Origin of the sequence: Nonomuraea sp. NPDC049504 (assembly GCF_040676845.1) — a bacterium.
GTDB classification, from domain to species: Bacteria; Actinomycetota; Actinomycetes; order Streptosporangiales; family Streptosporangiaceae; genus Nonomuraea; species Nonomuraea salmonea.
In genome coordinates this window covers 55,762-107,945 of record NZ_JBFAPT010000033.1, presented here as the reverse complement: position 1 = coordinate 107,945, position 52,184 = coordinate 55,762, and the positions used below count along the sequence as shown (strand labels likewise).

General features: G+C 72.8%; 34 protein-coding genes (1 of these 34 running past the window's edge). 22 read left to right on the top strand and 12 right to left on the bottom strand.

Annotated features, from left to right (window positions below):
- The 3 genes from AB0K28_RS43430 to AB0K28_RS43420 all read right to left on the bottom strand — a co-directional run.
- On the bottom strand, nucleotides 1–16,586 hold a 16,586-nt coding region (locus AB0K28_RS43430; protein WP_364382183.1), incomplete at its 3' end, for an amino acid adenylation domain-containing protein.
- A 134-nt stretch (nucleotides 16,587–16,720) separates the two neighbouring features.
- A complete protein-coding gene (locus AB0K28_RS43425) occupies nucleotides 16,721–16,933 on the bottom strand; it encodes an MbtH family protein (RefSeq protein WP_345385085.1) in 213 nt (70 codons plus the stop codon).
- A 96-nt stretch (nucleotides 16,934–17,029) separates the two neighbouring features.
- Nucleotides 17,030–18,244, bottom strand: coding sequence for a cytochrome P450 (locus AB0K28_RS43420; RefSeq protein ID WP_364382180.1), 1,215 nt, complete (start codon nucleotides 18,242–18,244; stop codon nucleotides 17,030–17,032).
- A gap of 234 nt (nucleotides 18,245–18,478) precedes the next feature.
- Between AB0K28_RS43420 and AB0K28_RS43415 the strand changes: the two genes are divergently transcribed.
- From AB0K28_RS43415 to AB0K28_RS43400, 4 genes are read left to right on the top strand one after another with little or no spacing between them, the layout of a single operon-like run.
- The gene (locus AB0K28_RS43415) at nucleotides 18,479–19,276 is read left to right on the top strand and encodes an alpha/beta hydrolase (RefSeq protein WP_345385087.1); all 798 of its coding nucleotides are present in this window, start codon (nucleotides 18,479–18,481) and stop codon (nucleotides 19,274–19,276) included.
- A 57-nt stretch (nucleotides 19,277–19,333) separates the two neighbouring features.
- A complete protein-coding gene (locus tag AB0K28_RS43410; protein WP_364382189.1) occupies nucleotides 19,334–21,223 on the top strand; it encodes an ABC transporter ATP-binding protein in 1,890 nt (629 codons plus the stop codon).
- Between the two features lie 40 nt (nucleotides 21,224–21,263).
- Nucleotides 21,264–21,503 (top strand): acyl carrier protein, encoded by a 240-nt coding sequence (locus tag AB0K28_RS43405; protein ID WP_345385088.1) that lies wholly within the window; start codon nucleotides 21,264–21,266, stop codon nucleotides 21,501–21,503.
- 6 nt (nucleotides 21,504–21,509) lie between these two features.
- Nucleotides 21,510–22,913, top strand: a complete 1,404-nt coding sequence (locus tag AB0K28_RS43400) for a carboxyl transferase domain-containing protein (protein ID WP_364382175.1) — start codon at nucleotides 21,510–21,512, stop codon at nucleotides 22,911–22,913.
- On the opposite strand, the gene AB0K28_RS43395 is transcribed toward AB0K28_RS43400, so the two are convergent.
- Nucleotides 22,910–24,841: a carbamoyltransferase C-terminal domain-containing protein gene (locus tag AB0K28_RS43395; RefSeq protein WP_364382172.1), complete on the bottom strand. Its 1,932-nt coding sequence runs from the start codon at nucleotides 24,839–24,841 to the stop codon at nucleotides 22,910–22,912. The genes AB0K28_RS43400 and AB0K28_RS43395 overlap by 4 nt on opposite strands.
- 282 nt (nucleotides 24,842–25,123) lie before the next feature.
- On the opposite strand from AB0K28_RS43395, the gene AB0K28_RS43390 reads away from it, so the two are divergent.
- Nucleotides 25,124–26,386, top strand: a complete 1,263-nt coding sequence (locus AB0K28_RS43390; protein WP_364382169.1) for a cation:proton antiporter — start codon at nucleotides 25,124–25,126, stop codon at nucleotides 26,384–26,386.
- On the opposite strand, the gene AB0K28_RS43385 is transcribed toward AB0K28_RS43390, so the two are convergent.
- Nucleotides 26,383–27,069, bottom strand: a complete 687-nt coding sequence (locus AB0K28_RS43385; protein WP_345385091.1) for a response regulator transcription factor — start codon at nucleotides 27,067–27,069, stop codon at nucleotides 26,383–26,385. The genes AB0K28_RS43390 and AB0K28_RS43385 overlap by 4 nt on opposite strands.
- Complete coding sequence (locus AB0K28_RS43380) at nucleotides 27,066–27,986, bottom strand: histidine kinase (RefSeq protein ID WP_345385092.1); 921 nt, start codon at nucleotides 27,984–27,986, stop codon at nucleotides 27,066–27,068. The genes AB0K28_RS43385 and AB0K28_RS43380 overlap by 4 nt, the downstream gene beginning before the upstream one ends.
- Before the next feature lie 117 nt (nucleotides 27,987–28,103).
- On the opposite strand from AB0K28_RS43380, the gene AB0K28_RS43375 reads away from it, so the two are divergent.
- The 4 genes from AB0K28_RS43375 to AB0K28_RS43360 all read left to right on the top strand — a co-directional run bounded on the left by AB0K28_RS43375 (nucleotide 28,104) and on the right by AB0K28_RS43360 (nucleotide 32,417).
- Entirely contained in the window at nucleotides 28,104–28,802 is a 699-nt protein-coding gene (locus tag AB0K28_RS43375) for an ABC transporter ATP-binding protein (protein ID WP_345385093.1), read from the top strand.
- Nucleotides 28,799–31,102: an FtsX-like permease family protein gene (locus AB0K28_RS43370; RefSeq protein ID WP_364382164.1), complete on the top strand. Its 2,304-nt coding sequence runs from the start codon at nucleotides 28,799–28,801 to the stop codon at nucleotides 31,100–31,102. Before AB0K28_RS43375 ends, AB0K28_RS43370 begins: the two co-directional genes overlap by 4 nt.
- 26 nt (nucleotides 31,103–31,128) lie before the next feature.
- Nucleotides 31,129–31,335: a hypothetical protein gene (locus AB0K28_RS43365; RefSeq protein WP_345385097.1), complete on the top strand. Its 207-nt coding sequence runs from the start codon at nucleotides 31,129–31,131 to the stop codon at nucleotides 31,333–31,335.
- Between the two features lie 146 nt (nucleotides 31,336–31,481).
- Complete coding sequence (locus AB0K28_RS43360) at nucleotides 31,482–32,417, top strand: hypothetical protein (protein WP_364382161.1); 936 nt, start codon at nucleotides 31,482–31,484, stop codon at nucleotides 32,415–32,417.
- A gap of 2 nt (nucleotides 32,418–32,419) precedes the next feature.
- Here the strand turns inward: AB0K28_RS43360 and AB0K28_RS43355 are convergent, their stop codons facing one another.
- Entirely contained in the window at nucleotides 32,420–33,037 is a 618-nt protein-coding gene (locus tag AB0K28_RS43355; RefSeq protein WP_364382158.1) for a TetR/AcrR family transcriptional regulator, read from the bottom strand.
- 152 nt (nucleotides 33,038–33,189) lie between these two features.
- Here AB0K28_RS43355 and AB0K28_RS43350 point away from each other — a divergent pair, with 152 nt between their 5' ends.
- Nucleotides 33,190–34,224: an amidohydrolase family protein gene (locus AB0K28_RS43350; RefSeq protein WP_364382155.1), complete on the top strand. Its 1,035-nt coding sequence runs from the start codon at nucleotides 33,190–33,192 to the stop codon at nucleotides 34,222–34,224.
- Nucleotides 34,225–34,231: 7 nt separating this feature from the next.
- Here AB0K28_RS43350 and AB0K28_RS43345 read toward each other — a convergent pair whose 3' ends face one another.
- Nucleotides 34,232–34,867 carry a TetR/AcrR family transcriptional regulator C-terminal domain-containing protein gene (locus AB0K28_RS43345; RefSeq protein WP_364382152.1) on the bottom strand — a complete coding sequence of 212 codons (636 nt, stop codon included), beginning with the start codon at nucleotides 34,865–34,867 and terminating at the stop codon, nucleotides 34,232–34,234.
- A 72-nt stretch (nucleotides 34,868–34,939) separates the two neighbouring features.
- Between AB0K28_RS43345 and AB0K28_RS43340 the strand changes: the two genes are divergently transcribed.
- The 8 genes from AB0K28_RS43340 to AB0K28_RS43305 all read left to right on the top strand — a co-directional run bounded on the left by AB0K28_RS43340 (nucleotide 34,940) and on the right by AB0K28_RS43305 (nucleotide 42,752).
- Complete coding sequence (locus AB0K28_RS43340; RefSeq protein WP_364382149.1) at nucleotides 34,940–35,890, top strand: zinc-binding alcohol dehydrogenase family protein; 951 nt, start codon at nucleotides 34,940–34,942, stop codon at nucleotides 35,888–35,890.
- Nucleotides 35,891–35,915: 25 nt separating this feature from the next.
- Nucleotides 35,916–37,106 carry an FAD-dependent monooxygenase gene (locus tag AB0K28_RS43335; protein WP_364382146.1) on the top strand — a complete coding sequence of 397 codons (1,191 nt, stop codon included), beginning with the start codon at nucleotides 35,916–35,918 and terminating at the stop codon, nucleotides 37,104–37,106.
- Between the two features lie 129 nt (nucleotides 37,107–37,235).
- Nucleotides 37,236–38,225 (top strand): alpha/beta hydrolase fold domain-containing protein, encoded by a 990-nt coding sequence (locus tag AB0K28_RS43330; protein ID WP_364382143.1) that lies wholly within the window; start codon nucleotides 37,236–37,238, stop codon nucleotides 38,223–38,225.
- A 68-nt stretch (nucleotides 38,226–38,293) separates the two neighbouring features.
- Nucleotides 38,294–38,866, top strand: coding sequence for a TetR/AcrR family transcriptional regulator (locus tag AB0K28_RS43325; RefSeq protein WP_345385108.1), 573 nt, complete (start codon nucleotides 38,294–38,296; stop codon nucleotides 38,864–38,866).
- Nucleotides 38,863–40,089, top strand: a complete 1,227-nt coding sequence (locus tag AB0K28_RS43320) for an FAD-dependent monooxygenase (protein WP_364382140.1) — start codon at nucleotides 38,863–38,865, stop codon at nucleotides 40,087–40,089. Before AB0K28_RS43325 ends, AB0K28_RS43320 begins: the two co-directional genes overlap by 4 nt.
- An 18-nt stretch (nucleotides 40,090–40,107) precedes the next feature.
- Nucleotides 40,108–41,058, top strand: a complete 951-nt coding sequence (locus tag AB0K28_RS43315; protein WP_364382137.1) for a cyclase family protein — start codon at nucleotides 40,108–40,110, stop codon at nucleotides 41,056–41,058.
- Nucleotides 41,059–41,103: 45 nt separating this feature from the next.
- Complete coding sequence (locus AB0K28_RS43310; RefSeq protein ID WP_364382134.1) at nucleotides 41,104–41,556, top strand: MarR family transcriptional regulator; 453 nt, start codon at nucleotides 41,104–41,106, stop codon at nucleotides 41,554–41,556.
- On the top strand, nucleotides 41,553–42,752 hold the full coding sequence (locus tag AB0K28_RS43305) for a glycosyltransferase (RefSeq protein WP_364382131.1): 1,200 nt from the start codon (nucleotides 41,553–41,555) through the stop codon (nucleotides 42,750–42,752). Before AB0K28_RS43310 ends, AB0K28_RS43305 begins: the two co-directional genes overlap by 4 nt.
- On the opposite strand, the gene AB0K28_RS43300 is transcribed toward AB0K28_RS43305, so the two are convergent.
- The 4 genes from AB0K28_RS43300 to AB0K28_RS43285 all read right to left on the bottom strand — a co-directional run bounded on the left by AB0K28_RS43300 (nucleotide 42,747) and on the right by AB0K28_RS43285 (nucleotide 47,174).
- Entirely contained in the window at nucleotides 42,747–43,973 is a 1,227-nt protein-coding gene (locus AB0K28_RS43300; RefSeq protein WP_345385115.1) for a cation:proton antiporter, read from the bottom strand. The genes AB0K28_RS43305 and AB0K28_RS43300 overlap by 6 nt on opposite strands.
- Before the next feature lie 103 nt (nucleotides 43,974–44,076).
- Complete coding sequence (locus tag AB0K28_RS43295; RefSeq protein ID WP_364382128.1) at nucleotides 44,077–45,639, bottom strand: antibiotic ABC transporter; 1,563 nt, start codon at nucleotides 45,637–45,639, stop codon at nucleotides 44,077–44,079.
- Nucleotide 45,640: 1 nt separating this feature from the next.
- Nucleotides 45,641–46,546 (bottom strand): ABC transporter ATP-binding protein, encoded by a 906-nt coding sequence (locus tag AB0K28_RS43290; RefSeq protein WP_364382125.1) that lies wholly within the window; start codon nucleotides 46,544–46,546, stop codon nucleotides 45,641–45,643.
- Nucleotides 46,539–47,174, bottom strand: a complete 636-nt coding sequence (locus tag AB0K28_RS43285) for a TetR/AcrR family transcriptional regulator (RefSeq protein WP_364382122.1) — start codon at nucleotides 47,172–47,174, stop codon at nucleotides 46,539–46,541. Before AB0K28_RS43285 ends, AB0K28_RS43290 begins: the two co-directional genes overlap by 8 nt.
- A gap of 169 nt (nucleotides 47,175–47,343) precedes the next feature.
- On the opposite strand from AB0K28_RS43285, the gene AB0K28_RS43280 reads away from it, so the two are divergent.
- The 4 genes from AB0K28_RS43280 to AB0K28_RS43265 all read left to right on the top strand — a co-directional run.
- Nucleotides 47,344–47,787, top strand: a complete 444-nt coding sequence (locus AB0K28_RS43280; RefSeq protein ID WP_345385121.1) for a CBS domain-containing protein — start codon at nucleotides 47,344–47,346, stop codon at nucleotides 47,785–47,787.
- 83 nt (nucleotides 47,788–47,870) lie between these two features.
- Nucleotides 47,871–49,328 carry an FAD-dependent oxidoreductase gene (locus tag AB0K28_RS43275; protein ID WP_364382118.1) on the top strand — a complete coding sequence of 486 codons (1,458 nt, stop codon included), beginning with the start codon at nucleotides 47,871–47,873 and terminating at the stop codon, nucleotides 49,326–49,328.
- Entirely contained in the window at nucleotides 49,325–49,927 is a 603-nt protein-coding gene (locus AB0K28_RS43270; RefSeq protein ID WP_364382115.1) for a TetR/AcrR family transcriptional regulator, read from the top strand. The genes AB0K28_RS43275 and AB0K28_RS43270 overlap by 4 nt, the downstream gene beginning before the upstream one ends.
- Before the next feature lie 95 nt (nucleotides 49,928–50,022).
- Nucleotides 50,023–52,184, top strand: the 5' portion of a protein-coding gene (locus AB0K28_RS43265) for a tetratricopeptide repeat protein (protein WP_364382112.1). Its footprint extends 511 nt past the window's final position; 2,162 of the gene's 2,673 nt are visible here — the first part of the coding sequence; the start codon lies at nucleotides 50,023–50,025; its stop codon lies off the right edge, out of view.

The window sequence follows — 52,184 nt, the reverse complement described above, 5'->3', positions numbered from 1 at the left end:
GGCACCTCCACACCCCGATGCGACGCCACCGCCGGACGCGGCCGATCCACCGGCAACACCAGCTCCTCCGGGACCCCGTCCAGCACCTCCCGCCAGAAGCCGATCTGCTTCGCCAGCACACTGCCCGGATCGTCCCGCTCCCCCAGCAACTCCCGCTGCCACAAGGCGTAATCGGCGTACTGCACCGGCAACGGCTGCCAGACCGGGGTCCGTCCCGCTCGGCGTGCCTCGTACGCCACCGACACATCCCGCGCCAGCGGCCCCATCGACCACCCGTCCGCCGCGATGTGATGCGTCACCACCACCAACGCCTGCTCCGAACCGGCCACGAACAACCACGCCCGGATCGGCACCTCGGACGCCAGATCGAAGGCGTACTCCTTGGCCTCGGCCACAGCCCCGGCCAGCTCGGCGGGATCCACCTCGACCACCGAGAGCTCCCAGTCGAGCTCCTCCACGCACAGCACCTGCTGGTACGGCTCGCCGTCGGCGGTCGGGAAGACGGTCCGCAGCACCTCGTGGCGGCCGATGACGTCCCGCAAAGCCGCGCCCAGAGCGTCCCGGTCGACGTCGCCGGTCAGCATCTGCGTGATCGGCAGGTTGTAGGTGGCGGTCGGCCCCTCCAACTGCTGGATGAACCACAGGCGGCGCTGCGCGAACGACAACGGCACCCGCTCAGGACGCACCCGCGCCGTCAACGCAGGCCGAGCCTCGTCCGCCTCCGCCAACCGCTCCGCCAGCCCTCTGACCGTCGGCGCCTCGAACAGGACCCGGATCTCCACCTCCATGTCCAGGACCGCCCTGATCCGGCTCACCAGCCGCACCGCCAGCAGCGAGTGCCCGCCCAGCACGAAGAAGTCGTCATCCACCCCGACCTCGGGCAGCCCCAGCACCTCGGCGAAGGCCGCGCACAGCAGTTCCTCCCGCGCATCGGCCGGACCCCTGCTCGCCCGCGTCACCTCCGGCGCCGGCAGCGCGCCGCGGTCGAGCTTGCCGTTCACCGTCAGCGGCAGCTCATCCAGCACCACCAGCGCCGACGGCACCATGAACTCCGGCAACCGCTCGCCCGCGAACCGCCGCACCGCCTCCGTCAGCTCGTCCGCCCCCACGTCAGCGGCCGGGACCAGGTAGCCGACCAGCCGCTTGTCCCCCGAGCCGTCCTCGCGCACCACCACCGCCGCGTCCGACACCCACCGATGCCGGGACAGCACCGCACGTACCTCGCCCGGCTCGATCCGCATCCCGCGGATCTTCACCTGCTCATCCGCCCGCCCGACATAGACCAGCTCGCCGTCGTCCCAGCGGGCCACGTCGCCCGTGCGGTACATCCGCCCGCCCCCGAAGGGGCAGGCCACGAACCGCTCGGCCGTCAGCCCCGGCCGGCCCACATACCCGCGCGCGACACCCGGACCTGCCACATAGACCTCGCCCGCGACACCGACCGGCACCGGCGCCAGGCGCTCGTCCAGGACCCAGACCCGTGTGTCGATGACCGGCCGCCCGATGGCCACGCGATCGGAGGCGCACTGCCACAAGGTGGCATCGACCGTCGTCTCGGACGGCCCATAGGAGTTGAACATCCGCCGACCGGCACCCCAGCCCTCCAGGACCCCCATCGGCAGCGCCTCACCCGCCGCCGCGACCACCACGCTCGGATCCAGTCCGGCCGGGTCCAGGCCCGCCAGCACCGCCGGCGGCAAGGTCACGTGCGTCACCTGGGAAGCGTTCAGGGTCCGCAGGAGCGCCTCCCCCAGCCGAGCCTCCTCCGGCACGATGGCCAGCGAAGCCCCCGAAAGCAGCCCGAGCCACTCCCAGCCGAAGGTGTCGAAGCCCGGCGACGCGAACTGCGCCACCCGCGAACCCTGGCCGACGCCCAGCCACCGCTGCTGACCCTCGATCAACGCACCGACACCGGCGTTAGAGACCACCACACCCTTCGGCGCCCCGGTCGAACCGGACGTGAACATCACATACGCCGCCTGATCGACGCGCAGCACACCCCGCTCGTCCGCTGACAACCGGCCGCCCGCCAACCCCGCGAGCCCGGGGTCGTTGGAAAGCACCACGTCGATGTCGTCGGGCAGGCAGTCCATCGTTCCCGGCGACGCGACCGCGACCCGCACCCCGGCCTGGATGATCATGGACTCGATCCGCGCTTCCGGGTAGGTGACGTCCACCGGCAGGTAGGCCGCGCCCGCCTTCAGCACGCCCAGCAACGCCACGATCAGATCGACCCCGCGTTCCAGCGCCACCGCCACGACCGACTCCGCGCCCACCCCCCGGCTCAGCAGCGCCCGGGCCAGCCGGTTCGCGCGAACCTCCACCTCGGCGAACGACACCTCCACGCCGTCGCCCGCCACCGCCACCGCAGCCGGATCCCGGTCCACCTGCGCCTCGAACAGCTCCGCCACCGTCCCCGCAAGCGAACCCGCGGGACCGGTGCCCCAGGAGGCCAGCCGCTCCAGGCCGCCCACGTCCAGCACCCCCACGCCGGCCAGCGGCGTTTCAGGAGCCGACTCCAAGGCAGTGACCACGTTCTCCACGACCGTGCGGACCAGCCCGGTCACGGCCCCGGCATCCACCCCGGCGACCGCGTCCACGACCACCGACATCCCGTCGCCGTTGTCCTCGACGATGACCGAGAGGGGGTAGTTGGTCGGTTCCTCGGTGAAGACGACCCTGACTCCGGGCAGCCGGGTGTGGAGTTCGGCGCCGCTGTCCGTGTTGTGCCGGTAGTTGAAGATCGAGGTGAACAGCGGCAGGTCGGCGGGGACGCCGCTCGCGCGCTGGGCGACGGCCAGCGGCGCGTGCTCGTGCGCGAGCAGGTCCGCCAGTTGGCCGCGCATCCCGGCGACGGCCGCCGCCACGTCGGCGTGGCCGAGCCGTACGCGCACCGGCAGCAGGTTCATGAAGGGGCCGGGGGCGCGGTCGGCGCCGGGGCCGGCGTTCATGCGGCCGAACAGCACGGTCCCGAACACCACGTCGTCCCGCCCCGACACCGCGCCGAGCACCCGGGCCCACACCACGTGCATCACGGTCGCCGGGCTCATCCCGAGCCGCCGGGACACCTCGCGCAGGCGGCTCTCCAGCGCCGGGTCGAGGTCGGACGTGGCCCGCTCGGCCCGGCCGCCGGTCTGGGCGTCGCGCAGTCCGAAGGGCGCGGTCGGTTCCTCGACGTCGCCCAGCAAGCCCGCGAAGTACCGCTCGTGCTCTTCGTCGCTCCCCCCGCGCCTGGCCTGCGCGACGAAGGTGCGGAACGGCACCGGCTCGCCCAGCTCACCGCCACGCCCCGCCAGGAACGCCCCCACCTCGTCCAGCAGGATCTCCAGGCCCAGGTGGTCCTGGACGAGGTGGTGCATGCGCACCATGGCCAGCCACCGCTCGGAACCGGGGACGCGGGCGGTGCGGACGTCCAGCAGGGGTGCCCGGCCGAGATCCATGGACGGGTCGGCGGCGGCGATCAGCTGCTCGACCAGGTCACCGCCGGCAGCGTCCAGCTCCACGGTCTCCACGGTCTCCACGGGCAGCGCGGCCCTCCGCCACACCACCTGGACCGGCTCCCGCACTCCCTCCCACACCAGCGACGTACGGAAGACGTCATGGCGGTCGACGACCCGCTGCAACGCCCCGACGACCTCGTCCAGCCGCGCCCGCGACGCGAACTCCAGCACCACCGGACGGGTGTAGACGTCCTGACCGTCGCCCGCCAGCAGGTGGTGGAAGAGCAGCCCCTCCTGCAGCGGCGCGAGGGGATAGACGTCCGCGACGTTCGCCGCCCCGCCCTCGACCCCCGCCACGATCCGGTCGATCTCCGCCTGCGACAGGCTCACCAGCGGCAGCATCTCCGGCGTGATTTCGCTCGCGCCTGAGGGGACGGCGCGGCCGGGTACGGCCATCGGCTCGGCGCCCGTCACCGCCGCCAGCCCGGCCACCGTCGGCGCCTGGAAGAACGCCCGCACCGACACCGTCACGCCGCGCGCCCGCAGCCACTCGACCAGCGACACCACCAGCAGCGAGTGACCGCCCAGCGCGAAGAAGTCGTCCTCCACGCCCACCCGCTCCAGCCCGAGCACGTGCGCGAAGCCCTCGCACAGCAGCTCTTCGCGGGCGTCGGCGGGACCGCGCCCGGCGCCGCCGGACCGCTCGGGGGCAGGCAGGGCGTCGCGGTCGAGCTTGCCGTTGACGGTCACCGGCAACGCGTCCAGCACGACCACCGCCGACGGCACCATGTACTCGGGCAGCCGCCGCGCCGCCTCCCGCCGCACCCGCTCCGGCAGCTCGCCGTCCGTACCGCCGTCCGTACCGCCGGCCGGGACGACGTAGGCGACCAGCCGCTTGTCGCCTGGGGTGTCCTCGCGGGCGACCACCGTGGCGTGGGCGACCTCGGGGTGGGCGGCGATGACGGTCTCGATCTCGCCGGGCTCGATGCGGACGCCGCGGATCTTCACCTGGTCGTCCGTGCGGCCGAGGAACATGATCTGCCCGTCGGCGGTCCACCGGGCCAGGTCGCCCGTGCGGTACATGCGCCCGCCGAAGGGGCAGGCCACGAACCGCTCGGCGGTCAGACCGGGACGGCCGGCGTAGCCGCGGGCGAGCTGCACGCCCGCCAGGTACAGCTCGCCGGTGACGCCCACCGGCGCGGGCCGCAGGAACTCGTCCAGCACGTACACCTGCGTGTTGGCCACGGGCGAGCCGATGCGCACGGGACTGCCGGGGGCGCAGCGCCAGGCGGTGACGTCCACGGTCGCCTCGGTCGGGCCGTACATGTTGTGCAGCTCGACGCCGTCGAGCGCCTGGAAGAAGCGGTCCTGCAGGGCCGCGGGCAGCGTCTCGCCGCCGCACATGACCGTGCGCAGCCGGGTGCCGCGCGTGAGCTCCGGTTCCCGCAGGAACACCTTCAGCAGGGACGGGACGAAGTGCGCGACGCTCACCCCGGCTCGCCGCATCAGCCCGGCGAGGTAGGCGGGGTCGCGGTGCCCGCCGGGACGGGCGACGACGAGGGCGGCGCCCACCATCAGCGGCCAGAACACCTCCCACAGCGACACGTCGAACCCGGTCGGCGTCTTCTGCAGCACCCGATCGTCCCCGGTGAGCCGCAGCCGCTCCTGCATCCAGGCCAGCCGGTTCACCGCCGCCTCGTGCGGGATCACCACGCCCTTGGGGACGCCGGTCGAGCCGGAGGTGTACATGACGTAGGCCGCGTGCGCGGGCAGCGGCTCGCGCCGTTCGCCGGGCCGGAGCGGCTCGCCGGGCAGCTCCGCGAGCCGCGCCCGCAGGACGGGGTCGTCCAGGGCCAGGCAGGGCGCGCCGGCGGGCGCCGGGCCGCCTGAGGTGAGGACGACGTGCGCGCCGGCGTCCCCGGCCATGAACGCCAGCCGCTCGGCGGGATGCCCGGGATCCAGCGGCAGGTACGCCCCGCCCGCCTTCAGCACGCCCAGCAGCGCCACGATCAGGTCGATCCCGCGGTCCATGGCGACCCCGACGACCGTGTCGGGCCCGGCCCCGGTGTCGATGAGCAGCCGGGCGAGCCGGTTCGCCCGCGCGTCCAGCTCGGCGTAGGTGACCTCGCCGTCCTCGCACACCACGGCGACCGCGCCGGGCGTGCGGGCGGCCTGCGCCTCGACGAGCGCGGGCAGCGTCGCGTCCCCGCGCGGCACGGCCGTGTCGTTCCACCCGGTCAGCACCTGGCGGCGCTCCTCGGGGGCGAGGACGTCCACGGCGGACGTGGGCAGCTCGGGGTCGCCGGCCAGGTGCGTGAGTGCGCGCGTCCACCGGTCGGCGAGCCGCTCGGCCGTGCCGGCGTCGAACAGGTCGGCCGCCGCGATCACCACGCCCCGCAGGCCAGCGGGCGCGCCGCGCTCGTCCCGTTCTTCTCGTACGTAGACCTGGAGGTCGAACTTGGCCACCGGCGGGACCGACGTCTCCAGCACCGTGTCCGCGAGCAGCGCGCCGGCCCGCACGCCGGGCAGGTCGAGCCGGGCGTCCTCGGCGCTCTGCAGGGTGAGCATCACTTGGAAGAGCGGGTGCCGCGACAGGGAGCGGGCCGGCGCCAGCTCCTCCACCAGCCGCTCGAACGGCACGTCCTGGTGGGCGTAGGCGCCCAGGCTCGTCTCGCGCACCCGGTCGAGCACCTCGCGGAACGCGGGGTCGCCCGACAGGTCCGTGCGCAGCACGAGCGTGTTGACGAAGAAGCCGACGAGGTCGTCCAGCGCCTCGTCCATGCGGCCGGCGACCGCGACGCCGATGGGGATGTCGCGCCCGGCGCCCAGCCGGTTCAGCAGCACGGCGAGCGCGGCCTGCAACACCATGAACGTGGTCACGCCCGCGTCCCGCGCGAACTCCGCCAGCCGCGCGTGCACCTCGGCCGGCACCCGGTACGCGGTGACGTGCCCCCGGTGGCCGGCGACGGCGGGACGCGGCCGGTCGAACGGCAGCGGCAGCTCCTCGGGCAGGCCGGCGAGCGTCTCCCGCCAGTAGGCGACCTGCCGGGCGAGCAGGCTGCCGGGGTCGTGCTCGTCGCCGAGCAGCCGCCGTTGCCACTGGGCGTAGTCGGCGTACTGGACGGGCAGCGGCTCCCAGCCCGGCGCCCGGCCCTGACGGCGGGCGCCGTAGGCGGTCGACAGGTCGCGGGCCAGCGGCGTCTCGGACCAGGCGTCGCCGGCGATGTGGTGCAGCACCATGACCAGCACCCGCTCGCCCTGGTCCGTCGCGAGCAGCCACGCCTTGATCGGCGGCTCCACGGCCAGGTCGAACGTGTGCCGGTACGCCTTCCGGACCGCTTGGTCCAGCTCAGCGGCCGGCACCTGGACGAGCGGCAGGTCCCAGTCCAGCTCGGCCGGGCTCAGCACCCGCTGGCACGGCTCGCCGTCCTCGACCGCGAACACCGTGCGCAGCACCTCGTGCCGGGCGATGACGTCGAGGAGCGCCGACTCAAGCGCGGGGTGGTCGACGTCGCCGGTCAGCTTGAGCGCGACGGGGATGTTGTAGGTGTCGCTCAGGCCCTCCAGCTGCTGGATGAACCACAGGCGGCGCTGCGCGAACGACAGCGGCAGCCGTTCGGGGCGCTCCTGGGCGGTCAGCGGCGGCCGGGCGGTGTCCGCCTCGTCGAGCCGGGTGGCCAGGGCGGCCACGGTCGGGTGCTCGAAGAGCGTCCTGATGCCGAGGTCCACGTCCAGCAGGCGGCGTACGCGGCTGACGAGGCGCACCGCGAGCAGCGAGTGGCCGCCCAGCGCGAAGAAGTCGTCGTGCACGCCGACCTCGGCCAGGCCCAGCACCTCGGCGAACACCCCGCACAGGAGCTCCTCGCGCAGCGACGCGGGACGGCGGCCGGCGCCCGCGGCGTAGACGGGGGCGGGCAGCGCCTTGCGGTCGAGCTTGCCGTTGATCGTCAGGGGCAGGGCGTCGAGCGTGACGACGGCCGCGGGAACCATGTAGTGCGGCAGCCATTCCGCGGCGTGCCGCCGCAGCCGCTCGCCCAGCTCGGCGGCGTCCTCTCCGGCGGCGTCCTCTCTGGCGGCGTCCGTTATGGCGGCGGGGACCACGTACGCCACCAGCCGCCGGTCACCGGCCACGTCCTCGCGGGCGATCACCGCCGCCTGCGCCACCCCGGGATGGGCGGCGAGCACGCTGCGCACCTCGCCCGGCTCGATGCGGAAGCCGCGGATCTTGATCTGGTCGTCGGCGCGGCCGAGGAACTCCAGCTCCCCTTCGCCGTTCCAGCGCACCAGGTCGCCGGTGCGGTACATGCGCTCCCCCGCGCTGCCGTGCGGGCAGGCGACGAAGCGTTCCGCGGTCAGCCCGGCCAGGCCGGCGTAGCCCCTGGCGACGCCGGTGCCCGCCACGTACAGCTCGCCCGCCACGCCGACCGGCACCGGCTCCAGACCGCCGTCCAGCACGAACACGCGGGTGTTGGCGATGGGCGACCCGATGGGCACCTCGCCGGTCACGGGACGGCACCGCCACACCGCCGCGTCCACCGCGGTCTCCGTCGGACCGTAGGAGTTGAACATCACCCGGTCCGCCGACCAGGTCCGTACCAGCTCGGGCGAGCAGGCCTCGCCGCCGACGTCCACGACCACGCCGGGCGCGATCGACCCCTCGTCCAGGCCGGCCAGCACCACCGGCGGCAGCCACACGTGCGTCACCCGCTCCCCGGCGAGGAACGCCGCCAGGTCGGCGCCGGCCCGGCGGTCCTGCGGCACCACGACCAGGGTCGCGCCCGACACCAGCGGAACCGACCATTCCAGGCAGAACTGGTCGAAGCTCACCGACGCGAACTGCGCCACCCGCGACCCCCGCCGCGCCCCGAACCGTTCCGCCGTCGCGGCGACCGTGTTGGCGAAGCCGCCGTGGGTCACGATCACACCCTTCGGCCGTCCAGTGGAGCCGGAGGTGTGGATGACGTACGCCGGGTGCGCGGGCAGGGGCGGCGCCGCGGGCGGCGGTCCGCCGGGCAGCGCGGCCAGCTCGGCCAGGACGGCGGGATCGTCCAGGACCAGGGTCCGTCCCGGCACGCCCGCCACGCCGGAGGTGGTGATCACAACCGTCGCGGCGGCGTCGTCCAGCATGTACGCGATGCGCTCCGCCGGGTGCCGCGGATCGATCGGCAGGTAGGCGCCGCCCGCCTTCAGCACCGCCAGCAGCGACGTGACCAGCTCGACCCCGCGCTCCAGCACCAGGCCGACCACCGACTCCGGCCCCACCTGCCGGGCGAGCAGCAGCCGGGCCAGCCGGTCCGCCCGCGCGTCCAGCTCCGCGTACGTGACCTCGACGCCGCCCGCCACCACCGCCACCGCGTCCGGGGTCCGCGCCGCCTGCGCCTCGAACCACCGCGCCACCGTCCCGTCGGGGACCGCCGACGCCGTGTCGTTCCAGCCGGTGAGCAGCCGGTCCCACTCGTCGTCGCCCAGCACCCTGACGGCCGACAGCGGCCGCTCCGCGCCGCCGTCCACCGCCTCGGCCAGCGCGCCGGCCAGGTTCCCGACCGTCGTGCGCAGCATGCGGGCGACCGCGTGCGGGTCGATCGGCGGCACGCCCTCGACGAGCAGGTCCAGCGCGTCGCCGTCGTCGTCGACCGACACCGACAGGGGGTAGTTGTCCCATTCCCGCAGCGCGACCACGCGGATGCCCTCGGCCACGCCGGTGCGGTCGCCGGCGGCGTTGTGCCGGTAGTTGAGCAGCGAGGTGAACAGCGGCGTGTCGCCCGCCACGCCGCCGGCCCGCTGCGCGAGGGCCAGGGGGGCGTGCTCGTGCTCCAGCAGCCCGGCCAGCCGGTCGCGCATCGCGGCCACGGCCGACACCACGCCGGTGCCGTCCACTTGGGCCCGTACCGGGAGGGTGTTGATGAACGGTCCTGGCACCCGGTCGGCGTCGGCGCCCGCGTTCATCCGGCCGAACAGCACCGTGCCGAACACCACGTCGTCCCGCCCGGCCACGGCCGCGAGCACGCGCGCCCAGGCCAGGTGCAGGACGGTCGCCGGGCTGGTGCCGAGCGCCCGCGCCACCCGGCGCAGCCGGGCGGTGACGTCGGGGGCGAGGCCCAGCCTGGCCCGTCGCGTGGCGGTGTGGTGGCCGCGCACGTCGAGCACCCCGTACGGCGCGGTCGGCTCGTCCACGTCGCCCAGCAGCTCGGCGAAGAACCGCTCGTGCTCCGCCTCGCCGTCGGCGCCGCGCGCCTGCGCGACGAAGCCGCGGAACGGCGGCGGCGCGGCCAGCTCGTCCCCGTGTCCGGCGAGGAAGGCGCGCACCTCGTCGAGAACGAGTTCCTGCCCGGCGTGGTCCTGGACGAGGTGGTGCACGCGGATGAGGCCGAGCCACCGCTGCCCGTCCTGGGCGGCGTGCACGTCGATGAGCGGGGCCCGCCCGAGGTCCATGGACAGGCCGGCGGCCTCGATGAGCCGCTCGACGGGGTCGCCCGCGCCGAGTTCGACGGTGTGGACGCGGAGGCCGGCGTGCCGCCGGACCACCTGGACCGGCTCGTCCAGGCCCTCCCACGCCACCGAGGTGCGCAGGATGTCGTGCCGGTCGATGACGTGCTGGAGCGCCTCGGTGAAGGCGTCCAGCCTGGCCCTGCCGTCGAACTCCAGGACCGTCACCAGCACGTACGCGTCCGCGCCGGTCCCGGCGAGCAGGTGGTGGAAGAGGATGCCCTCCTGCAGCGGCGCGAGCGGGTAGACGTCGGCGACGTTGGCGGCGCCGCCCGGCACCCCGGTCACGATCCGGTCGATCTCCGCCTGCGACAGCTCGACCAGGGGCAGCATTTCGGGGGTGATCCTGGTGGCGCCCTCGGGGACGGCGGCGGGCGGCGCCTCCGCCTGCTCGGCGCCCGCCGCCACGGCCAGCCCTGCCACGGTCGGCGTCTGGAACAGCGCGCGTACGGGGACGCGCAGGCCGTGCTCGCGCAGCCACTCCACCAGCGAGACGACCAGCAGCGAGTGGCCGCCCAGCGCGAAGAAGTCCTCGTCGACGCCCACCCGGTCGAGGCCGAGCACGTGCGCGAAGCCGGCGCACAGCAGCTCCTCGCGCGGGCCGGACGGGCCGCGGCCCGCGCCGGCGGCGTACTGGGGGGCCGGCAGCGCCCTGCGGTCCAGCTTGCCGTTGACCGTGACCGGCAGCGCGTCCAGGACGACCACCGCCGACGGCACCATGTAGTCGGGCAGCCGCCGCCCGGCCCAGCTCCGCACCTCGTCCGGCCCGGCCTCGGCGCCGACCACGTACGCGACCAGCCGCGCCCCGCCCTGCTCCTGGCGGGCGACCACCGCGGCCTGCGCCACCTGCGGGTGCGCCGCGATCACGGCCTGCACCTCGCCAGGCTCGACGCGCATCCCGCGGATCTTCACCTGGTCGTCGGCCCGGCCCACGAACTCCAGTTGCCCGTCGGGCCGCCAACGGGCCCGGTCGCCGGTGCGGTACATGCGCTCGCCCGGCTCGCCGTAAGGGCAGGCCATGAACCGTTCGGCGGTCAGGCCAGGCTGTCCCGCGTAGCCGCGGGCGAGCTGCACCCCGGCCAGGTACAGCTCGCCCGCCACCCCGACCGGGACCGGCCGCAGGGAGGCGTCCAGCACGTAGGCGCGGGTGTTGGCGACCGGGGCGCCGATCGCGACCGGGGCGTCGTTGCGGCATCGCCAGGCGGTGACGTCCACCGACGCCTCGGTGGGGCCGTACAGGTTGTGCAGCTCCGCCCCGCCCAGCACGTCGAAGAAGCGCTCCTGCAACGGCTGCGGCAGCGCCTCGCCCGAGCACACCACCCAGCGCAGCCCGTCGCAGGCCGCCGCCGAGGGCTGCCGCAGGAACACCTCCAGCATCGACGGCACGAAGTGCGCGACGCTCACCCGGGCGTCCCTGATCAGCTGCGCCAGGTACGCCGGGTCCCGGTGCCCGCCCGGCCTGGCCACGACCAGCGTGGCGCCGGTCACCAGCGGCCAGAAGAACTCCCAGACCGACACGTCGAAGCCGTACGGCGTCTTCTGCAGCACCCGGTCGCCGGGCTCCAGCGGCAGCCGCCGCTGCATCCAGGCCAGCCGGTTCACCACGCCGGCGTGCGGCACCACGACGCCCTTCGGCCGTCCCGTCGATCCGGAGGTGAAGATCACGTAAGCGGCCTGGCCGGGCCGCACGACGCCGCCCAGCGGCTCCCCGACCGGCAGGTCGTCCACCTGCAGCACGTCGCCGCGCACCGGCTCGCCCGGCGGCAGGTCGTCCGCCCGCAGCGCGGTCACGCCGTCCGGCACGAGCGCGACGGTGGCGGCCGAGCAGACCATCACCCGCGCCCCCGCGTCGGCCAGCATCGAGGCCACCCGCTCAGGCGGGAGCTCCACCTCGACCGGCAGGTAGGCCGCGCCCGCCTTCAGCACGCCCAGCAGCGCCACCACGAGATCGACGCCGCGTTCCATGACGACGCCCACCACCGACTCGGCGGTCACGCCCTCGGCCGCCAGCGCCCCCGCGAGCCGTCCGGCTCGTTCGTCCAGCTCCGCGTAGGTGACCTCGGCGCCTTCATACACCACCGCGACCGCGTCGGGGGTGCGCGCCGCCTGCGCCTCCACCAGCCCGATCAGGGAGGTGCCCGGTACGGGCGCGTCGGTCGCGTTCCACGCCCACACCACCTGGTCCCACTCGTCGGCGGCCAGCACGTCCACCTCGGACAGGCGGGCAGAGACGTCCCTGACGAGCGTGTCGAGCAGCCGCACCCAGCGCTCCGCGACCCGCTCGGCGCTGTCGCGGTCGAACAGGTCCGCCGCCGCGATGACGTACCCCCGCAGCCCGGCCGGCTCGCCCGCCTCGTCGAACACCTCGGCCGCCGCCACGTCGAGGTCGAACTTGGCGGGCGCCGTGGCAGGGGAGATCTCCCTGGCCGTCACCCCGGGCAGGTGCAGCGGCACGCCGGTGTCGTTCTGCAGCGTGAGCATGACCTGGAACAGCGGGTGGCGGGCGAGCGACCGGGCCGGGGCGAGCTCCTCCACCAGGCGTTCGAACGGCACGTCCTGATGGGAGTGGGCGTCGAGCCCGGTCTCCCTGACGCGGCCCAGCACCTCGCGGAAGGTGGGGTCGCCGGACAGGTCGGTGCGCAGCACGAGCGTGTTGACGAAGAACCCGATCAGGTCGCTCAGCGCCTCGTCGGTGCGTCCAGCGGTGGGCGTGCCGATCGGGATGTCGGTGCCCGCGCCGAGCTTGGCCAGCAGCACCGCGAGCGCGGCCTGCAACACCATGAACGTGGTCGCGCCCTCGGCCCTGGCCACCTCGACCAGCCGCGCGTGCACCTCGGCCGGCACCTCGACCGGCACCCCATGCCCCCGGTAACCCGGCACCGCCGGACGCGGCCGGTCCACCGGCAACGCCAGCTCCTCCGGGACGCCCTCAAGCGCCCCCCGCCAGAACCCGATCTGCCGCGACAACACACTGCCCGGATCGTTCTCCGCGCCCAGCAGCTCCCGCTGCCACAGGGCGTAGTCGGCGTACTGCACCGGCAGCGGCTGCCATTGCGGCACGCGGCTCCGGCACCTGGCGGCGTAGGCGAGGGACAGATCGTTCGCGAGCGGCCTCATCGACATGCCGTCGGCGGCGATGTGATGCGTCACGACCGTCAGCACCTGCTCATCCGGGCCGGTGACGAACAGCCACGCCGCGATCGGCACCTCGGACGCCAGATCGAAGGTGTGCGCGAACGCCCGCGCCACCTCACCCTGAACCTCCTCCGGCGCGACCTCGACGACCTGCAACTCCCACTCCAGCTCGTCCATGCCCAGAACGCGCTGGTACGGCTCACCGTTCACGGTCGGGAACACCGTGCGCAGCACCTCATGCCGGCCGATCACATCCCGCAACGCCGCACCCAGCGCGTATCGATCCACCTCACCGCTCAGACGCAGCGACGTCGGAATGTTGTACGTCGCACTCGGCCCCTCCAACTGCTGAATGAACCACAACCGGCGCTGCGCGAACGACAACGGCACCCGCTCAGGCCGCTCCCACGCCATCAGCGCAGGCCGAGCCTCACCCGCCTCCGCCAACCGCTCCGAAAGCGCGGCCACCGTGGACGCCTCGAAAAGCGTCCGGATCTCCACCTCCACGCCCAGCACCGCGCGCACCCGGCTCACCAGCCGCACCGCCAGCAGCGAGTGCCCGCCCAGCGCGAAGAAGTCGTCATCCACCCCCACGCCGGACACACCCAGCACCTCGGCGAACAACCCGCACAACACCACCTCCTGCTCAGTGGCGGGCTCACGACCAGCGACCGCGACATGCTCGGGCGCGGGCAACGCCCGCCGGTCCAGCTTCCCGTTGGCGGTCAACGGCAGCGCGGGCAGCACCACCACGGCCGAGGGCACCATGTACTCCGGCAGCCGCTGCCCGGCCCAAGCCCGCACCTGGTCCGGCTCGGCATCGGCCCCCACCACGTAGGCGACCAGCCGCACCTCGCCCGCATCGTCCCCGCGCGCGATCACCGCCGCCTGCTGCACCAGCGGATGCGCGGCCAGCACGCTCTCCACCTCGCCGGGTTCGATGCGGTAGCCGAGGATCTTCACCTGCTCGTCGGCCCGTCCGAGGAACTCCAGCACCCCATCGGCCCGCCACCGCGCCACGTCCCCGGTCCGGTACATCCGCCCACCGAACGGACACGCGACGAACCGCACGGCGGTCAGCCCAGGACGGCCCACGTAGCCTCGGGCGACCTGGTCGCCGGCGACGTAAAGCTCCCCCGCCACGCCGGCCGGCACCGGCTCCAACCTGCTGTCCAGCACGAACAGCCGCGTCCCCGGCGACGGACGGCCCACCGGCACCCGGTCCTCGACCTCGTCGCCTGCCCGCACCTCGAAGGTGCAGCAGCCCACCACCGTCTCCGTCGGCCCGTATTCGTTGACCACCACCGCGTTCGGCGCCCGTTCCAGCAGCCGGCGGACGTCCGCGCCGCCCAGCGCCTCGCCCCCCACGACCCAGGTCCTGGAGGCTCCGGCGAGCACCTCCGCCGAGGCCAGCTCACCGAGCAACGCCAGGTGACCCGGCACCACCTTCACCAGCCCGAAGGCGCTTTCGCCGAGCAGGGCGGCCAGCCCCTCCGCGCCGCCTTCGACGCTCATCCGCACCGGAGCCCCGGCCACCAGCGGCACCCACACACTCGTCACCGTCAGGTCGAACCCCAGCGACGAATGCACCGGAGCCCCACCATCCGTCTCATACGCCCGCACCGCCCAGCCCACATAAGTGGCCAGACCGCCATGCGTGACCGCCACACCCTTCGGCTTACCGGACGAGCCGGAGGTGTACATGACATAGGCCAACGCGTCCGGAAGCGCCGCCACCTCAAGCGGAGACTCCTCCTGCATCGACAGCTGTACCCGCACCAGCGCGTCATCGAGGGCGACCATCCGCACCCGACCGGCCGGCAGCTCATCCAGCACCTCACTCACACCCAGCACCAACACCGCACGACTGTCAGCCAGCATGAACCCGATCCGCTCAGCAGGCTGAACCGGATCAACCGGCAAAAACGCACCCCCGGCCTTCCACACCGCCAGCATCGCCACAACAGCATCCACCCCACGCGGCAGACACAAACCCACCACCGACTCACGCCCAACACCCTGCGCCACCAGGAAACGCGCCAACCGATTCGCCCGCGACTCCACCTCACCGAACGACAGCGACTCACCCCCACACACCACCGCCACCGCACCCGGCACCTCACCAGCCCGCACCCCGAACCACTCCACCACCGACCCACCCACCGAACCAGCCTCGGCCCCGCTCCACTCCTCCACGACCTGCCGCCGTTCCTCCTCGTCCAGGAGGCCGGCCCGGCTGATGGTGTCGGCGGGTTCGGCGGTGGCCAGCCAGCGCACGATGGTGCGGAAGCGGCGGGAGATGTCCGCGGCGGGCGCGACGCCGTCGGCGTCCCGGTTGGCGTCGATCTTGATGTCGATGTCGTCGGAGCCGGCGTAGACGCTGATCCGGGTGCCGTTGATGGGCCCGGTGGACAGGTTGTGCGACTCGGCGGTGCACTCGCCGAACCTGACGGGGTGGTCGAAGGAGGCGAAGTTCACCTCGACGGGGCAGAGGGCCTCGCGGTTGACGAGCTTGAGGTCGCGCAGGATCTCCTCGTACCGGTAGCGCTGGTGGCGCAGGCCGTCGCGGACGGCGCGGGTGGTCTGCCGTACGACGTCCTGGATGGTGGTCTGCGGGCCCATCTGGACGCGGATGGGGGCGAGGTTGGCCTTCATGCCGGGGATGGCGCGCTCGCGCGGGCCCGCCCCGAGCACGGCCACGCCGATGACGACGTCGCGGTCGCCGGTCAGGCAGTGCTGGTAGAGGGCGGCGGCGGAGATCATGAGGCCGGCGAGGCTGGTGCCCATGCGGCGGGCGGTGGCCTTGAGCGCCGCGGCCTGCTCCTGGTCGATGCCGGCGAAGCAGCCTTCCGGCGGGTTCGGCAGGTTCCTGGCGCCGTGGCCGGAGTGCGGGGAGCCGCCGGGCCTGGTGGTCTCGGGGAGGTCGGCCAGCGCGTTCAGCCAGTAGTCGCGGTCGCGCGCGTAGTCGGCGGAGTCGCGGTAGGCGCGTTCCGCGTCGATGAGCGCGTGGACGGACTCCGGGCCGTCACCCGTCGACGGGCGGCCCTCCAGGAGGGCGGTGTAGATCTCGGCGGTGCGGGCGGCGATCATCGCGCCGCCGTGGCCGTCCATGACGATGTGGTGGCTGCGCTCGTACAGGTAGTGGCGGTCGGGCGCGAGGACGAGCACGGCGAAGCTGAACAGCCAGCCCGCGCGCAGGTCGCCGTTGCGCCGCACGTCCGCCTGCATCCAGCGCAGGGCGGCGGCTTCCGGATCGGGCTCGGCGCTGACGTCCACGAGCTGGACGGCGTAGTCGCGGCTGTCGTCGACGTACTGCAGCGGCACGCCGTCGATCTCGCGGAAGCGCACGCGGAAGCCGTCGATCTCGTCGAGCATGCGGCGCACGGCCTCGAGGAGCAGGCCCGCGTCCAGCTCGCCGCGCAGGTCCAGGTATTCGGCGATGTTGTAGACCGGATTCTCGGGGGCGAGCTGCTGGGCATACCAGATGCCGAGCTGACCCGCCATCAGTTCCCGGAATTCAGGCATGCCGTGAAACACCCCATTCGGATTCGCAGCGCAATGCAAAGGGATTCAAAAAAGCGCCCGGACCGTGCGCATCGGGCGGCGGCGTACTGCTCGGCGTCGCGCGGCCGGACTCCGGCCGCGCGAACGGGGCGAGCCTACTTTCCTTCCATGGCGGCGATCAGGCTCTTCGGCCGCATATCGGTCCAGGACTTCTCGATGTAGGCCAGGCACTCCTCGCGGCTCGCCTTACCGAAAACGGAGGTCCAGCCCTCTGGCACATCGATGAAAACGGGCCACAACGAGTGCTGCCCCTCGTCGTTCACCAGAACCAGGAATTCGGCGTCCGGATCGTCGAACGGATTCGTCACCACACGGTCCTTTCTCTGCTGGATCGTCATTCGTAGTAAAGGGAGCCGTTCGGCGGGCGCGCAACAGTGCGGTGACCGCTCAACCGCGTTTCCGCGTCAGTTGAACACCGCGGGAGCGGGCCCGCCGGGGGCGAAGGTCACCGGCAGCCGCTCGGGCCCGTTCACCACGATGGAGCTGAGCATCGTCGGCTCGCCGTCGGGCTCCACGCGCAGGGAGCGGCCGACAATCTCCTCGTAGAGCAGCCGCAGCTCCATCCGGGCGAGCACGCTGCCGAGGCAGAAGTGCTCGCCGAAGCCGAGCGCCAGATGCCTGTTCGGCTGGCGGCGCACGTCGAAGCGGTCAGGGTCGTCGAAGACGGACTCGTCCCTGTTGGCCGACGGCAGCCACAGCGTCACCCGGTCGCCCGCCTCGACGCGGTGGCCGCGGATCTCCACGGGCCTGGTGGCGGTGCGCATGATGTGGGTGGCGGTGGAGGTCCAGCGCAGGATCTCCTCGACCGCGCCGGGCAGCAGGCCGGGGTCGTCCTGGAGCAGCCGCCACTGGGCCGGGTGGCGCATGAGGGCGAGCATCCCGCCCGAGGCGGCGATCCTGGTGTTCTCGGTGCCGCCGACCAGCAGGTTGTCGCAGTTAAGTATGACGTCGTCCGGGCTGAGCGGAGCGCCTTCGACGGTGGCCGTGGCGAGCACGCTGACCAGGTCGTCGCCGGGGTCCTTGGCCTTCTCCGCCGCCAGCGTCTCGAAGTAGCCCATGATCTCGAGGTGGGCGAAGCGCCGCGCCATCGGGTCGCCGGCGCCGAACGCCTGGCTGGTCAGGGTGAAGAGCCGCTCCCACTCCCCGGCCGGCACGCCCATCATCTTGCAGATCACGTACAGCGGGACGCGGGCCGCGACGTCGGCGACGAAGTCGCAGCGACCGCGCTCGACGGCCTGGTCGACGACCCGCCCGGTGACCTCGCGCATCTCGCCTTCCATGCTGCGCACGGAGCGGACCGCGAACCACTCGTCGACCAGCCTCCTGAGGTCGCGGTGGCGCGGCGGGTCGGTCAGCGCGAGCGTCCGCCCGCCGCCCGGGTCGGCGCCGTGGTCGGCGGGCCGCAGCAGGATTCCGCGGGCCGAGCTGAACGTCTCGGCGTCGCGATAGGCGGCGCGCACGTCCGCGTACGCGGTCAGCGCCCAGAAACCGGGAAGCTCCGTCGGCTCGTGCCAATAAACGGGCGCGTTGGCGCGCAGCCACCGCCACTGCACATAGGGATCGCCCGTCGCGTAGAGTTCGGGGTCCACCAGATTGATCCGCGGCGTACCGTCGGGCATTCGATTACCTCACCGTATTCAGAAATGGCCGCGTGAAAGCACGCTCAATTCAGCGGAATGCGCGGCGCCGGGGTCAAGGTTTTCCGCCGGGGGGTGGCCAACCGACGCCCGGCGGCAGTTGAACGGCCGCCGGTCCGCGCATTGCCGGGCCGCTCCCCCGCTGCCATAGTGAGCGTTCGACCGGGGCCTTTCGCCGTCATGCGGCGTGGTGAATACGAAGAGCGCGGACGGATCATGCCTTTTGTTCAAGCCAACGGAATCCGACTCGCCTACGAGCGCTCCGGCAAGGGAGAGCCCGTACTGATGATCATGGGGTCGTCGGCGGCCGGGCGCGTCTGGACGACGTACCAGACGCCGGCGCTGCAACGGGCGGGCTACGAGACGATCGTCTTCGACAACCGGGGCATCCCGCCGTCCGACGTGCCGCCGGGCAGGTACGCGCTGGCCGACATGGTCGCCGACACCGTGGGCCTGATCGAGGCGCTGGCGCTCGGCCCGTGCCGGATCGTCGGGACGTCTCTGGGCGCGATGATCGCCCAGGAGGTGGCGATCGACCGGCCCGACCTGGTCAGGTGCGCTGCGCTGATCGCGACGCGCGGGCGCGAGGACGTGTTCAGGCGCGCTCTGGCCGTCGCCGACCACGCGCTGCTGGACAGCGGCGTCACGGTGCCGCCCGGCTACGCGGCGACCCGGTCGGTGATGGAGATGCTCTCGCCCGCGACGCTCAGGAACGACGCCGCGGTCTCCTCGTGGCTGGAGATCTTCGAGCTGGCCGGCGGCGCGGGCGGTGGCGGGCAGGCGTGGGTGGACCCGGTCGGCGACCGCAGGGACCGGCTCCGCTCGATCACCGCGCCCTGCCGGGTGATCGCCTTCACCGACGACCTCATCTGCCCGCCGCACCTGTGCGCGGAGGTGGCCGACGGCATCCCGGACTGCGACTACGTGGAGATCCGCGACTGCGGCCACATGGGCTATCTGGAGCGCCCCGAGGAGGTCAATCTCGCGCTCATCGAGTTTCTCGACAAGCACTGACCCGATCTCCTGCCGAAAGCGAGGGACACGGCCGTGGCCACTGTGGGCGGTCCGGAAATGATGGCCAAGGTGTCGTTCGACGACGACTCGATCACCCGACAGCGGGTCAGGCCGGGGACCGTGCGGCGCATCGTCCCGTACGTCAGGCGCTACCGCAGGCCGCTGGCGATGCTGCTGACGAGCACGATGCTCACGGCGGCCATCACGGCGGCGACCCCGCTGCTGCTGAAGATGATCATCGATGACGGCATCGTGCCGGGCCGGCCCGGGGTGGTGCTGACGCTGTCCCTGGCGATCGTCGGGCTGGCGCTGCTGGAGTCGCTCTCGCTGTACGCCGAGGCCCGCTCGTCCGGCCAGGTCGGCGAGGGCCTGGTCTACGACCTGCGCTCGGAGGTCTTCGCCCGCGTGCAGCGGCAGCCGGTCGCGTTCTTCACCCGCACCCAGACCGGGGCGCTGGTGAGCCGCGTCAACACCGACGTGATGGGCGCCAGGCAGGCGGTCACCTCGCTGCTGACCCGCGCGACCTCCGGGGTCATCACGCTCGTCATCGTGATCGGCACGATGCTCTACCTGTCGTGGCAGATCACGCTCGCCGCGCTGGTGATGATCCCGTTCTTCCTGCTGCCCGCCAAGCTCGTCGGGCGCCGCCTGCAGCGGCTGGCCAGGGAGGAGATGAACGTCGACGCGGAGCTGAGCTCGCTGACGAACGAGCGCTTCAACGTGGCGGGCGCGCTGCTGGCCAAGCTGTACGGGCGGCCCGCAGAGGAGGAGGCGCTGTTCGCGAGGAAGGCGGGCCGCGTCAGGGACGTCGGCGTGCTGAGCGTCGTCTACGGCCAGCTGTTCCACATCGTGGTCACCGCGCTCACCGCGCTCACCACGGCCCTGGTGTACGGCGTCGGCGGCGGCCTGGTCATCGGCGGCGGGCTGGAGATCGGCACGCTCGTCGCCATGGTCGCGCTGCTGTTCCGCCTGTACGGGCCGATCAACCAGCTGTCGAGCCTGCAGGTGGACGCGCTCACGGCGCTGGTCAGCTTCGACCGCATCTTCGAGGTGCTGGACCTCGAACCGCTGGTCGCGGACCGCAAGGGAGCACGGCCGCTGCCGGCGGCGAGCGGGGGCGCCCCCCTGGACATCGTGTTCGACGAGGTCTCCTTCCGCTACCCGGCCGCCGCGGAGGTCTCGCTGGCCTCGCTGGAGCCCCCGGCCCTGCGCCGGAACGGCGGGGAGGAGAGCCTGGTGCTGTCCGGCCTGAGCTTCACCGCCCCCGCGGGCGGGCTGACGGCCCTGGTGGGGCCCTCCGGGGCGGGCAAGACCACGATCACCCAGCTCGTGCCCCGCCTGTACGACGTCACGGAAGGGGCCGTGCGCATCGGCGGCCACGACGTACGGGACCTGACCTTGGCCTCGCTGCGCGAGGCGGTCGGCGTCGTCACCCAGGACGCGCACATGTTCCACGACACCATCCGCGCGAACCTGCTCTACGCCCGCCCGGACGCGACGGAGAAGGAGCTGGTCGAGGCGTGCGAGGCGGCGCTGATCTGGGAGGTCGTGGCGAGCCTGCCCGACGGCCTGGACACCGTGCTCGGCGACCGCGGCTACCGGCTGTCGGGCGGCGAGAAGCAGCGCCTCGCCCTGGCCAGGCTGCTGCTCAAGTCGCCGCCGATCGTCGTGCTCGACGAGGCCACCGCGCACCTGGACTCGGAGTCGGAGGCCGCGATCCAGCGCGCGCTCAAGAGCGCGCTGGCCGGGCGGACCTCGCTGGTGATCGCGCACCGGCTGTCCACGGTCAGGGAGGCCGACCAGATCCTGGTCGTCGAGGCGGGCCGGATCAGGGAGAGCGGCCGCCACGAGGAGCTGCTGGCCGCCGGCGGGCTCTACGCGCACCTCTACCGCACGCAGTTCGCCGGGCCGGCGGTGAACGCCGCGCCCCGGCCCGAGCCGGCCTGACCGGCTCGTCCACACCGAACACCGATGGGAGCGCACTGTCATGACGGCAACCGAGCAAGAGATCCTCGACGGGCTGGGGCGGATCATCGAGGAGGTCACCGGCGTCCCCGCGGCGGAGGTCGCGCCCGAGCGGAGCTTCGTGGACGACCTGGACATCGACTCGCTGTCCATGGTGGAGGTGGCGCTGGCGGCGCAGGAGGAGTTCGGGGTGGAGATCCCGGACGATCGCCTCAAGGAGCTGCGCACGGTCAAGGACGCCGTCGCCTTCATCCGGGGGTAGGGACCGGTGCTGGACGATCTCGACAGGGTGCGCGTGCCCGACGCGCGCGACCCGCGTACCCGGCTGGAGTCGTTCTTCGACGACTCCAGCCTGTGCCTGCTGGGGCCCGCGGACGGCAGCGGCGTGCTGGCCGGTGTGGGCCGCGTCCACGGCACGCCCGTCGTGGCCTTCGCCAGCGACCCCAGGATCCAGGGCGGCGCGATGGGCGCCGAGGGGTGCGAGCGGATCGTGCGCGCCTACGACCGCGCCCTGCACGACCGGGTGCCCGTCGTGGGGCTGTGGCAGTCCGGCGGCGCCCGCCTGGCCGAGGGCGTCGGCTCGCTGCACGCGGTCGGGCTGGTGTTCGCGGCGATGACGCGGGCCTCGGGGGTCGTGCCGCAGCTCTCGGCGGTGTTCGGGCCCGCGGCGGGCGGCGCCGCGTACGGGCCGGCGCTGACCGACGTCGTCATCCTGTCGGGCCAGGGCCGCATCTTCGTCACCGGCCCCGACGTGGTGCGCTCGGTGACCGGCGAGGACGTCGACATGGCCGGGCTCGGCGGCCCCGACGTGCACGGGCGGCGCAGCGGCGTCGCGCACGTGGTCACCACGACGGACGCGCAGGCGGTCGCCGCGGCGCGGCGCCTGGCCGCCCTGCTCGGGCACCAGGGGTGCGCGCGCATGCCGGAGACCGCGGGGACGGACTTCGCCGCGCTGCTTCCCGACAACCCCAAGCGTGCGTACGACGTGCATCCGCTGCTCGACGGCCTGCTGGACGAGCCGGGCGCCGAGCTGCACCCGCGCTGGGCCCCGAACGTGGTCACCGCGCTCGGCCGGCTCGGCGAGCGCACGGTCGGCGTGGTGGCCAACAACCCGATCAGGCTGGGCGGCTGCCTGGACGCCGCGTCAGCCGAGAAGGCCGCCAGGTTCGTGCGGATGTGCGACGCCTTCGGGGTGCCGCTGGTGGTCGTGGTGGACGTCCCCGGCTACCTGCCCGGCGTCAAGCAGGAGTGGGACGGCGTCGTCCGGCGGGGCGCGAAACTGCTGCACGCCTTCGCCGAGGCCAGCGTCCCCCGGGTGACGCTGATGGTGGGCAAGGCGTACGGCGGGGCGTACATCGCGATGAACTCCCGCGCCCTGGGCGCCACCCGGGTCCTCGCCTGGCCGACGGCGCGGATGGCGGTCATGGGCGCGGTCTCGGCGGTGCGCATCCTGCACCGCCAGGCCCTGGCCGCCGCGCCGGAGCAGGAGCGCCCGCTGCTCGAGGCGGCCCTGGCCGCCGAGCACGAGAAGGAGACCGGCAGTCTCGACGCGGCCGTGCGGCTCGGCGTGGTGGACGAGGTCATCGACCCGGCGAAGAGCCGCGAGGCCATCGCCAAGGTGATCGCCGAGGCCGCACCACGCCGGGGGCACCACGCCAACATCCCGCTCTAACGGCCGGTGGGGGCCAGGACGAAGAACCTGCCCTGCCACAGCAGGTGGAGCTCCTTGCGCAGGTCGTCGCTCACCCCGGCGTCACCGGCCAGCGACTCCAGGGTCCGCTTCCCGTCGGCCGCCTCCAGCACCGCGAAGGCGGCGGGCGAGATCTCCGCGCGCGGCCCGTTCGTGTAGTCGAGGAAGATCTCGTGCACGACGTCGCGGTGCCCGGCCGGCGTGGTGCGGACCCGCTTGACGAGCCTGGTCACCGGGCGGTGCCTGGGCACCAGGCCGTCGAGGCCCAGCCAGTGGCCCCACCGCCGCCTGATCAGGAAGTCCTCGATCACCAGGTAGTCCAGCTCGGTGGTGAGGAAGCAGGTCACGGCGTCCTGCACGGTCTGCACGATCGGCTCGGCGTTGTTGTTGAACGAGGTGTTCAGCAGCACGGGGGTGCCGGTCAGCTCGCCGAAGCGCCGGACGAGCCGGTGGAAACGCTCGTTTGCCTCCTGGGTGACGATCTGCAGCCGGGCGCTGCCGTCCACGTGGGTGACCGCGCCGAGCTCCGCCCTGCGTTCCTCGCGCACCTGGACGACGAACGACATGAAGTCGTAGTTGGCGCGCGTGGGCGGCAGCTCGAAGTAGGCGCCGGCGGCCTCCTCCGTCACCACCGGCGCGAACGGCCGGTAGCCCTCCCGCTTCTTCACCATCGAGTTGATGCGGTGCTTGTTCTCGCCCGGCCGGGCGTCGGCGAGGATGCTGCGGTTGCCGAGCGCCCGCGGCCCGAACTCGGAGCGGCCCTGCGCCCAGCCCAGCACGGCGCCGCCGGCCAGCAGCTCGGCGGCGCACTCCACGATGTCGGCGGGCCGCTCGAACAGGACGAGGTCGCCCCACGAGGCCAGCTCGCGCTGGACGTCCTCCTGGTCGCCGAGCGCGGGCCCGAGGCTCGCGCTGAACAGCCGCGACCGGCGCGCGGGCGCCTCGCCGAGCTGCGTGGCGGCGGCGAGCGCGGCGCCCTCGGCGGCGCCGGCGTCGTGCGCGGCGGGGTGGATGAAGACCTCGTCGAACTTTCCCGAGCGCAGGATCACGCCGTTGAGGCTGCTGTTGTGCGCGACGCCGCCGACGAAGCACAGCTTCGTCAGCCCGGTGTAGTCGGCCCAGTAGCCGAGCACGTGCATGGCGATCCGCTCCAGCGTGCGCTGCACGCCGGCCGCGAAGTCCATGTGCTCGCGGGTGAAGTCCTGGCCCTTTCTGCGCGGGACGAAGCCGTTGACGAAGAACGCGCCGGTGATCGGCCGCAGTTCGAAGTCGCCGCCGCTCTTCAACGTGTAGAGGGAGTCGAAGATGTCGCGGTGGACGTTCGCGTCGCCGTACGGCGCGAGCCCCATGACTTTGTACTCGTCGCCCATCCGGTAACCGAGCAGATGGGTCGCCGCCTCGTAGAACTGCCCGAGCGACTTGTCGATGCCGTACGTCGCGAGCGGCTCCAGCCCGCCGCGCCCGCCGCGGAACACGGTCGTCGAATGCATTTCGCCGCGGCCGTCCATGACGACGACGAGCGCGTCCTTCATTCCCGAGCGCAGGAAACAGGACGCGGCGTGCGACACATGGTGTTCCGCGTACACCAGCCGCTCGGCCGGGAGTTCGATGCCGAATTCCGCGCCGAGCTGGTCGGTGATGAGTTCCCGCGAATAGCGGATGGGCGCTTCCGGGTGCTGGAGATACAGCTCGTGCAGTGCCCGGTCGACGAAGATCTCCTGGAAATAGTGCCCGACGGCGTCGATCTGCGACGGCGTCACACCGGCCAGGTCAAGGCAGGCGCGAATCGCCTCGGTCGGAAATTTGGTGGTCTTCTTGATGCGGTTGAACCGCTCCTCCTCCACCGCCGCGATGGTTTTGCCGTCCCGGATCAGGCAGGCTGCCGCGTCGTGGAAGAAATCGTCGTTCATGCGGGACGCGAGATCGACGTCCCCGTCGGAAAAGTTTCCACTGAGCCCCAGTACCAGCATGCCCGTCACGGTAACCGTTGTTTCCCGCCGTGTCGCCGGACGACATCTCCGGCCGGCACACCTCGGTGAAAGGGCATTCAGCGGCCGCCCGGAGCCTATTTTCGGAGGGCGGCGCGTTCAACCGCCTCCGCACCCCGGTTGAACGCAGACGGACGGCGGGCGACCCGGATAGAGTCGGCGCCCGGCAATCAATGCGGCGTCACTCCGAGAATGGGTTTCCCCGTGTTTCCCACGCACATGCTGCTGCTGGATCTCGCGCTCGTCGTGGTGCTGGCGAAGGTCATGGGCGGGCTCGCCCGCCGGCTCGGCCAGCCCGCCGTCGTGGGCGAGATCGTGGCCGGTGTCCTGCTCGGCCCCACCTTGCTCAGCCCCGCCGTCACGGCCGTGATCTTCCCCGTCGAGGTGCGGCCGGTGCTGAGCGCGCTGGCCGGGGTCGGGGTGGCGCTGTTCATGTTCGTCGTCGGCACCGAGCTGGACGTGGGCGCGCTGCGGGGCGGCGGCCGGGTGACCGTGTGGACCTCGCTGTTCGCCACGGCGGTGCCGCTGGCGCTGGGCGCGCTGCTGGCCGCGACGCTGCTCGCGGGGCACCAGAGGGGGTCGGCCGCCGGGTTCGTGCTGTTCTTCGCGGTGGCGATGTCGGTGACCGCGTTCCCCGTCCTCGCGCGGATCATCGCCGACCGCGGGCTCACCGGCACCCGCATGGGCTCGACCGCGCTGACCTGCGCGGCCGTCTGCGACGTGCTGGCCTGGGCGCTGCTCGCGCTGGTGGTCGCGCTCGCCACCGGCGCCCGCCTGCAGTGGTGGCTGCTGCTGCTCGTGCCGTACGTCGTCGTGATGGTCACGCTCGTGCGCCCGCTGCTGCGCCGCGCGGCCCGGCTGCGCGGGAACGGCGAGGCGGGGGGCGGGCTCTTCTTCGCGGTCGTGCTGGCCGGGCTGCTGCTGTCGGCCGCCTTCACCGACTGGCTGGGGCTGCACTACATCTTCGGGGCGTTCCTCTTCGGCGTGCTGCTGTCCACGTCCGGCGGCGACGAGGTGCGCGCGTGCGTCATCCGGCGGGTCGAGCCGCTGTGCGGGACGCTGCTGCTGCCCGTCTACTTCGTGATGGCAGGGCTCACGATCGACCTGTCGGGGCTGAGCGCGGGCGAGTGGGGAGAGCTGGCCGTCATCCTGGTCACGGCGGTGACCGCCAAGTTCGCCGGCGCGTACGCGGGGGCCCGCATCGGCGGCCTGGACGCGCGCGGCGCGGTCACCCTGGGGGCGCTGCTGAACACGCGCGGGCTGACGGAGCTGGTCGTGCTCGGCGTCGGGCTGGAGCTCGGCGTGCTGGACGAACGCCTCTACGCGCTCATGGTGGTGATGGCCGTCGTCACCACCGCGCTCACCGGCCCTCTGCTGAACCGGCTGCACCCGGCCGAGCAGCGGGCGCCCGCGGCCGGGACCACCGCCGGGGCCGAAGAGGGGGCCGCCGCCGGCCGGGCGGGCTAACCGGCGGAGCCCGCGCTGATCAGCCCGCTCTCGTAGGCGACCACCACGGCCTGGGCGCGGTCGCGCAGGCCGAGCTTGGTGAAGATGCGCGCGACGTGGGTCTTCACCGTGGTCTCGCTCAGCGTCAGCGCCTCGGCCAGCTCCGCGTTGGACAGCCCGCGCCCCACCAGCGTCAGCACCTCCAGCTCGCGCGCGGTCAGCACGGCCAGGTCGGCGGGCACGCTCGTGGCCGTGGCACCCCCTGCCTGGTCCTGCGCGGCGAAGCGTTCGACGAGCCTGCGGGTGATCGACGGGGCCAGCAGGGCGTCGCCGGTGGTGACCAGCCGCACGGCGTTGGCCAGATGCTCGGGCGTGACGTCCTTCAGCAGGAAGCCGCTCGCGCCGAGTGCCAGCGCGGCGTAGACGTAGCGGTCGAGGTCGAACGTGGTCAGCATGAGCACCCGGCAGTCCGGGTCCTGCGCCAGCACCCGCCTGGCCGCCTCCAGCCCGTCGAGGTTCGGCATGCGGATGTCCATGAGCACGACGTCCGGCCGCAGCTCCCGCGCGGCCGTCACCGCCTCCACGCCGTCGGCAGCCTCCCCCACCACGTCGATGCCGCGGGTGGTGAGGATCAGCCGGAACCCGGTCCTGATGAGCGCCTGGTCGTCGACGATCAGCACGCGGGGCGAGGGCTCGGGGGTCATCGGCCGTCCTGTCGGAGTGCGGCGCCCGCACCGGGCGGGCCTTGCGGGTCGCCGGCCTGCGGCGCGTTCAGCGGGATGCGGGCGCGGATGCGGTAGCCGCCGCCGAGCCGGCGCCTGGCGTCGAGGTCGCCGCCGTAGACGGCGACCCGTTCGCGCAGCCCCAGCAGGCCGCGCCCGGCCCCGTCGTCGCCCTTGCGCTGCCGGTCCTGCGGGACGTCGCGGCCCCGCTCGGGCGGCTGGTCGGCGGTGAGCGCGCTGGGGCCGGTGTTGAGCACCTCCACGCGGATCTGGTTGTCGGCGTAGCGGATCGTCACCTCGGCCTTCGTGTCCGGCTCGGCGTGCTTGAGCGCGTTCGTCAGCGCCTCCTGGATGATCCGGTAGACGGTCGCGTCGATGCCCGGCGGCAGCGGCCTGGGCTCGCCCAGGATGCGCGTCTCGACGGTGAGCCCGGCGAAGGCGAAGCGGTCGATCAGCGGGTTGAGCCCGCTCAGGCTCGGCGACGGCACCAGCGCGTCCTCCATGGGGTCCTCGACGCCGTCGGGCGAGGGGGCGAGCAGGCCGAGCAGGTGGCGCAGCTCCGACATCGCCGACCGGCCGGCGTTCTCGACCGCCTTGAGCGCCTCCGCGCACGCCTCCGGCTGCAGGGTCATCACCTCGCGGGCCGCGCTGGCCTGGACGACCATGAGGCTGACGTTGTGGCTGACGATGTCGTGCAGCTCCCTGGCGATCCTCGCCCGCTCGGCGTCGACCGCCGCCCTCGCGGCCCGGTCGCTCTCCCGCTCAAGAAACCTGCCCTGCTCCTCGATGGCCGCGCGGTGCCGCCGCTGCGCTCGTACGAGGGCGACGCTCAGCGCCAGCGTCACTCCCAGCAGCACCACCACGACGACGACCAAGGCGTACGCCCAGACTCCGCCCACCGTTCCACCCTGGCAAACGACGTGGAGATCCGCACTACATCCACAGGATGACATCGGTGCGGATCTACATCCGGGGAAGGATGACCGGCCTCCCGCGCCGTTTGTAGCCTCCTTCTCATGACAACCGGAACCGAGATCGTCGTACAACTTGATCAGGTACGCAAGCAATACGGCGAGACGGTGGCGCTCGGCGGCGTCTCGCTGGAGATCCGCGCCGGCGAGGCGGTCGCGGTGATGGGGCCGTCCGGCTGCGGGAAGTCGACCCTGCTCAATCTCATCTCGGGGCTCGACCGGCCCACCGCAGGGCGCGTCGTCGTCCACGGCGAGGACCTGACCGGGATGAACGAGACGGGGCTCGCGCTGTTCAGGCGGCGCCGCATCGGCATGATCTTCCAGTTCTTCAACCTGCTCGACGACCTGTCCGCGCTGGACAACGTGGCGCTGGCCGCGCAGCTCACCGGCACGCCCGCCGCCCAGGCACGCAGGCGGGCCATGGAGCTGCTGGACGAGCTCGGCATCTCCGACCGCGCCCGCATGTACCCGGCGGTGCTGAGCGGCGGTGAGCGGCAGCGCGTCGCCGTCGCCCGCGCGCTGATGAACCGGCCCGCCGTGCTGCTGGCCGACGAGCCGACCGGCGCGCTCGACAGCCACTCCGGCGAGCAGGTCATGGACCTGCTGCTCGACCTGCACCAGATCGGGCAGACCCTGATGCTGGTCACCCACGACGAGCGGCTCGCCGAGCGGTGCGCCGGCCGGGTGATCGAGCTGGCCGACGGCCGGGTCACCGCGGAGCGCACGCTGGAGTGGACCCCATGAACGTGGTGATGCGCATCGCGCTGGCCGCGGTGCGGCGGCGCCGGCTGCAGAGCACGATCCTCGCCGTGGTGGTCCTGTGCTCCACGGTCGCGATCGTCGTGGCGCTCGGCCTGCTGGAGGCCTCGTCGGGGCCGTTCGACCGCACTTTCGCCGAGCAGCGGGGCCCCCACGTCGTGGTCACCTTCGACCGGGCCGAGGTCCCCGACGCGCGGCTCGCGGAGACGGCGTCCAAGCCGGGCGTCGAGGCGGCGGCGGGGCCGTACGGACAGAGCGTGCTCACCGTCGCCGACACCCGGCAGAGCCTGCCGTCGGGACCGCTCACGGTCGTCGGGCGGCCCGGCCCCGGCGGGCCGGTGGACCAGGTCGATCTGTGGGCGGGCCGCTGGGCCGCCAAGCCGGGCGAGATCGTGGTCAACCGGCCGGTCGAGCCGCTCTTCAGCGACATGGTCGGCGCCGCCGTCCAGACCAGGGAAGGGCTGAACTTCACCATCGTGGGCCTGGCCTCCAGCGTCACCAGGACGGCCGAGGCCTGGGTCACGCCCGCGCAGATGCAGGCGATGAAGCCCACGACCGCCCAGATGCTCTACCGGTTCACCAAGGCCGAGACCGAGAACGACGTGCGCGCCGCCACCGCGAACGTCACCGCCGACCTGCCGCCGGCCGGCGTGCTCAACCAGCAGCCGTACCTCACCGTCAAGCAGGACGTCTCCAGGGCGGCCACCTCCTACCTGCCGTTCCTCGCCGGGTTCGGGCTGCTCGGGCTGCTGGTCGCGGTGCTCATCGTGGCCAACGTCATCAGCGGCGCCGTCGTCGCGGGGCAGCGGCACATCGGCGTGCTCAAGTCGCTCGGTTTCACCCCCAACCAGGTCATGGCGGTCTATCTGGCCATGGTCCTGCTGCCCGGGTTCGCCGGGTGCCTCGTCGGCACCGGGCTCGGCGCGCTGATCTCGCAGCCGCTGCTCGATCGCGTGTTCGCCGGCATCGGCGCGTCCATCGGCCTGGGCGTCAGCTGGTGGGTCTACCTCGCCGCGCTGCTCGGCGTGCCGGCCGTGGTCGTGCTGGCCGCGCTCATCCCGGCCTCGCGCGCGCACCGGCTGTCGGCCGCCGAGACCATCCGCTCCGGCAGCGCGCCCAGGGCGGGCCGCGGGCAGGCGATCCAGCGCGTGCTGTCCGGCACCCGGCTGCCCCGCAGCATGAGCCTCGGGCTGGGGATGCCGTTCGCCCGGCTGGGCCGCTCGGCGCTGACGCTCGCCGCCATCGTGCTCGGCGTGGCCGCGGTGACGCTCGCCACCGGCCTGTTCCAGACCATGACCGCGTACGGCGACACCGCGCAGCGCGTCGGCCACGTCCACTCCGTCGTCTATGTCGGACGCCCCGACCAGGTCAGGCCCAAGCTCGACGACGCCGCCATCGAGGCGCTGCTGCGCTCCCAGCCCGGCGTCCGCTACGTCACCGCCGACGCCTGGATCGACGTGCAGCTGCCCGGCCACACCAGCCGTAGCAAGGCGCAGTTCCTGCGCGGCGACGCCTCGACCCGCGGCGACGTGGTCGTGTCGGGCCGCTACTTCTCCGGCCCCAACGAGGTCGCGGCACCCTCGGCGTTCCTGAAACGCTTCGGGCTGCGCGTCGGCGACCGGCTCACGATCGCGCTCGGCGCCGCCCGCACCCAGGCCACGATCGTCGGCGAGGTCATGGACGCCTCCAACGACCTCATCATGGTGAGCTGGCCCACGCTGACCGCGATCGACCCCGGCGCCCGCGCCACCCAGTACGAGGTGCAGCTCACCCCCGGCACCGACGTCGACACCTTCAACGCCGCCGTCAAAGCCGCCGACCCCGGCCTCTATCCGCAGGCCAAGTCCCAGGTCGACCAGAACAGCGTGGCCATCATCGGCGCGGCCTCGCTCTTCACGCTGCTCCTCGGCACGGTCGCGACCCTGGGCGTCTTCAACACCGTCGTGCTCAACACCCGCGAGCGCCGCCGCGACCTCGCCATGCTGAAGTCCATCGGCATGACGCCGCGCCAGGTGACGCTGATGATGATCACGTCCATGGCGGCGCTGGGGGCCATCGGGGGCCTGGTCGGCATCCCGATCGGCATGGCCTCGCACCGGGTCATCGTGCAGGCCATGCTCGACGCCGTCGGGCTCAACGCGCCCGCGATCCTGCTCGACGTCTGGCAGGCCGCGGCCCTGGGTGCGCTGGTCGTGGCGGGCGTGGCCATCGCCATGCTGGGCGCGTTCCTGCCCGCCCGCTCGGCGGCCACCCTGACGATCGCGGAAGCGCTGCGTACCGAATGAGCGGACGGAGACGGGACTCCTGACCGATGGACACCCCCTACACGGCGGCGCAGTCACTGGCCCTCACCCTCCAGGAGGAACTGGTCGACGGCGTGCACGACTGCAGCCCTGACGCGCCGCGGACGGTGCTGACGATCACCGATCCGGCGAACGGCGAGACGTACCGGCTGGAGCTCGCCCCGGCGCACGTGGCGTATTTGGAGGACCTGCTGGCCTACGGCACGATCCCCTGAACACGTCCCCGCCGCGTGCGGCGGGGACGTGTTCAACTGCCGCCGTGGCGGCGGGCCTTCCCATGGCCGGTGCCGCGTTCAACTGCGGCTCGCCATGATCGTCCACGCGTTACTCTGCCTCCGGCTCAACGGAACGGAGACCGTGGATGCACAAGTTAGCCAGATCCCTGTCCTTGATCGGGGCCATCGTCGCGGCCACCCTCATCGCCACCGCAACGGCCGCGTCGGCCGCGCCCGCACGGGCCGACGGGCACCGCGTCACCGTCATGGTGCACGGGTTCGATCGCGAGGCGGACATCAGCTGCTCGGGCGCGTGGAACAGCGCCAGGAACCTGCTGAACGGCAACGGCTGGGGCGACGTCGTCACCTTCGGCTACTACAACAAGGCCACCAACTGCGACCTCAGGCTCAGAGGCACGACCGACACGCGCATCCAGGAGGTCGGCCGCCAGTTCGCGTGGACCGTCTACTACCTGTACTCCAGCAAGGACATCGCCATCGACGTGGTGACGCACTCCATGGGCGGCCTCGTCGCGAAGGCGGCCATCGAGGGCGTCAACAGGTACGGCGTGGGCAAGACGCCGCCCGACATCAGCGGGCTGACCGTCGATCCGGACGACATCGGCGCCACCGACTGGCCTCGTGACTGGCCGCCGTTCCTCTACATCGAGGACATGGTCACCTTCGCCACCCCGCACCAGGGCATCGGCAGCGCGCTGGTGACCGCGTGCGCCATCACCCACGAGCAGTGCAGCGACATGCGTCCCGGCAGCGGCTTCATCAGCTGGCTGGGCAAGCAGCCGCAGTCGCAGATGAGCACGGACTACACCTTCCTCGCCTCGCGGCATGACGACACCGTCAGCGTCGACTCGGCGACGAACAAGCGCACCGCCCACCACTGGGCCCTGTACGACGAGAACGCGAGCGGCGGCACGCTGAGCCACACCTCCATCCGCAACACCTCGACCGGCGACTGGCAGGTGGAGTACGGCGGGTCGGCGAGCGAGGACGGCGAGAGCTCGACGTACGCGGCCCCGCTCGTCCGGATGATGGACGGCCTGTACGACCAGCAGGCGCAGTAGCCTCACGCCTCCGCCGGCAGGACCTCGCGCAGGAGCCGCCTGATCCTGTCGAGGTCCACGTCGGAGGCCAGCGTGGACTCGTCAGGCAGCTCGTCCACGAGGGGCTCCAGGCCGAACAGCAGGCGCGGCAGCGTCGGATGCAGGACGAGGCCGAACAACTCGTGTGAGATCGCCTCCGCCCGGCCGGGCGTCAGGTCCAGAGCGGTCGTCAGGTACGCCGCCAGGTCCGCGGCCGTGGTGCCGAAGAGGACGTCGTAGAGGCCGGCCGCCAGATCCGGGAGGCGGTCGGCCTCGGCGATGCCGAGCCTGATCATCCTGGCCGCCGCCGACCAGTGCAGGAGCTGGACGAACCGCCCGCAGTAGCGCACGGCCGCCTCGCGCGGGTCGTCGGAGTAGGTGGCGGGGGTGCGGATCCGGCCGCCGAACGAGCCGCGGATGTGCTCCACGACCGCGTGGAACAGCACGTCCTTGGTCGGGAAGTGCGCGTACAGGGACCGCTTGGACGTGCCCGCCCGCGCGGCGACGGCATCCATCGAAGTCCGCTCGAAGCCGTCCTCCAGGAACGCGAACTTCGCCGTCTCCAGGATGTGCTCGCGCAACTCTTGCCCGCGTCGGGCCATGCCACCCTCACTAAAAAGTAAACGGTACAGTAGAGTTTACTTGGCTGGTCGAAACCACCGACCATGATGGTGACGACCGCTCCGACCAGGCAAATCGACACCAGACCCAGCCGCATGACCGCGCGACGAGGGCCTGAGATCGGGGACCATCCATGACACTCATCTGCATCGAGGAACACGCGGTCGATCCGGTGATCGCCGCGGCGGCGGGCCCGGCCATCGCCCGCGAGACGCCGTACATGCGTCTGCAGAGCCGCAGCGACTCGCCCGTGCCTCCCGGCCCAGGACGCCGGCCCGCCGTGGACATCGACGAGGCGTTCGAGCTCGGGGCCGACCTCGGCGAAGGACGCGTCAGGCTGATGGACGAGCACGGCATCGACCTGCAGATCGTCTCCTGGACCAACCCGGTGCAGCTCGTGCCGGGCGACCGGGGGCTCGCCCTGTGCCGGGCGGCCAACGACCGGCTGGCGAAGGCGGCCGCCGCCCGTCCCGACCGGATCCAGGGGTTCGCGGCGCTGCCGTGGCAGGACCCGGCCGCCGCCGTGGACGAGCTGGATCGCGCCGTGACCGGCCTCGGGCTGCGCGGCGTCCTCATCATGGGACGCCCTGGCGCCCGGTTCCTCGACGATCCGGCGTACCTGCCGGTCCTGGAGCGGATCGCCGCACTGGGGGTGCCGCTCTACCTGCACCCGTACGCGCCGGTGCCGCAGGTTCAGCAGGCCTACTACGCCGGGTTCGGCGACAAGGTGACCACCGAGTTCTCGCTGGCCGGCTGGGGCTGGCACCACGAGGCGGGGATCCACGTGCTGCGGCTCGTCCTCGCCGGCGTCTTCGACCGCCTCCCCGGCCTCCAGGTCGTCAGCGGCCACTGGGGCGAGATGGTGCCCTTCTACCTCAGCCGCCTGGACGACGTCCTCTCCCCCGGCGACACCGGCCTGTCGCGGACGATCACCGAGACCTACCGCTCGCACGTCTGGGTCACCCCGAGCGGCATGTACCAGCGGCCCCAGTTCGACTTCGTCCGCGCCGTGGCGGGGCTGGACCGGGTGATCTGGTCGGTCGACTACCCCTTCCTGCGGCTCGACGGCACGCGTGAGTTCATCGACGGGCTCGGCCTCACCCCCGACGAGCGGGAGCAGATCACCCACCGCAACGCCGAGCGTCTGTTCGGCCTGAACGGCGCGTAGCCGAGCATCAGCGCAACCGGGCCGCCAGCCCGTCGAGGACGACGCCGAGCTGCCGTTCGAAGCGCTGGTCACCGTCGTCGCGCAGATGCCCGGCGGCCTTGACCAGGTCGGCGCCCTCCCCCAGCCACTCGTCGCGCCCCTCCAGCGAGTAGCGCTCGGGGTCGTCGTCGCGTGGCCGGTTGCGCTCCTGCTCCTCGATCACGAAGCCGACCACGAACGCGGTGATCAGATCGATCGCGTCGTCCGCCTCGGCCAGCGAGAACCCCGCCCCGGTCAGGCTCTCCAGCCACGGATCCTTCGCCGTGACCACCGAGGGATCGGAGAAGCGGGTGCCGCTGAAGATGCGCGCGCCGTCGCGGTGCTTGAGGTATTCGGAGCGCAGGACGCGCGCGTACGCGGCCATCGCGTCCCGCCAGCCCGCGCCGGGATCGATCTCCGAGAGCGCCTGGATCACCCGGCGCATGACGAACGTGCTCATCTCGTCGAGCAGCTCCTGCTTGTTGCGGACGTGCCAGTAGAGCGCGGGTGCCCCCACGCCGAGCCTGGACGCCAGCGCACGGACCGTCAGCGCGTCCATGCCCTTGTCATTGAGCAGGTCGAGGGCCGCCGCCACGATCCGCTCCCGAGTGATGCCCTTCGCCACGGTTGACACCTTAACAAAGTTCAGGCACCGTTGACGGCGTCCAGAATTGAACTTAGTTCAGGAGGCGCTGTCATGCGTGCTGCCGTTGTCACCTCTCCCGACGCCACCCCCGTGTGCGCGGACTTCCCCGAGCCGCAGCCCCAGCCGGGCCGGGCGCCCGTCCGGCTCGTGGGCGCCGGCCTGCACCACGTCGTCCGCGGCATGGCCACCGGCCGCCACTACCGCAGCGGCGACGCCTTCCCCCTCGTCCCCGGCGTGGACGCGGTCGCCAGGACCGAGGACGGGCGGCTGGTCTACACGGGCCTGCCTCGCGGCCCCTGGGGCACGATGGCCGAGTCGATGGTCACGCCGTTCGAGGTGGAGGTGCCGGAAGGGGCCGACCCGCTCGCCGTCGCCGCCGGCATGAACCCCGCGTCGGCCGGCTGGATGCCGCTGGCCGCCCACCGCGAGGAGACCGGCGGGCTCGGCACCGTGCTGGTGCTCGGGGCCACCGGCATGTCGGGCGGCCTCGCCGTACGGGCGGCGGTGGCGCTCGGCGCCAAGCAGGTCATCGCGGCCGGCCGCGACCGCGCGGCGCTGGAGCCGCTGGCCGGCGTAGGCGCGCTCACCGTCCCGCTCACCCAGGACGGAGCCCTGGACGCGCTCGCCCCCGTGCTCGCCGAGACGCAGCCCACGCTGATCCTCGACTTCGTGTGGGGCTGGGTGGCCGAGGCCGCCTTCGGCGCTCTGGCCGGTTTCCGCCCCGACGAGGACGGCGAGACGACCTCGTACGTGCAGATCGGCTCGCTCGCCGGGAACGACGCGGCGCTGCCCGCGGCGCTGCTGCGCAGCCGGCGGTTCCGGGTCACCGGCAGCGGGCTCGGCTCGGTCTCCAAGGCCGACATGATCACCGAGTTCCCCCAGATGATCACCCGGTTCGCGGACGGCACCTTCGACGCGCCGTACACCGCCTACCCGCTCAGCCGCGTCGGCGAGGCGTGGGCGCACCAGGGCCGCACCCGCGCCGTCGTCGTCCCCGGCTGAGGCCGCACGGAAAGGGAGATCCAACATGGCGAGACGCGCGTTGGTGGCCGGGCTCGGCATCGCCGGCATGGCGGCGGCGATCGGGCTGCGGCAGGCCGGCTGGCAGCCGGTCATCGTCGAACGGGCTCCGGAACGCCGCCGGGGCGGCTACTTCGTCGGCCTCATGCCGGAGGGCCGGCAGGCGGCCACGGACCTCGGCATCCGCGACCACCTGCACACCCGCAACCCGCCGGGCGGCGGCAAGGCGTGGTCGCTGACCCGGCGCGGCGACCTCGAACCCGGCCTCGGCTTCCTGCACCAGCCGGGCGACCCGGCCGCGGTGGTCCGCGGGGACATCGAGGCCGCGCTATGGCAGGGCGTGCAGGGGGACGTTCCCGTGCGGTTCGGCACGAGGCCGCTGACCATCGACGACACCGGCGCCGAGGTACGCGTGCTCCTGGAGGACACCGCGACGGGCGAGGTGCGCCGGGAGAGCTTCGACCTGGTGGTCGGCGCGGACGGGCTGCGCTCGGAGGTGCGCCGCATGGTCTTCGGGCCGCACGAGGACCACATGGTCGGGTGGAACGCCATGATCTGCGCGTTCCAGCTCAAGGAGCAGGTGCCGTCGTTCGAGGAGGCCGACAGCATCACGGTCGCCCGTGCGGGCCGGGCCGCGTGGGTGTTCGGGTTCGCCGACCGGCCGCCGACCGTGCTGCTGACGTACCGGACCTCGGACGTCGACGCCGAGTTCGCCGGGTCCAGGGTCGAGCGGCTGCGGGAGGTGTTCGCCGACATGGACGACCCCGTGGTGCGGCACGCCCTGGACGCCCTGGAGGAGACGCCCGACTTCCTGTTCGACTCGGTGCACCAGGTGAAGATGCCCCGGTGGAGCAGCGGGCGGGTGATGCTGACCGGCGATGCCGCGTGGTGCCTGAACCTCTACTCGGGCATGGGGGCCACGTACGCGCTGCGGGGCGGGGCCGAGCTCGGCCGGGCGTTGCGGGAGCACCCTGACTCCCTCGACGCCGCGCTGACCGCCTGGGAGTCGGAGCTGCGGCCGTCCGTCGTCCGGCATCAGCACCTCGCCCGGGTGAAGGGGCAGTTGTTCGTGCCGTCGAACGTGCCCATCGAGGTCGTCCGCTCGGTGGCGGTGCGGCTGGCCTGCGCCATGCGCGAGCGCAGGCTCGCCAAGGCACGGGCGAAGGAGGCACGGGCGAAGGAGGCACGGGCGGCATGACGGCCGTGATCGCACGCCTGCCCCATCCGGGCGCGCGACGGCTCGGCTGACCCCCCTCGGGCTCGCCGGTGCAGCCCCTTCGGCGGCATCGGCGAGCCGGCCACCCTCCCGACACCAGGAGCTTCTTCGATGCCCTTCAAAGACGCGGCCATCGCCTGGCGGCCCGCGCTGCTCGCCCGCGCGTTCCAGGCCGGCTTCCCGATCCTGAGCCGGGTGCTGCTGGAGTCGCCGAAGCTGCGCTTCGCCACGAAACCGCTCACCGTGCCGGCCAGGATCACGATCCCGACCCGGCACGGCGATGTCGGCGCCCTGCTGTACCGGCCGATCTCCGCCGACATCGAGGCGCAGCGGACGGCCGGGCGGCGGCCGCCCGTCCACCTGCTCCTGCACGGCGGCGCGTTCATGGCCCGCCGTCCCGAGCAGGAGGACAACGTCGCCAGGTACCTGGCGAGCGAGGTGGGCTGCTACGTCGTCCTGCCCGACTACGACGTGGCTCCGCAGGTCCGCTACCCGGTCGCCGAGCAGCAGTGTTACGACGTCTATGCGTGGATCCTCGGCCAGGCGGGCGTGTGGGGCTGGGACGAGAGCCGGGTCTCGGCCGGCGGGGCGGGCGCGGGCGCGAAGCTCGCGCTGAGCGTGATCGTCCAGGCGTTGCAGGACGGCAGGCCCGCGCCGGTGGCGGCGAGCCTGGAGTACGGGGTGTCGGACTTCACGCTGCCCGACGAGAGCCGTACGTCGCCGCTGCGGTTCCCGATGATCGGCGCCTGGATCCCGCGGATGGTCCGCGCGACCTACCTCGCGGGCGCCGACCTGGCCGATCCCGTCGTGTCGCCGGCCGCGTACCCGAGGCTCGGGGATTTTCCGCCGCTGCTCGTCCTCACCGGCGGCCTGGACGCCCTCAGGCATGACATGCGCGCGTTCGCCGAGCGGGCGCGGGCGCGGGGCGCGAAGGTCGAGCACCGCGAGTTCGCCCGCTCCGATCACGGGTTCACCCACGTCAGGCCGGTGGAGACCGCGCGTGCGGCCATCACGATGATCGGCCGGCACCTGCGTGCCGCCTACGACGCGCCCGAGCGCCACTTCCTCCTCGAACGCCCCCGCGAACCAGGCCCGGCTTGAGCTTCTGCGCCGGGCGTGCGTAGAATCAGGGCAGTCGTACAGGACGACTGCCCTGATTCGGAGGTGCCATGAGATCACCGGCGGCTGAGCGCGGGCGCGCCGTACGGGAACGCCTGCTGAACGCGGCGGCCGAGCTCATCCCCGAACGCGGCTGGACGGCGGTCAGCACCCGGACACTCGCCGAGCGCGCCGGGGTGACGCCCAGCGTGGTGCACTACCACTTCCCCTCGCTGGCGAGCCTGCTGAACGAGGCCGCGATCAGCAGGATGAGCGCCATGCTCGCCGAGATGGACGGGCTGCTGGCGAGCACCCCCGAGCCCGGCGCCGCGATCGGGACGATGCTCGCCTCGATCGACGCCTACACCGGCACCGACCCCACCTCGCTGCTGTTCGTCGAGGCCTACCTGGCGAGCACCCGCGACGACGAGCTGCGTGAGCGGATCGCCGCGCTGATCACCGGGTTCCGTCAGCGGTTCGGCGCGGCGCTGGAGCGGCACGGGGTGCCCGCCCCTTACGCGACCGCCGCCGTGCTCGCGGCCTGCGTGGACGGCCTGCTGCTGCACCGCGGCCTCGGCCTGACCGCCGACGACACCTCGGCGGTGCTGCGCAGGCTGCTCACCGACCCTGCCAAGGAGGAATGACCGTGCGCACAGTGATTTGCGGAGCCGGCATCAGCGGGCTGGCCCTGGCCCATCGGCTCGCGGCCGAGGGCGGCGAGGTGGTGCTGGTCGAACGGGCTCCCGGGCGCCGCCCCCAGGGGTACATGATCGACTTCTTCGGTCCCGGGCTGGAGGCGGTCGAGGCCATGGGGCTGCTGCCCGCGTTCGAGCGGGCGGCGTACCACTATGAGGAAGGGCATCTCGTCGGCGCGGACGGCCGGCCAAGGGCCACGGTCCTGACGAAGAGCTTCGCGCGCGGCCGGCTGATGAGCATGATGCGCCCCGACATCGAGGCCGTCCTGGCCGAGCACCTTCCCGCCGAGGTCGAGCTGCACTACGACACCGCGCTGACCGGCGTGACCGAGCGCCCCGACGGCGTTTCCGCGACGCTCGCGGACGGCACCGTCCTCGACGCCGACCTGCTGGTGGGCGCCGACGGGATCCACTCGACCGTGCGCCGGCTGGTGTTCGGGCCCGAGGAGCGCTACCTGCGCCACCTGGGGCTGCACACGGCGGCGTTCACCTTCGACGCGCCTGACGTGCACGCCGCCACCGAGCACGCGTTCCGCCTCACCGACTCGGTCGACCGGCAGATGGGCTTCTACGCGCTGCGCGACGGCCGGGTCGCCGCGTTCACCGTGCACCGCAGCGCCGACCCCGCGCTGCCCGGTGACCCTCGGGCGGAGATCAGGCGGGCCTACGCCGGCCTCGGCTGGGTGACGCCGCGCGCCCTCGAACAGTGCCCGCCGGCCGAGGAGATCTACTACGACCAGGTCGCGCAGATCGAGCTGCCGCGGTGGAGCTCGGGCCGGGTCGTCCTGCTCGGGGACGCCGCGTACGCGGTGTCGCTGATCGCCGGGCAGGGCGCGTCGCTGGGGATCGCGGGGGCGTACCTGCTGGCCGACCGGCTCGTGCACGTGCCGTCGATCGAGGCGGCCTTCGCCGATTTCGAGCGGCTGTGGCGGCCGGTCGTCGCCGAACGGCAGCGCAACGCCCGCTCGCTGGCCCGCTGGTTCCTGCCCGCCACCCCGGCCGACCTGCGGATCCGGCGCCTCATGCTGAGGCTGAGCCGGGTGCCCTTCGTGATGGACCGCCTGGCCACCCTCCTCACGGGCAAGGACGTCACGCTCGCCGACGTCCTGCGCCGCGCCGGTGATCGCCCGCTCGGCCCGGTGAGCGGTAGCGTGCCTTCGACGCCCGCGTGAGGCCGGAGGGATGCCCGCATGACCACGCAGCGACGCACGCAGGACGACGTGCTCGGCTACTTCGACACGCTGTCGAACTGGGGGCGCTGGGGGGAGGACGACCAGCTCGGCACGCTCAACCACATCACCGACGAGGTCCGCCTGGCGGCGGCGCGGGCCGTGCGGCACGGCAGGAGCGTGTCGTGCGCGTGGGAGGTCGCCGCGCCGGGCGACATGGAGCGCTCGACGATGGCCTGCCCGTGCGCGGCCGAGATGCCGGGCGCCGCGAACATGCCGTCGCCGACGTTCGCCAACGACCGGCGCTGGGGCTTCTCGACCGAGCGGCTCGGCCTCACCTTCCACGGCAACACCGTCACCCACCTCGACGCGCCGTGCCACATCTTCTGGGACGGCAAGCTCTACAACGGGCGGTCGCACGAGCTGGTCGACGCCGCCACGGGGTCGGGGTGGGGCACGGTCACGGCCGCCGCGAACGGCATCGTCACCCGCGGCGTCCTGCTCGACGTCGCGGCCGTCCGCGAGGTGCCGTGGCTGGAGCCTGGCCAGGGCGTCTTCCCCGAGGACCTGGAGGCGGCAGAACGCCGCCAGGACGTGCGGGTACGCCCAGGAGACGCCGTGCTGCTGCGCACCGGCCAGGGCCGGGCCCGCCACGAAGGCGCGGCGGACAACGGCTGGACGCAGGCCGGCTGGCACGCCTCCTGCCTGCCGTGGCTCCACGAGCGCGGCGTCGCCCTGATCGGCGCCGACACGCCGCAGGAGGTCCAGCCGTCGGGCTACGACGACGTGCTGATGCCCGTCCACGCGGTGGCCCTCGTCGCGATGGGCCTGTGGCTCCTGGACAACTGCGACCTGGAGGCGTGCGCGGCCACGGCCGCCGAGCTGGGCCAGTGGGACTTCCACCTCGCCCTCACCCCTCTCCGCCTCGCCGGCACCTCCGGCAGCCCCGTCAACCCGATCGCCACCTTCTGATTCGCTTTGTTCGGATCGTCCCGAACAAAGCGATAGCATCGGGGCATGAGCGTCGATGAGTTCGTGGAGGACGCCGGCCTCTTCTACGAGCGGCTCGGGCTGAGCCGCACGTCCGGCCGGGTCATGGGCCTGCTGCTGACCGCCGACTCGGGCGGCGCCGACGCGCCGGAGCTGGCCGAGGCGCTGGGCGTGGCCAAGAGCAGCATGAGCGTGGCCCTGCGGCAGCTGGAGCAGGCGGGGCTGATCGAGCGGTTCAGGGTCAGGGGCGAGCGGCGCGACCGCCACCGCCTGGCGGAGGACGTCTTCGCCCGCGCCTTCCGCGCGAAGCTGGCCGAGTTCGACGGCTTCCGCGCCCTGGCCGAGCAGGGGTTGCGCGCGGTGGGCGACGACCCGGCCCGGCGGCGGCGACTGGAGCTCATGCGCGACATGTACGCGTTCATGATGGACCGCTTCCCCCGGCTGCTCGACGAGTGGGACGAGCTCAAGGACCGCCGATGAGACCCTTACTCATCACCGTGGGCAGCCGTGGCGACGTGCAGCCGTACCTCGCGCTGGCCCTCGGGCTGCGGGCCGCCGGGCACCGGCCGCTGCTGGCGGCGCCGCGCCGTTTCGCGCCGCTCGCCGCCGCCCATGGCGTGGAGTTCGCGCCGCTGAACGACGAGATGCTGGGGTTGCAGGACACCGTCCGCGGGCAGGGCGTGCGCGCCGCCATCACCGCCGCCCGCTCGGTCAAGCCGATGCTGCGCCGGATGCTCGACGACCAGGCGGCGCTCACCGCCGAGCCGGCCGACGTCGTGATATATCACCCGAAATCGCTCGGCGGCCCCTCGATCGCCGAGAAGCTCGGCGTCCCGGCCCTGGCCGGCCTGCTGGTGCCGCTCTACCTGCCCACCGCCGCCTTCCCCTCGCCGATCCTCCCCTTCCGGGTGCCACGCGGCCTCAACCGGGCGAGCTGGCGGATCTCGGGGGCCGTCGAGGCGCCGTACCGGCGCACCGTACGCGGCTGGCGGGCGGACAAGCTCGGCCTGCGCGGCACGCCCAGGCCGGTGACGGCACTGGTCGAGGCGGGCGACGTCCTGCACGCGTGGAGCCCGCACCTGCTGCCCGCCCCCGCCGACTGGCCCGCCGCCGCCCGGCCGACCGGCTTCTGGTCCCTGCCCACCGGCGACTGGACGCCGCCCGAGCGGCTGGCCCGCTTCCTCGACGACGGCGACCCGCCCGTCTACGTCGGCTTCGGCAGCTCCGCCGGCGGCGACCCCGGCACGCTGACGGCCACGGTGCTGGAGGCCGTACGGCTGACCGGGCGCCGCGCCGTCCTGTCCACCGGCTGGGGCGCGCTGCGCCCCGAGGGCGAGCCGGACGGCGTCCTGGTGATCGAGGAGGCGCCGCACGAGTGGTTGTTCCCGCGCGTGGCGGTCGCCGTCCACCACAGCGGCATCGGCACGGTGGCCGCCGCCCTGCGCGCCGGAGTCCCCCAGGTGGTGCGCCCGTTCCTGGGCGACCAGCCGTTCTGGGCCGGCCACCTGCACCGGCTCGGCGTCGCACCCGCCCCCGTGACCGGCCGCCTCACCCCCGACCTCCTGGCCACCGCGATCGAGGCGGCGATCCCGCTGGCCCCGGCCGCCGTCGGGCTGGCCGCCCGCGTGACCGCCGAGGACGGCGTCGCGACGGCCATCGCCCGCATCACCTCATGAGGCCGGCTCGTCGCGTCGTTCCTTCGAGCCGCGGATCCGCCGGGCGACGCCGTACCAGGCGGGCAGCTCGCGCTCGTCGTCGAACCAGCGGGCGACCACGATGTCGGTCGAGGAGTGCAGCAGGATCGAGGCCACGATGGTCACCGCCACGATCTGGAACACCTGCTGGGCGGCGCCGATCCCGGAGGCCAGGACGAGCAGGCCGTAGACGACCGAGGCGAAGCCCTTCGGGCCGAACCAGGCCACCGCGGCCTGCTCGCGCATCGACAGGCCGGCGCGCAGGAACGACACCCAGATGGCGATGGGCCTGGCCAGCACCAGCGCGCCCAGCGCGAACAGCCAGCCCTGCCAGCCCACGGCGAGCAGGGAGGGCGTGATGAGGGCGCCGAACACCAGCAGCGCCGCGAGCTTGAACAGCTCGGCGATCAGCTCGCCGAAATGCTCGAACGACTCGCGCTGCCGCGGCCCGAAGGTGGCCACGGTGATGCCGGCGGAGAAGGCGGCCAGGAACAGGTTGCCGTGCGTGGCCTTGCCGATGGCGAGCACGAGCAGGCCGATGGCCAGGGCGTTGAGCGGCTCGTACTGGGTGGAGGCGGCGAACCAGCGGGTCTGCTCCAGCTTGATGGCCAGCCACGGCACGGCCACGCCGATCAGCACGCCGAGGCCGAGCTCCAGACCGAGCTCCCCCAGGTGCAGGTCGTGCGAGCCGGCGGCGATGGCCAGGAACACCAGCACGAACGGCAGCGCGAGCCCGTCGTTGACACCCGACTCGACGTTGAGCAGCTGCCGCAGCCGGGGCGGCACCTTCTCGTTGCCGACCAGCGCGGCGGCGAAGACCGGGTCGGTGGGCGCCAGGATCGCCCCGACCAGCAGCGCCTCGATCCAGCCCAGCCCGAGCAGGTAGTGCGCGCCGACCGCGGTGATGACCAGCGTGAGCGGCAGCCCCCAGCCCAGGGCACGGCCGGGCAGCCGCCACGCGCTGCGCAGATCCTGCCAGCCCACGCGCATGCCGTCGGTGAAGAGCACCGCGAACAGCGCCAGCTCGGCCAGCGTGGCCACCAGCGGGTCGGCCGCCGTCAGCGAGACCACGCCCAGGGCCCCGTCGCCGAGGACGAACCCGGCGACCAGGAACAGCGCCGCCGTGGACAGGATGGTGCGGTGGGCGAGGCTGGACAGCAGCACGGCCAGCAGGAGCAGGAGAGCGAACGCTGTCAGGAGCATGGGGGGCGGAGACCTCCGGTCGACATCCGAAGCTGGAGATTTTCGCCGACCAGACTTCCCGGCACACCGGGACCTACCGTAACAGCACCCGATTCGCCGGTGTTCACCCGATCAGGTCACGCCGCCGCAGCGCCGCCAGGCCCACGCTCAGCAGAGCCGCGGCGACGCCGCTCAGCGCGGCCATGGTGACCGGCCCCGGGTCGGCGAGCGCCGAGTAGTGCACGTGCGCGAACGGGGACAGCCGGAAGACGCCGTCGCCGAGCACGCCGATCTCCCAGCCGAACTCCAGGAGCACGACCAGCGCGAAGGCCGCCCACGCGGCGACGGCTCCGGCCCGGCCGAGCAGCCCGTAAGCGGCGGTCGCGAGACCGGTGAGCACCCAGACGGCGGGCAGCAGCGCCATGGTCATGCCGAGCATGCCGGGCACGTCACCGGCCCCGATCCCGCACAGCACGCCGACGACAGCCAGCAGCGGCGCGGGCACGGCCAGGGCGATCACCACGTGTCCCGAGGCCCACCGCAGCCGCCCGGTCGGCCCCGCCAGCAGGGCTTCGGCGCTGCCGTCCGCCTCCTCCCGCCACAGCCTGGACAGCATCAGCAGGGAGCAGAGCGCGACGGTGTAGGCGCCGAAGACGTAGATCACCAGCCCGTAGAAGACCTCCGCGGCGCCGGCGGCGCCCATCCTGGACGCCCACACCGCCAGGCCGGGGCTCCGGCCGAACCGCTCGATCGCCTCCTGCCCGCCGAACCCCAGCACCAGCCCGAACAGCACGGCGGCGGCGAGCCAGGCGACCACCCCCGCGCGCTGCATCCGCCAGGCCAGGGCCGGCGGGGTGCGCAGCCAGGCCGCCGCCGTCGCCGGGCCCGCGCGCTCGGGCAGCAGCCCGGCGCCGAGATCACGGCGTTCCGCCAGCCGGTACGCCAGCGCCACCAGCCCGGCGGCGACCAGGACGGCCGCGGCGAACACCCACCAGCGTTCGCCGGCGTACGGTCGTGCCCGCAGCAGCCAGCCGGTCGGCACCAGCCAGCCGAGCCACGCGGCGCCCGTCAGCTCGCTGACCCCGCGGACCAGGTACAGCGCGAAGAACAGGGTGAGCGTGCCCACCGCGGCCGGCCGGGCGCCGCGCGTCAGCTGCACGGCGACGGCGGCCATGCCCGTGGCCAGGGCGCCGCCGCAGCCCGCGACCAGGCCCCAGGCCAGCGAGCCGGCCGCCGGCACGCCCGCCGCCGTCAGCAGCGCGGCCATCAGGACGGCGAGGACGGCGTTCGCGGCCAGAACGACGGTCAGCGCGGCGGTGAGCGGCGCGTGCCGGCCGACCGGCGCGGCTCCGAGGAGTTCGCGCCGCCCGGCCTGTTCGTCGGAGCGGGTGTGGCGGACCAGGAACAGCACGCTGCCGAGCGCCGCGAAGATCATCGTGGCGGCGGCGCGCTGCTGGGCGGCGATGGCGCCGACGCTCAGCTCGTAGGCGGGGCCCTGCATGAGCAGCACGGCGGGGTTGGCGGCGATCTGCTCGGCGTACTGGCGGCGCGATTCCAGGGTCGGCAGCAGGGTCTCGATGGTGGCGACGGTCGCGTACGCGAAGCCGGCGACCATGAGCAGCCACAGCGGCAGCCAGACGCGGTCGCGGCGCAGGATCAGCCGGATCAGCGCGGTCGTCCCGGCCATGTCAGCCCGCCCTGCCGGAGAGCGGCGCCTGGTAGTGGCGCAGGAACAGCTCCTCCAGGGTGGGCGGCCCGGCGGTCAGCTCGCGGACGCCGAGTGCCGCCAGCCGGGCCAGCACTCCGGGCAGCTCGCCGGTGTCCACCTGGCAGCGCACCTGTCCGTCCGCGTCCACGGCCAGGTCGTGCACGCCGGGCAGCGCCGCCAGCCCGCCGGGCGGGCCGGGCAGCCGGGCGGTGATCGCGGTGCGGGTCAGCCGGCGCAGGTCGGCGAGCGTGCCGGTCTCGACCGTGCGTCCGGCGCGGATGATCGTCACCCGGTCGCACAACGACTCGACCTCGGCCAGGAGGTGGCTGGACAGCAGGATCGTCCTGCCGCGCGCTCGCTCGTCCGCCACGCAGTCGCGGAAGACGGCCTCCATCAGCGGGTCCAGGCCGGAGGTCGGTTCGTCGAGCAGCAGCAGCTCGGCGTCGCAGGCGAAGGCGGCGATCAGCGCCACCTTCTGCCGGTTGCCCTTGGAGTAGGCGCGGGTCTTCTTGCCCGGGTCAAGCTCGAAGCGCTCGATCAGCTCCGCCCGGCGGGCCGGGTCGACGCCGCCGCGCAGCCTGGCCAGCACGTCGATGACCTCTCCCCCGGTCAGGCCCGGCCACAGCCGCACGTCGCCGGGCACGTAGCAGAGCCGGCGATGCAGCTCGACGGTCTGCCGCCGCGGGTCACCGCCCAGCAGCCGGACGTGGCCGGCGTCGGCGCGCAGCAGGCCGAGCAGGATGCGCAGCGTGCTGGTCTTGCCCGCGCCGTTGGGGCCGAGGAAGGCGTGCACCTCTCCTTGGCGGACGGACAGCTCCAGGCCGTCCAGGGCCCGGGTCCTGCCGTACGTCTTGACCAGGCCGGTGATCTCGATCGGGTCAGTCATCGTCGTGCTCCCCGGTGATCCGGCGGCCGGCCGGCGAGCGGACGAAGTCGCCCATGGCGGCGTACACGTCGGCCATGGCGGCGCCGATGGCGGTGGCGTGCTCGCCCGACAGCACGTTCACGCCCATCCTGCGGCCGAGGTGGCCGTGCAGGACGATCGTGCCCGCATGCATCGCGCTCATCACGGCGGCCGCGTCGCGGGCCTTGGCCGAGCCCGCGGGGAAGCGGTCGGGCCAGGTGCCGGTCAGGAACTCCTCGGTCGCCCGGACCGCGCCCTCGAAGAAGGCGTCGGCGGCGGGGCTGCCGTCCACCAGGGCGCGGGCGAGGTAGCGGGCCATCGGCTCGCTGCCGTCGTACAGGGCGGCCAGTCCGCCCGGGTCCGGCTTGGCGACCTCGTCCTTCGAGCGTCCGACGAGCCGGTCGAGGACGTACGCGTCGCAGGCGTCGCGCAGCCCGTCCTTCGTGCCGTAGTGGTGCTGCACCAGCCCCACGGACACGCCCGCTGCCGCGGCGATGTCCTGCAGCCGGGCGGCCTTGACGCCGCGCTCGGCGAACTGGGCCAGCGCGGCGTCCCTGATCCTGGCGCGCGCCGTCAGGTCGTCGAGCGGTCTCTCGCTGCTGTCCTTCATGCCGCGACCATATACAGATATGGTTTCCCATATCTAGATACCGGCCGAGTTTTTCGCCGCTGATCGAATTCACCACGCCGGACCGCTCCTTGTTGGTACGTTCGTGGTCGGTGTGCCGGGAAGTCTGGTCGGCGATGCCGTAACCGTCGATCATGAGAGGCCCCCTCGCATGCGCGCCCGCGATCTCACCGCGCCCTTCCCCACCGTCACGCTCGACGCCTCCGTGCACGAGGCCGCGAAGCTGCTGGCCGAGCAGAAGCTGCCCGGCCTCATCGTGCTCGACCAGCGAGGCCGGCCACTGAGCATCCTTCCGGGCACCCAGGTGCTGCGGCTCGCGGTGCCCGCGTACTGCCAGGACGACCCGGCGCTGGCGCGGGTGGTGGACGAGGCGCACGCCGACCGCTTCCTGCGCTCCCTGACCGGCCGCACGGTCCGCGACGCCCTTCCCGAGCAGCCGCGCGAGCTGCCGATCACCGACCCGGGCGCGACCGTGCTGGAGATGGCGGCGCTGATGGCCCGTACGCACAGCCCGCTGGTGGCGGTGGTGGAGGACGGGCGGCTGATCGGCGCGGTGACGCTGCAGGCGCTCATGGACTGGGCGGTCGCGGACTGACGGTTCTCTGACGCGGAGGGCCATGGACAGCGGCGCTCTATTTTGTTTACGATACCGTTCCGTTAATTATTGAGGGGGTGGCGATGGACGCCGACGTTCTCGTAGTGGGTGCCGGGCCGGTCGGCCTGGCTCTGGCGTGTGCTCTCCTGCAGCACGGCGTCTCCGTACGCGTGATCGACAGGGCCGCGGCCCCGGCCACCACGTCGCGGGCCAACTTCGTCCACGCGCGCGGCTCCGAGGTGCTCGACCGGCTCGACGCGCTCAGCGGCCTGCCCGAGGAGTCGGTCAGGGCGATGACGATCACCACCTACGCCGGCGACCGCGCCATCATGCGCATCAGGTTCGGCGACCCCGGCATGAAGACCGCCGCTCCCCCGATGGTGATCTCCCAGGCCCGCGTCGAGGCGCGGCTGCGCGACCGCCTGGCCGAGCTGGGCGGCGCACCGGAGTGGGGCTCCGCCCTGGTCGCCGCCGATCAGGACGCCGACGGCGTCACCGCCGTGCTGGGCGACGGGCGTACCGTGCGGGCGCGCTGGCTGGTCGGCTGCGACGGCAGCGGCAGCACCGTACGCAAGCTCGCCGGCATCGGCTTCCCCGGCGTCAAGCTGAGCGAACGCTTCCTGCTCGTCGACGCCCGCCTCGACACCGCCCTCGACCGCTCGGGAACGAGCGGCTGGGTGCATCAGGAAGGCATGCTGGGCGCGATGCCCATGCCGGGCGGGCACTGGCGGCTGCTCGCCTACGACCCCGCCTTCCAGGACGACAAGCCGGGCGAGGAGCAGATCGTCGAGCGCATGCGCCGCATCCTGCCCGAGCGCACGGGCCTGCGGGACATCCGCTTGCTCGACGCGTCGTGGGCGTCGTTGTTCCGGGTGCATCGCCGGCTGGCCGACACCTACCGGCGCGGGCGCGTCCTGCTGGCCGGGGACGCGGCCCACGTGCACGCGCCGTTCGGCGGGCAGGGCATGCTCACCGGCGTCGGCGACGCCGAGAACCTCGCGTGGAAGCTGGCCCTCGTCGTGCGGGGCGGGGCCGGGGAGCGGCTGCTGGAGACGTACGAGGCCGAGCGGCGCCCGCTGGCCACCCAGGTGCTGCGCGGCAGCAGCGCCACCACCAAGGTCAACATCGCTTCCGGGCCCTTCGGCCGCTTCCTGCGCGACCGGGTTCTCGTTCCCGTGCTCAACATCGCCTGGTTGCAGCGGCGGGTCACGTACACGACGTCCCAGCTGTGGGTCAGCTACCGGCGCGGGCCGCTCGGGGGCGGCGGGCGGCGGCCACGTCCCGGCGACCGGATCCCCGACCTGGACTGCACGCGCCCCGACGGCACCCCCACCCGGCTGCACGCCGAGCTGCGCGGCCGCTGGGCGGTGCTCGGCGACGGCGCCGCGTTCGACGCGGCCCGCCGGCGGCTCGGCGACCTCGTGGTCCACCTGCGGCCGACCGGCCCCGCGCCCACTATGCTCGTACGCCCGGACGCCCACCTCGCCTGCAAGGGCGGCCCCGCCGAGATCACCCGCTGGCTGGACGGAGCACTCGCTTGACCGCAGCCCGAGGACGCGGACGCCCCCGCGACCCCGAGACCGACGCCGCCATCCTGCGTGCCGCGCTGGAGCTGTTCATCGAGCGCGGCGTCGAGGGCACCAGCATCGAGCAGATCGCCAAGCGCGCGGGGGTGGGCAAGCTCACCGTCTACCGCCGCTGGACCACCAAGGAGGACCTGATCGCGCAGGCGGTCGAGCAGCTCGTCAGCGCCGACATGGTGCCCACCACCGGCGAGGTGCGGGCGCTGGCGCCGCAGGACATCATCGAGGCCGGGCTGAAGACGGCGGCGGAGACGACCGCGAGCCCCGCCTTCCGCGCGCTGGTCGCCCGCATGATGGGCGCGGCCGTCAGCCACCCGCAGCTCATGGCCGTCTACTGGCGGCACCACGTCCTGCCCCGCCGCGAACTGGCCACCGCCATGCTCCGCCGCGCCCAGCAGGACGGCACGGTGGCCGAGGACGCCGACCTCGACGTGCTCATCGACATGATGGCCGGAGCCGTCACCTGGCGCGTCCTCCAGCCCGACCCACCGGATGCCGACGGCATGCTCGACTACCTCAAGAGCGTCTACCGGCAGATCGGGCTGTACCCCCGGTGACGGAGCACGAAAAGGTGGCAGAAACCTGACTTTTTCGGTGATGTCGATGGCGCGATGATGACGGGGTGGGGCCAGACGGGTGGCGACGGTGGGTGTTGACCGGGGGCATAGCGGTCACACCATTTACCGTCGCGCTGCTGGTCAATCCCCAGGAGAACGGCTTGGTGGACCAGGCGGGCTGGGTGGCCGGCGCGTTGGGCCCGGCGGTCGCGTTCCTCCTCTTCTTCCTCCAGAACAGAACCACCCGCCACGAGCAGGCCCCGGCCCGGGCCGCGAATGAGGCCGGGCCCATTACGCCCAGGGTCGGCCCCGCCGCCCTGTCTCCCGTCGAGACGGTTCCCACGACCGCGCGGATGTGGAATCGCACGCACGAGCGGAGGACACTGCGCTGGAGGCTGCTCGACGGCTCGGGCGGTGTGGTCGTCGTCAGCGGCGAGCCGGGCATCGGCAAGTCGCGGCTGATGAGCACAGTCCTGAGCGATCTGCGTAAGCGGCGCTGGTCACTGGCACCCCCGCACATCATCTCCTACGAGGCCGCCCCCGACCGGCGATTATTCTTGCGCGCGGTGGTCGACGACATGGAGCGGCTGAGCGGGGTCCAGCCGGTCGCGTGGGAGAAATACGAGCCGCACGCGGCTGCGCCCGATCAGTTCAGGGCAGCTCTGGAGGCGCTCGGCAAGAGACGCCTGGTGATCGTGATCGAGAGCGCCGAACACCTGCTGGACGCCAGCACCGGGGAGATCGCCGATGACGAGCTGAATGAGGCGTTCGAGACGCTCGCCACCACGACGGACCACCGGACCTATGTGATCTTGGTGACGCGGACGGCGCCGCGCGTTTCGGAACGCCATGTCTGGCCGACCATGGTGACTTCTTTCGAGGTCGGCGCGCTGCCCGTCAAGGACTTCACCCGCTACTTACGCGAGCTGGACAAGGCCACCGGGCACGACCTGGCCAGGCCGCTGGCTGCCTACCACAAGCAGTTACGCGGCAATCCACGCCTTGCCGAGCTAGCGCACGCGATCTTCACCTCGCAGTCATTCGACCACCACAGGCTCGCCTCCATCGTGCTGGGCACCGGAGTCAACGGCCTGTCACGGGCCCTCATCGACGAGCTGGTCAAAGGGCTCGGCCTCGTCGCGCGTCGTGTGCTGGAGACTCTGGACGCCTTCGGCACGCCGATCGACTCCGCCGGGGTGTGCGCCGTTCTCGAGGAGAAGCATCCCGAGGGCCTGGTGAAGGACATGCTGGCGACGCTGGCGGAGAAGGGCGTCGTACGAACCACCCCTGACGGCCGGTACTACCTGCTGCCGTCCGAGGCCGACTGGCTCGGACACGGCACGCGGCGGGAACGACTCACCGACGCGCAACGGAGCGAGCTGCTGTACGAGAGCGCCAAGCAACTGTTGCAACGCCAGGTCCGGCCTGCTAGCAGCATCGAGGACCTGCGCGTCGACTTCGCTGGCCTGCAAGCCCTGCTCCGGACAGGTGTGATGGTTAATCACATCTACGATGAGATCGAGGATCTCAGCGCGGAGCTCAGGCCTTGGAACAGCGGTTTTCTGCTCATCGATCAGCGGAAGGCGCTCAGGGGGCGGCTCGGCGACCCGAAGTCGGTGCAGAAGAATGAGAACGAACTCGGGCATCTCTATGCCGCGCAAGGGCGGCTTACTGAGTCCATCGAGGCGTACAGCAACGCGATGCGTCATGCCGAAGAACGGGCGGACGTGCTCAACCGCATCAGGATCGAGCTGAACCTGGCCGGAGCCTACTGGTGGTACGGCGACGTAAAAGAGGCCTGCGCCAAGTACAGCGCGGCCAGGAAGAACTGCGACGAGAGCATCCGCCGTGACCCTAACAGGTACAGCGTGCTCCGCGCGGTCCGGCTGGGCGCCCTTGACGGCATGGCCGACTGCCACCGGCACCATGGCCGTTACGACGAGGCGCTGGAGCTGGCCCGGCTGGCAATGGACGAGCCCGAGCATCCCGCATATCCGGACACGGAGGAAGGCTGGGATGCCGCCGCTCGGTGTGTCGGCATCGCACTGAAGCTGGCCCGATGGCATATCGAACTCGGCGAGGACCATGAGGTTGATGTCCTTGTGGCCCAGGCGAGGGCGGAGATAGAGCGCCAGGAAGACCGGCCGCGACTAGCCGGGCGCGAGCGAGATGATCTCCGGGCTTTCTACAGCGCGGGAGTGGCTGGAAGTCACCTCCTGCAGGGGCGGTTCCACGAAGCCAGCATGATGGCGAACCT

What these genes read in the sequence shown, in the direction of transcription:
- AB0K28_RS43320 (WP_364382140.1), top strand. Translation starts at nt 38,863, where the DNA reads ATGACCGTGCGCACAGTGATTTGCGGAGCCGGCATCAGCGGGCTGGCC.
- AB0K28_RS43350 (WP_364382155.1), top strand. Translation starts at nt 33,190, where the DNA reads ATGACACTCATCTGCATCGAGGAACACGCGGTCGATCCGGTGATCGCC.
- AB0K28_RS43285 (WP_364382122.1), bottom strand. Translation starts at nt 47,174, where the DNA reads ATGAAGGACAGCAGCGAGAGACCGCTCGACGACCTGACGGCGCGCGCC.
- AB0K28_RS43335 (WP_364382146.1), top strand. Translation starts at nt 35,916, where the DNA reads ATGGCGAGACGCGCGTTGGTGGCCGGGCTCGGCATCGCCGGCATGGCG.
- AB0K28_RS43275 (WP_364382118.1), top strand. Translation starts at nt 47,871, where the DNA reads ATGGACGCCGACGTTCTCGTAGTGGGTGCCGGGCCGGTCGGCCTGGCT.
- AB0K28_RS43280 (WP_345385121.1), top strand. Translation starts at nt 47,344, where the DNA reads ATGCGCGCCCGCGATCTCACCGCGCCCTTCCCCACCGTCACGCTCGAC.
- AB0K28_RS43360 (WP_364382161.1), top strand. Translation starts at nt 31,482, where the DNA reads ATGCACAAGTTAGCCAGATCCCTGTCCTTGATCGGGGCCATCGTCGCG.
- AB0K28_RS43410 (WP_364382189.1), top strand. Translation starts at nt 19,334, where the DNA reads ATGATGGCCAAGGTGTCGTTCGACGACGACTCGATCACCCGACAGCGG.
- AB0K28_RS43375 (WP_345385093.1), top strand. Translation starts at nt 28,104, where the DNA reads ATGACAACCGGAACCGAGATCGTCGTACAACTTGATCAGGTACGCAAG.
- AB0K28_RS43315 (WP_364382137.1), top strand. Translation starts at nt 40,108, where the DNA reads ATGACCACGCAGCGACGCACGCAGGACGACGTGCTCGGCTACTTCGAC.
- AB0K28_RS43395 (WP_364382172.1), bottom strand. Translation starts at nt 24,841, where the DNA reads ATGAACGACGATTTCTTCCACGACGCGGCAGCCTGCCTGATCCGGGAC.
- AB0K28_RS43415 (WP_345385087.1), top strand. Translation starts at nt 18,479, where the DNA reads ATGCCTTTTGTTCAAGCCAACGGAATCCGACTCGCCTACGAGCGCTCC.
- AB0K28_RS43385 (WP_345385091.1), bottom strand. Translation starts at nt 27,069, where the DNA reads ATGACCCCCGAGCCCTCGCCCCGCGTGCTGATCGTCGACGACCAGGCG.
- AB0K28_RS43365 (WP_345385097.1), top strand. Translation starts at nt 31,129, where the DNA reads ATGGACACCCCCTACACGGCGGCGCAGTCACTGGCCCTCACCCTCCAG.
- AB0K28_RS43330 (WP_364382143.1), top strand. Translation starts at nt 37,236, where the DNA reads ATGCCCTTCAAAGACGCGGCCATCGCCTGGCGGCCCGCGCTGCTCGCC.
- AB0K28_RS43305 (WP_364382131.1), top strand. Translation starts at nt 41,553, where the DNA reads ATGAGACCCTTACTCATCACCGTGGGCAGCCGTGGCGACGTGCAGCCG.
- AB0K28_RS43355 (WP_364382158.1), bottom strand. Translation starts at nt 33,037, where the DNA reads ATGGCCCGACGCGGGCAAGAGTTGCGCGAGCACATCCTGGAGACGGCG.
- AB0K28_RS43310 (WP_364382134.1), top strand. Translation starts at nt 41,104, where the DNA reads ATGAGCGTCGATGAGTTCGTGGAGGACGCCGGCCTCTTCTACGAGCGG.
- AB0K28_RS43290 (WP_364382125.1), bottom strand. Translation starts at nt 46,546, where the DNA reads ATGACTGACCCGATCGAGATCACCGGCCTGGTCAAGACGTACGGCAGG.
- AB0K28_RS43295 (WP_364382128.1), bottom strand. Translation starts at nt 45,639, where the DNA reads ATGGCCGGGACGACCGCGCTGATCCGGCTGATCCTGCGCCGCGACCGC.
- AB0K28_RS43405 (WP_345385088.1), top strand. Translation starts at nt 21,264, where the DNA reads ATGACGGCAACCGAGCAAGAGATCCTCGACGGGCTGGGGCGGATCATC.
- AB0K28_RS43420 (WP_364382180.1), bottom strand. Translation starts at nt 18,244, where the DNA reads ATGCCCGACGGTACGCCGCGGATCAATCTGGTGGACCCCGAACTCTAC.
- AB0K28_RS43340 (WP_364382149.1), top strand. Translation starts at nt 34,940, where the DNA reads ATGCGTGCTGCCGTTGTCACCTCTCCCGACGCCACCCCCGTGTGCGCG.
- AB0K28_RS43325 (WP_345385108.1), top strand. Translation starts at nt 38,294, where the DNA reads ATGAGATCACCGGCGGCTGAGCGCGGGCGCGCCGTACGGGAACGCCTG.
- AB0K28_RS43370 (WP_364382164.1), top strand. Translation starts at nt 28,799, where the DNA reads ATGAACGTGGTGATGCGCATCGCGCTGGCCGCGGTGCGGCGGCGCCGG.
- AB0K28_RS43300 (WP_345385115.1), bottom strand. Translation starts at nt 43,973, where the DNA reads ATGCTCCTGACAGCGTTCGCTCTCCTGCTCCTGCTGGCCGTGCTGCTG.